Annotated in this window: 56 protein-coding genes, 1 tRNA gene and 1 riboswitch (1 of these 58 running past the window's edge); of the genes, 34 read left to right on the top strand and 23 right to left on the bottom strand. The window is 67.3% G+C overall.

What is annotated here, in order from left to right:
* From LIG30_RS13745 to LIG30_RS13725, 5 genes are all read left to right on the top strand, one after another.
* A protein-coding gene (locus tag LIG30_RS13745) for an MFS transporter (RefSeq protein WP_038713197.1) crosses the window boundary here: on the top strand, window positions 1–279 show its end. The gene continues 897 nt to the left of window position 1, outside the view; 279 of the gene's 1,176 nt are visible here — the last part of the coding sequence; the start codon falls outside the window, past its left edge; its stop codon occupies window positions 277–279.
* Between the two features lie 130 nt (window positions 280–409).
* Window positions 410–1,081 carry a helix-turn-helix domain-containing protein gene (locus LIG30_RS13740; protein ID WP_038713063.1) on the top strand — a complete coding sequence of 224 codons (672 nt, stop codon included), beginning with the start codon at window positions 410–412 and terminating at the stop codon, window positions 1,079–1,081.
* A gap of 129 nt (window positions 1,082–1,210) precedes the next feature.
* Window positions 1,211–1,360, top strand: a riboswitch (FMN riboswitch).
* A gap of 120 nt (window positions 1,361–1,480) precedes the next feature.
* Window positions 1,481–2,194 carry a 3,4-dihydroxy-2-butanone-4-phosphate synthase gene (gene ribB, locus LIG30_RS13735; protein WP_038713061.1) on the top strand — a complete coding sequence of 238 codons (714 nt, stop codon included), beginning with the start codon at window positions 1,481–1,483 and terminating at the stop codon, window positions 2,192–2,194.
* 354 nt (window positions 2,195–2,548) lie between these two features.
* A complete protein-coding gene (locus tag LIG30_RS13730; RefSeq protein WP_038713060.1) occupies window positions 2,549–2,740 on the top strand; it encodes a hypothetical protein in 192 nt (63 codons plus the stop codon).
* Window positions 2,741–3,028: 288 nt separating this feature from the next.
* Window positions 3,029–3,244, top strand: coding sequence for a hypothetical protein (locus tag LIG30_RS13725; RefSeq protein ID WP_038713057.1), 216 nt, complete (start codon window positions 3,029–3,031; stop codon window positions 3,242–3,244).
* A gap of 202 nt (window positions 3,245–3,446) precedes the next feature.
* Here LIG30_RS13725 and LIG30_RS27640 read toward each other — a convergent pair whose 3' ends face one another.
* On the bottom strand, window positions 3,447–3,617 hold the full coding sequence (locus LIG30_RS27640) for a hypothetical protein (protein ID WP_442856855.1): 171 nt from the start codon (window positions 3,615–3,617) through the stop codon (window positions 3,447–3,449).
* A 73-nt stretch (window positions 3,618–3,690) separates the two neighbouring features.
* Between LIG30_RS27640 and LIG30_RS13720 the strand changes: the two genes are divergently transcribed.
* Window positions 3,691–4,011, top strand: a complete 321-nt coding sequence (locus LIG30_RS13720; protein ID WP_152986091.1) for a hypothetical protein — start codon at window positions 3,691–3,693, stop codon at window positions 4,009–4,011.
* 105 nt (window positions 4,012–4,116) lie between these two features.
* Here the strand turns inward: LIG30_RS13720 and LIG30_RS13715 are convergent, their stop codons facing one another.
* The 4 genes from LIG30_RS13715 to glpD all read right to left on the bottom strand — a co-directional run bounded on the left by LIG30_RS13715 (window position 4,117) and on the right by glpD (window position 8,867).
* Complete coding sequence (locus tag LIG30_RS13715) at window positions 4,117–4,803, bottom strand: HAD family hydrolase (protein WP_038713052.1); 687 nt, start codon at window positions 4,801–4,803, stop codon at window positions 4,117–4,119.
* 153 nt (window positions 4,804–4,956) lie between these two features.
* Entirely contained in the window at window positions 4,957–5,670 is a 714-nt protein-coding gene (locus LIG30_RS13710) for an MIP/aquaporin family protein (RefSeq protein ID WP_038713051.1), read from the bottom strand.
* Window positions 5,671–5,755: 85 nt separating this feature from the next.
* Window positions 5,756–7,258 carry a glycerol kinase GlpK gene (gene glpK, locus LIG30_RS13705; RefSeq protein WP_038713050.1) on the bottom strand — a complete coding sequence of 501 codons (1,503 nt, stop codon included), beginning with the start codon at window positions 7,256–7,258 and terminating at the stop codon, window positions 5,756–5,758.
* A gap of 85 nt (window positions 7,259–7,343) precedes the next feature.
* Window positions 7,344–8,867, bottom strand: coding sequence for a glycerol-3-phosphate dehydrogenase (glpD, locus tag LIG30_RS13700; protein ID WP_038713047.1), 1,524 nt, complete (start codon window positions 8,865–8,867; stop codon window positions 7,344–7,346).
* Between the two features lie 161 nt (window positions 8,868–9,028).
* On the opposite strand from glpD, the gene LIG30_RS13695 reads away from it, so the two are divergent.
* Window positions 9,029–9,391, top strand: a complete 363-nt coding sequence (locus LIG30_RS13695; protein ID WP_038713046.1) for a hypothetical protein — start codon at window positions 9,029–9,031, stop codon at window positions 9,389–9,391.
* Window positions 9,392–9,448: 57 nt separating this feature from the next.
* Here LIG30_RS13695 and LIG30_RS13690 read toward each other — a convergent pair whose 3' ends face one another.
* Window positions 9,449–9,646 carry a phage tail assembly chaperone gene (locus LIG30_RS13690; RefSeq protein WP_038713195.1) on the bottom strand — a complete coding sequence of 66 codons (198 nt, stop codon included), beginning with the start codon at window positions 9,644–9,646 and terminating at the stop codon, window positions 9,449–9,451.
* Window positions 9,647–9,951: 305 nt separating this feature from the next.
* Window positions 9,952–10,731, bottom strand: a complete 780-nt coding sequence (locus LIG30_RS13685; RefSeq protein ID WP_038713045.1) for a DeoR/GlpR family DNA-binding transcription regulator — start codon at window positions 10,729–10,731, stop codon at window positions 9,952–9,954.
* Between the two features lie 427 nt (window positions 10,732–11,158).
* Here LIG30_RS13685 and LIG30_RS13680 point away from each other — a divergent pair, with 427 nt between their 5' ends.
* Together LIG30_RS13680 and LIG30_RS13675 are read left to right on the top strand one after the other, a co-directional pair.
* A complete protein-coding gene (locus LIG30_RS13680) occupies window positions 11,159–11,986 on the top strand; it encodes a ferritin-like domain-containing protein (protein WP_038713043.1) in 828 nt (275 codons plus the stop codon).
* Between the two features lie 60 nt (window positions 11,987–12,046).
* Entirely contained in the window at window positions 12,047–12,553 is a 507-nt protein-coding gene (locus LIG30_RS13675; protein ID WP_038713041.1) for a hypothetical protein, read from the top strand.
* Here LIG30_RS13675 and LIG30_RS13670 read toward each other — a convergent pair.
* The 3 genes from LIG30_RS13670 to LIG30_RS13660 form a co-directional block, all read right to left on the bottom strand.
* Entirely contained in the window at window positions 12,547–14,037 is a 1,491-nt protein-coding gene (locus LIG30_RS13670; protein WP_038713039.1) for a DEAD/DEAH box helicase, read from the bottom strand. The genes LIG30_RS13675 and LIG30_RS13670 overlap by 7 nt on opposite strands.
* 126 nt (window positions 14,038–14,163) lie before the next feature.
* Window positions 14,164–15,462 (bottom strand): c-type cytochrome, encoded by a 1,299-nt coding sequence (locus tag LIG30_RS13665; RefSeq protein ID WP_038713038.1) that lies wholly within the window; start codon window positions 15,460–15,462, stop codon window positions 14,164–14,166.
* A gap of 19 nt (window positions 15,463–15,481) precedes the next feature.
* Complete coding sequence (locus LIG30_RS13660; protein ID WP_038713036.1) at window positions 15,482–16,243, bottom strand: c-type cytochrome; 762 nt, start codon at window positions 16,241–16,243, stop codon at window positions 15,482–15,484.
* A 411-nt stretch (window positions 16,244–16,654) separates the two neighbouring features.
* Between LIG30_RS13660 and LIG30_RS13655 the strand changes: the two genes are divergently transcribed.
* Window positions 16,655–17,587 carry a CopD family protein gene (locus tag LIG30_RS13655; protein WP_038713034.1) on the top strand — a complete coding sequence of 311 codons (933 nt, stop codon included), beginning with the start codon at window positions 16,655–16,657 and terminating at the stop codon, window positions 17,585–17,587.
* A gap of 148 nt (window positions 17,588–17,735) precedes the next feature.
* The gene (locus LIG30_RS13650; protein ID WP_038713033.1) at window positions 17,736–18,083 is read left to right on the top strand and encodes a GFA family protein; all 348 of its coding nucleotides are present in this window, start codon (window positions 17,736–17,738) and stop codon (window positions 18,081–18,083) included.
* 87 nt (window positions 18,084–18,170) lie between these two features.
* On the opposite strand, the gene LIG30_RS13645 is transcribed toward LIG30_RS13650, so the two are convergent.
* Window positions 18,171–21,302 (bottom strand): transglycosylase domain-containing protein, encoded by a 3,132-nt coding sequence (locus tag LIG30_RS13645; protein ID WP_051995022.1) that lies wholly within the window; start codon window positions 21,300–21,302, stop codon window positions 18,171–18,173.
* A 435-nt stretch (window positions 21,303–21,737) separates the two neighbouring features.
* On the opposite strand from LIG30_RS13645, the gene LIG30_RS13635 reads away from it, so the two are divergent.
* The gene (locus LIG30_RS13635) at window positions 21,738–22,124 is read left to right on the top strand and encodes an MAPEG family protein (protein WP_038713028.1); all 387 of its coding nucleotides are present in this window, start codon (window positions 21,738–21,740) and stop codon (window positions 22,122–22,124) included.
* 267 nt (window positions 22,125–22,391) lie between these two features.
* Here the strand turns inward: LIG30_RS13635 and LIG30_RS13630 are convergent, their stop codons facing one another.
* Complete coding sequence (locus LIG30_RS13630; RefSeq protein ID WP_038713026.1) at window positions 22,392–22,742, bottom strand: DUF4148 domain-containing protein; 351 nt, start codon at window positions 22,740–22,742, stop codon at window positions 22,392–22,394.
* Between the two features lie 351 nt (window positions 22,743–23,093).
* Here LIG30_RS13630 and LIG30_RS13625 point away from each other — a divergent pair, with 351 nt between their 5' ends.
* Window positions 23,094–23,399: a DUF4148 domain-containing protein gene (locus LIG30_RS13625; protein ID WP_038713023.1), complete on the top strand. Its 306-nt coding sequence runs from the start codon at window positions 23,094–23,096 to the stop codon at window positions 23,397–23,399.
* 446 nt (window positions 23,400–23,845) lie between these two features.
* Here the strand turns inward: LIG30_RS13625 and LIG30_RS13620 are convergent.
* The 4 genes from LIG30_RS13620 to LIG30_RS13605 form a co-directional block, all read right to left on the bottom strand.
* Window positions 23,846–23,922 (bottom strand) — tRNA-Met (locus LIG30_RS13620).
* Between the two features lie 106 nt (window positions 23,923–24,028).
* Window positions 24,029–25,687: an MFS transporter gene (locus tag LIG30_RS13615; protein WP_038713021.1), complete on the bottom strand. Its 1,659-nt coding sequence runs from the start codon at window positions 25,685–25,687 to the stop codon at window positions 24,029–24,031.
* Window positions 25,688–25,903: 216 nt separating this feature from the next.
* Window positions 25,904–27,457, bottom strand: coding sequence for a sensor histidine kinase (locus LIG30_RS13610; protein ID WP_038713019.1), 1,554 nt, complete (start codon window positions 27,455–27,457; stop codon window positions 25,904–25,906).
* Between the two features lie 18 nt (window positions 27,458–27,475).
* Complete coding sequence (locus LIG30_RS13605; protein ID WP_038713017.1) at window positions 27,476–28,204, bottom strand: response regulator transcription factor; 729 nt, start codon at window positions 28,202–28,204, stop codon at window positions 27,476–27,478.
* A 197-nt stretch (window positions 28,205–28,401) separates the two neighbouring features.
* On the opposite strand from LIG30_RS13605, the gene recA reads away from it, so the two are divergent.
* The 11 genes from recA (at window position 28,402) to LIG30_RS13550 (ending at window position 38,607) form a co-directional block, all read left to right on the top strand.
* Window positions 28,402–29,472: a recombinase RecA gene (gene recA, locus LIG30_RS13600; RefSeq protein WP_038713016.1), complete on the top strand. Its 1,071-nt coding sequence runs from the start codon at window positions 28,402–28,404 to the stop codon at window positions 29,470–29,472.
* A complete protein-coding gene (gene recX / locus LIG30_RS13595) occupies window positions 29,472–30,329 on the top strand; it encodes a recombination regulator RecX (RefSeq protein ID WP_038713013.1) in 858 nt (285 codons plus the stop codon). The genes recA and recX overlap by 1 nt, the downstream gene beginning before the upstream one ends.
* Before the next feature lie 146 nt (window positions 30,330–30,475).
* On the top strand, window positions 30,476–31,078 hold the full coding sequence (locus LIG30_RS13590; protein WP_152986088.1) for a DUF2889 domain-containing protein: 603 nt from the start codon (window positions 30,476–30,478) through the stop codon (window positions 31,076–31,078).
* Between the two features lie 67 nt (window positions 31,079–31,145).
* Window positions 31,146–32,312, top strand: coding sequence for an ADP-forming succinate--CoA ligase subunit beta (gene sucC, locus LIG30_RS13585; RefSeq protein ID WP_038713012.1), 1,167 nt, complete (start codon window positions 31,146–31,148; stop codon window positions 32,310–32,312).
* A 64-nt stretch (window positions 32,313–32,376) separates the two neighbouring features.
* Window positions 32,377–33,258 (top strand): succinate--CoA ligase subunit alpha, encoded by an 882-nt coding sequence (gene sucD, locus LIG30_RS13580; RefSeq protein WP_038713009.1) that lies wholly within the window; start codon window positions 32,377–32,379, stop codon window positions 33,256–33,258.
* A 154-nt stretch (window positions 33,259–33,412) separates the two neighbouring features.
* The gene (locus tag LIG30_RS13575; protein WP_038713007.1) at window positions 33,413–34,123 is read left to right on the top strand and encodes a TerC family protein; all 711 of its coding nucleotides are present in this window, start codon (window positions 33,413–33,415) and stop codon (window positions 34,121–34,123) included.
* 99 nt (window positions 34,124–34,222) lie between these two features.
* Window positions 34,223–34,831 carry a pilin gene (locus LIG30_RS13570; RefSeq protein ID WP_038713005.1) on the top strand — a complete coding sequence of 203 codons (609 nt, stop codon included), beginning with the start codon at window positions 34,223–34,225 and terminating at the stop codon, window positions 34,829–34,831.
* Between the two features lie 165 nt (window positions 34,832–34,996).
* Window positions 34,997–36,784, top strand: a complete 1,788-nt coding sequence (locus LIG30_RS13565; protein ID WP_038713002.1) for a PglL family O-oligosaccharyltransferase — start codon at window positions 34,997–34,999, stop codon at window positions 36,782–36,784.
* Between the two features lie 102 nt (window positions 36,785–36,886).
* Entirely contained in the window at window positions 36,887–37,243 is a 357-nt protein-coding gene (locus LIG30_RS13560; RefSeq protein ID WP_038712999.1) for a lysozyme inhibitor LprI family protein, read from the top strand.
* A 166-nt stretch (window positions 37,244–37,409) separates the two neighbouring features.
* A complete protein-coding gene (locus tag LIG30_RS13555) occupies window positions 37,410–37,859 on the top strand; it encodes a DUF2501 domain-containing protein (protein WP_038712998.1) in 450 nt (149 codons plus the stop codon).
* Window positions 37,860–38,295: 436 nt separating this feature from the next.
* A complete protein-coding gene (locus tag LIG30_RS13550) occupies window positions 38,296–38,607 on the top strand; it encodes a DUF5862 family protein (protein WP_051995021.1) in 312 nt (103 codons plus the stop codon).
* A 79-nt stretch (window positions 38,608–38,686) separates the two neighbouring features.
* On the opposite strand, the gene moaC is transcribed toward LIG30_RS13550, so the two are convergent.
* The gene (moaC, locus tag LIG30_RS13545) at window positions 38,687–39,163 is read right to left on the bottom strand and encodes a cyclic pyranopterin monophosphate synthase MoaC (protein WP_038712996.1); all 477 of its coding nucleotides are present in this window, start codon (window positions 39,161–39,163) and stop codon (window positions 38,687–38,689) included.
* Between the two features lie 221 nt (window positions 39,164–39,384).
* Between moaC and LIG30_RS13540 the strand changes: the two genes are divergently transcribed.
* Entirely contained in the window at window positions 39,385–41,082 is a 1,698-nt protein-coding gene (locus LIG30_RS13540) for a M48 family metalloprotease (protein ID WP_038712994.1), read from the top strand.
* 7 nt (window positions 41,083–41,089) lie between these two features.
* Here the strand turns inward: LIG30_RS13540 and LIG30_RS13535 are convergent, their stop codons facing one another.
* The 6 genes from LIG30_RS13535 to LIG30_RS13510 all read right to left on the bottom strand — a co-directional run bounded on the left by LIG30_RS13535 (window position 41,090) and on the right by LIG30_RS13510 (window position 45,620).
* Window positions 41,090–41,677: a DUF2946 family protein gene (locus LIG30_RS13535; protein ID WP_038712993.1), complete on the bottom strand. Its 588-nt coding sequence runs from the start codon at window positions 41,675–41,677 to the stop codon at window positions 41,090–41,092.
* Window positions 41,670–42,701, bottom strand: coding sequence for a hydrolase (locus tag LIG30_RS13530; protein ID WP_038712990.1), 1,032 nt, complete (start codon window positions 42,699–42,701; stop codon window positions 41,670–41,672). Before LIG30_RS13530 ends, LIG30_RS13535 begins: the two co-directional genes overlap by 8 nt.
* An 18-nt stretch (window positions 42,702–42,719) precedes the next feature.
* On the bottom strand, window positions 42,720–43,166 hold the full coding sequence (locus LIG30_RS13525; protein WP_038712987.1) for a nuclear transport factor 2 family protein: 447 nt from the start codon (window positions 43,164–43,166) through the stop codon (window positions 42,720–42,722).
* A gap of 116 nt (window positions 43,167–43,282) precedes the next feature.
* Window positions 43,283–44,323, bottom strand: coding sequence for a lipopolysaccharide heptosyltransferase II (waaF, locus tag LIG30_RS13520; RefSeq protein WP_038712985.1), 1,041 nt, complete (start codon window positions 44,321–44,323; stop codon window positions 43,283–43,285).
* A 127-nt stretch (window positions 44,324–44,450) separates the two neighbouring features.
* Complete coding sequence (locus tag LIG30_RS13515) at window positions 44,451–44,645, bottom strand: zinc-finger domain-containing protein (protein ID WP_038712982.1); 195 nt, start codon at window positions 44,643–44,645, stop codon at window positions 44,451–44,453.
* Window positions 44,646–44,696: 51 nt separating this feature from the next.
* Window positions 44,697–45,620 carry a branched-chain amino acid transaminase gene (locus tag LIG30_RS13510; protein ID WP_038712980.1) on the bottom strand — a complete coding sequence of 308 codons (924 nt, stop codon included), beginning with the start codon at window positions 45,618–45,620 and terminating at the stop codon, window positions 44,697–44,699.
* A gap of 196 nt (window positions 45,621–45,816) precedes the next feature.
* Between LIG30_RS13510 and LIG30_RS13505 the strand changes: the two genes are divergently transcribed.
* The 9 genes from LIG30_RS13505 to LIG30_RS13465 all read left to right on the top strand — a co-directional run.
* Complete coding sequence (locus LIG30_RS13505) at window positions 45,817–46,572, top strand: AzlC family ABC transporter permease (protein WP_038712978.1); 756 nt, start codon at window positions 45,817–45,819, stop codon at window positions 46,570–46,572.
* The gene (locus LIG30_RS13500) at window positions 46,569–46,892 is read left to right on the top strand and encodes an AzlD domain-containing protein (protein ID WP_038712977.1); all 324 of its coding nucleotides are present in this window, start codon (window positions 46,569–46,571) and stop codon (window positions 46,890–46,892) included. The genes LIG30_RS13505 and LIG30_RS13500 overlap by 4 nt, the downstream gene beginning before the upstream one ends.
* A 234-nt stretch (window positions 46,893–47,126) precedes the next feature.
* On the top strand, window positions 47,127–48,323 hold the full coding sequence (locus LIG30_RS13495) for a phosphoglycerate kinase (protein WP_038712974.1): 1,197 nt from the start codon (window positions 47,127–47,129) through the stop codon (window positions 48,321–48,323).
* An 82-nt stretch (window positions 48,324–48,405) separates the two neighbouring features.
* The gene (pyk, locus tag LIG30_RS13490) at window positions 48,406–49,842 is read left to right on the top strand and encodes a pyruvate kinase (protein WP_038712973.1); all 1,437 of its coding nucleotides are present in this window, start codon (window positions 48,406–48,408) and stop codon (window positions 49,840–49,842) included.
* 235 nt (window positions 49,843–50,077) lie between these two features.
* A complete protein-coding gene (gene fba, locus LIG30_RS13485) occupies window positions 50,078–51,142 on the top strand; it encodes a class II fructose-bisphosphate aldolase (protein WP_038712972.1) in 1,065 nt (354 codons plus the stop codon).
* Window positions 51,143–51,310: 168 nt separating this feature from the next.
* Window positions 51,311–52,201 carry a phosphoribosylaminoimidazolesuccinocarboxamide synthase gene (locus LIG30_RS13480; protein ID WP_038712970.1) on the top strand — a complete coding sequence of 297 codons (891 nt, stop codon included), beginning with the start codon at window positions 51,311–51,313 and terminating at the stop codon, window positions 52,199–52,201.
* Window positions 52,202–52,223: 22 nt separating this feature from the next.
* On the top strand, window positions 52,224–52,742 hold the full coding sequence (gene purE / locus LIG30_RS13475; protein WP_038712968.1) for a 5-(carboxyamino)imidazole ribonucleotide mutase: 519 nt from the start codon (window positions 52,224–52,226) through the stop codon (window positions 52,740–52,742).
* A 73-nt stretch (window positions 52,743–52,815) separates the two neighbouring features.
* Window positions 52,816–54,012, top strand: coding sequence for a 5-(carboxyamino)imidazole ribonucleotide synthase (locus LIG30_RS13470; RefSeq protein ID WP_038712967.1), 1,197 nt, complete (start codon window positions 52,816–52,818; stop codon window positions 54,010–54,012).
* 11 nt (window positions 54,013–54,023) lie between these two features.
* A partial coding sequence (locus LIG30_RS13465; RefSeq protein ID WP_038712965.1) for an L-threonylcarbamoyladenylate synthase occupies window positions 54,024–54,833 on the top strand: 810 nt, incomplete at its 3' end.

The following is a 54,833-nucleotide window of genomic DNA, read 5'->3' as shown; positions in this document are numbered from 1 at the left end:
ATCGCGGCATTCGCGACGGTGCCGCCGCTGCAGGCGCGCGTCGTCGAGAAGGCGGCCGCCGCGCCGCATCTCGCGTCGACGCTGAACATCGGCGCGTTCAACGTCGGCAACGCGGGCGGCGCATGGCTCGGCGGTCTCGCGCTCGGGCACGGCTTCGGGCTCGACGTGCTGCCGTGGGTTGCCGCCGCGGTGAGCTTCGCGGCGCTCGTCGTCACGTGGCTGGCCGCGCGCCTCGACACCCGCGGCCCGGCGCAAAGCGCTGCCGCAACGGCGCAATAGCGCGTTGCGAAACGTATTCCTCCGCGATGCTGATAACGGTGTGAAGATAACTTCGTTTGGCGCGCCGGGGGCGGATGCTAGTCTGGCGTCACTCGATTTGCAGGCTGCCACGCAGCCCGGAGGCAACGCAATGCATTCCCCCCTGGCGCTCGTGCGCGATGTGTCTTCCTTCGATGCCGGCGACGCCGCGCAGGCGGCGTCGTTCGACGTCCTCGAGCAGCTCGTCGGCGTCAACCTGGCGCGGCTGCGCGCGGAGCGGCAACTGTCGCTCGACGCGCTGGCGCGGCTGTCCGGCGTGTCGCGCGCGATGCTCGCGCAGATCGAATCGGCGCGCAGCGTGCCGTCGATCAAAGTGCTCTGCAAGATCGCCGCGGCGCTCAAGGTGTCGGTCGCGGCGTTCCTGCGACGCCATGCAGTCAGCGGCTTCGAGCATCTCGCGGCCGAACGCGCGACGCGCGTGATCAGCTCGAACGGCCGTTTCTGGGCGCGCGCGCTGTATCCGGAAGGCGAGCCGGCCGCCGCCGAGTTTCACGAACTGCGGATCGCGCCGCTGCACACCGAGCCGGGCGCGCGGCGCGCGCCGGGCACGACGATCAATCTGGTCGTGAGCGAGGGCACGCTCGAAGTGAGCGTGCACGACCGGCGGCAGCTGCTCGCGACCGGCGACGCGATCGTGTTCGACGCCGACCAGCCGTACAGCCTGCGCAATCCCGGCGACAGTGAGGCGCGCGCGTTCCGCGTCACGGTGAGCGCCGAGGTGCCGCCGCGCTGGCACGTCCCTGAGGCGCGCGCGGCCGGCTAGTGCCTGTTCTCGCCGGTAGCGGGCTTGCGAACGTGTCGTGGTCCGTTCCGCAACAAGGTTTTGCAGGTTCTCGCTGCACCGCGCGTGCAGCTGTTGTATGCTTGGCCCGCCGGTTTTCCGCCGGCATCAGTGCGTCTTCAGGGCGGGGTGAAATTCCCCACCGGCGGTAGGCCGGCGTCAGCCGGCAAGCCCGCGAGCGCCCGCGCTTCATGCGCGGGGTCAGCAGATCTGGTCGAATGCCAGAGCCGACGGTCACAGTCCGGATGAGAGAAGATGTGCAGATAGTCATGTTCGTCGGGGCCGTTTCGCGTTGCGCGCGAAGCGGATGTCGCGCTGTCTGTTTGCAATGCCCTGAAACGTTTTTCGCCCAATCGAATTGCATTGCGAGGAGCGTTTCACATGTCCTTTACGTCCCATTCTTCGTCGGCTCCGGCCGATGCCTTTGCCGATCTTCCGTTGCTCGACACCGAACCGGTGCCGCCGCGCATCGCCGCTGCGCTCGACGCGTTGCGCGCGGGCCGCGCGGTCGTGCTGCAGGACGATCACGACCGCGAGAACGAAGCCGACCTGATCGTCGCGGCCGAGCGGATCACGCCCGAAACGATGGCGCTCCTGATCCGCGAATGCAGCGGGATCGTCTGTCTGTGCCTGACTGACGAGAAAGTGCGCGCGCTCGACCTGCCGCCGATGGTGCAGACCAACGAGAGCCGCAACGGCACCGCGTTCACCGTGTCGATCGAGGCGCGCGAAGGCGTGCATACCGGCGTATCGGCGGCCGACCGCGTGACGACGATCCGCGCCGCGATCGCCGACGACGCGACGCCTGATGACATCGTCCGCCCCGGTCACGTGTTTCCGCTGCGCGCGCAGCCGGGTGGCGTGCTCGTGCGCCGCGGCCACACCGAAGGCACGGTGGACCTGACGATCCTCGCGGGCCTGCAGCCGGCCGGCGTGCTGTGTGAGCTGATGAATCCGGACGGCACGATGACGCGCGGCGTGGACGTCGAGCGTTTCGCCGCACGTCACGGCTTGCCGATGCTGACGATCGCGGAGCTGGTCGAGTTTCGCGAGGCGCTCGCGGCTGCCCGCGAGTGCTGCGCCAGCGAAGCGTAACGCATACTCGAAGGCGGCCGCGCATTGCGCCGGCCGCCGGGATGCTGGCATCGGCCGTCGAAGCCCGATGCGCCCCCCCCACGCCCCACGCCCCACGCCGCAATCGAGGTCGGTGCGCGGCCGCATGCGTCGATCGCGACCGTCGCGCCTCCCTCCGATGGCTGACCGCGCGCAAGATCGGCTACGCGCAGGGGCGAATCTGGAGATTTTGCGATATCCCGCGCCCAGGGCGGTATCCATACTTGTGTCGCCTGTCGGCGTCGCGAGCAGAGATTCGCCGGACGCCGCGCAGGCGCAGACGTCCGTCGGCGTGTCCGCCGGCGGGCACGCGAAACTTCAACGGAGGGTGAAACCATGCGTCAAATCAACGCGCGCGAACGCGATCTCGTGTGTGGCGGGATCGGCAACGACGGGGCCAGGCAACGGATCGTGCCATTCATCGTGATCGAAAAGGGCAGCGATGAAAACCGCACTCCCGTTTTCGTCAGGATCGACATCCTTCCGGCGTTCCGCCCCGGCGGTATTCCGCCGTCCTGGCTGCGCTGAGCGCAGGCAACTCGCCGATGTTCCGAGTGATTCGCGTGATGTCCATCGCGCGAAGTGCGGACGCGTAGCGGTCGAGAAGGCTGCTATGCGCCGACGAACGAGATCGTATTTCCCGGTCGCGCACACCTGGTCAAATCTGGATATTCTGCGATATTTGTTTCGTATGCCGATGTTTATTATTTTCCGTGCCTGACGGAGTCGTGGCGGTTCGACCCGTTCGATGTCGTCTCGCATTGGCGCCCGCGGCGTTGGTGCCCGGGCAGTGATCACTCTATAGAGGCAGAAATCATGCGCAATATCAATACGGTTGAATGCAATAACGTGTTTGGTGGCACGGGCGAAGTGGAAAAGCTTCAGCTTCCCGAGGGCTCCGACACGCCGGTTATCGCGAGTGCCGCAGGTAACGTGTTCGGCTCGAAGCGTCCGTGGTGGTTCGACCGCCCGATCGTATGCCCGATCGGCGTCGTCCCGCCCAGCACCGGCGGGCACAAGCAGCCGCGATAAGCGGCGGGCGCGGGGCGATGCGCTCCGCGCCTTGCATCGATGACGAGGCGCGGCGTTTTTCGCCGCGTCTCGTGTTCGTCTCCCGCGTCACCAAGGTGCATCGCCGAATGCTCCTCGCATGCCGGCTTCGACGAGACCCGGCAATGCATCCCTCTTCCGCATGATCCACGTGTTGCCCTTTGCGCGCAGCGCGTCCACGCGTCTACACATTCACGTAATCACCCGGAATTCGACTCACGTCGACGATTGCGATCGCCTTCATCCCGGCCGCGCGAGCGACATTCAGGCCCGCCGCGTGTTCCCCGGAGACGGCGCCGAGCCGGCCATATTTCAGCGAGGTGCGCGTGCCATGCGAGCGATGCGCAGCGGGCATGCGCAGACTGCGGCGCAAATGATCAAATCTGGATATTCGGCGATATTTGTTTCGTACACCAATGCATTACTCTTTGCAAAGCCTGACCGCATCGCAGCGGACCGATCCGTTCGATGTCGTCACGCATGGGTGCCCGCGGCGATCGTGCCGGGGCAGTAACCACGACTCAATGGAGGTAGAAATCATGCGTAACATCAGCGCGGCGGAATGCAAACACGTGTGTGGCGGGGCCGGCGAGCCGAAGATCTTCAAGTTCAAGGACGCTGACGGCAAAACCGGCGAGCCGCTCGTCTGCGTCATCGCAGCAAAGGTGTTCGAGGGCGTCTTTTCCGCCCTCCAGAAGTTCGGCGAAGGCTTGAAGAACCTCTTCAACCGCCCGAGCGGCGCGAAGTAACGCATCGAGCCGCGACACGCGGCGGGCGCGAGGCGATGCGCTCCGCGTCCCGCATGGGTGGCGAGACGCGGCGTATTCCGCCGCGTCTCGCGTCCGCCACCGGCATCACCACGGCGCGTTGCCGAATTCCCCTCGCATGCCGGCTTCGACGAGGCCGGGCAATTCTTCCATCTTCCGCATGATCCGCGTGATGCCCATCGCGCGCAGCGCGTCCGCGTAGTCGCCCGGGATGTGGCTCGCGCCGACGAACGCGATCGTCTTCATGCCGGCCGTGCGTGCCGCATTCAGGCCCGATACGCTGTCCTCGACGACGACGCAGCGCGCCGGCTCGACGCCGAGCGTGCGTGCGGCGTGCAGATAGACGTCCGGATAGGGCTTCGGCCGCGCGACCTGCTCGGCGCTGAACACGCGATCGCCGAACAGATCGGTGAGCGCCGCGCGCTCGAGCGAGCTGCGCACGCGCTCGAGACGGCTGTTCGACACGACCGCCGCGGGCAGGCTGACCTTCTGCAACGCATCGCGCACGCCGTTGATCGGCGTGAGCGACTGCGCGAGGTCCGCTTCGATGTTGTGCTCGATCGTGTCGAGGAAATTGTCCGGCATCGTGATGCCGAAGCGGGTTTCGAGGCCGGCGAGGAAGCGCGACGTCTGCTGGCCGAACGCGGTCTTCGCGACGCTTTCGAAGTCGATGTGGGGGAACGTGGCCGCGAGCGTCTGAACGATCATGCGGTCGGCGATGACTTCGCTGTCGACGAGCACGCCGTCGCAGTCGCAAATGAGGTGGTCTAGCATGGGTCGGGGAATTCGGGCGTCGGCGATGCAATCAGGCCGACATGATACGTGCTTTGATCGGAGGCGGGCGGTGCGGGCGGCCGCTGACGCATCTGGCATCGACATCGCCAGAGAGAACAGCCCGCAGCCCGGCGGCGCGCATGCCGTCCTGCGTCAGTGCGCGTGCAGCGACAGATACAACCCCGCAGCCAGCGAGCCGCCGATCAGCGGGCCGAAGACCGGGACCCACGCATAGCGCCAGTCGCTGTCGCGCTTGCCCGGAATCGGCAGTAGCGCATGCATGATGCGCGGCGCGAGATCGCGCGCCGGGCTCATCGCATAGCCGGTCGGGCCGCCGAGCGAGATGCCGATGCCGAGCACGAGCAGGCCGACGGGCAGTGCGTCGAGCGCGCCGAGCCCGACCTGCGGCGCGGCGAGATAGAGCACGCCGAGAATCAGCACGAACGTGCAGATCGCTTCGGTCAGCACGTTGTGCGTGACGCTGCGGATCGCGGGAGCGGTGCAGAACACCGCGAGCTTCAGGTCCGCATCGGCTTCCTTTGCGAAATGCTGCCGGTACGCGAGCCAGACGAGCAGTGCGCCCGCCATGCCGCCGAGCATCTGCGCAGCGATGTAGCCGCCGACTTTCGACCACGCGAACTTGCCCGCGAGCGCGAGGCTGATCGTGACGACGGGGTTGAGGTGCGCGCCGCTGAACGACGCCGTCACGTAGACGGCGACGAACACCGCCATCGCCCAGCCCATCACGATGACGATCAGGTCGGCGCCCCGGCCCTTGGTCCTGGCGAGCAGGACGTTGGCGACCGCGCCGTTGCCGAGCAGCACGAGGAGCGCCGTGCCGATGAATTCCGCGATGTAAGGTGACATGCTGGTGTCTCTCGTAGGCCGCGGCGGGCTCGCGTGCTGCGCGGCCCGCCGGCATTGTCGTGTATGTCGATGCCGGTTCGGGCGCTTACTGGGTGTCGTCGGCCCAGGCCTTGGCCGCGCGCACCGCGCGCCGCCAGCCGGCGAGGCATGCGTCGACCTGCGCGCCGGCCATCGACGGCGTGAAGCGGCGGTCGAGCTGCCACTGGCTGCGCAGTTCGTCGACGCTCTTCCAGTAGCCGATCGCAAGGCCGGCGAGATAGGCGGCGCCGAGCGCCGTCGTCTCGGTGATCTGCGGGCGCACCGCGTCGACGCCGAGCAGGTCTGCCTGAAACTGCATCAGCAGGTTGTTTGCGCTTGCGCCGCCGTCGACGCGCAACTCGCCGACGCGGATGCCGGAATCGGCCTCCATCGCGGCGAGCACGTCGTGCGACTGATAGGCGATCGCGTCGAGCGCCGCGCGCGCCAGATGCGCGGACGTCGTGCCGCGCGTCACGCCGAACAGCGAGCCGCGCGCGCGGGCGTTCCAGTGCGGCGCGCCGAGCCCGGCGAACGCGGGGACCAGATAGACACCGTCGGTGTGAGGCACGCTCTCGGCGAGCGCCTCGATCTCCGCCGCGCTCTTGATGATGCCGAGGCCGTCGCGCAGCCACTGCACGACCGCGCCGGCGATGAAGATGCTGCCTTCGAGCGCGTACTGCACTTCGTCGCCGATCTGCCATGCGATCGTCGTGACGAGGTTGTTGTTCGATTCGATCGGCGTCGCGCCGGTGTTCATCATCAGGAAGCAGCCGGTGCCGTAGGTGTTCTTCACCATGCCCGACGTCGTGCACATCTGGCCGAACAGCGCGGCGTGCTGGTCGCCCGCGATGCCCGCGAGCGGGATCTTCGACGCGAACACCGTGGTCTTCGTGTGACCGTAGATCTCCGACGACGCCTTCACCTCCGGCAGCATGTCGCGCGGGATGTCGAACAGCGCGAGCAGCTCGTCGTCCCACTGGCGCGTGTGGATGTTGAACAGCATCGTGCGCGACGCGTTCGTCACGTCGGTCACGTGCAGCGCGTGCTTCGTGAAGTTCCACACCAGCCAGCTGTCGACCGTGCCGAACGCCAGCTTGCCGGCCTGCGCCTTGTCGCGCGCGCCGGGGACGTTGTCGAGAATCCAGCGGATCTTCGTCGCGGAGAAATACGCGTCGATCGGCAGGCCGGTCTTCGCGCGCACCGTCGCCTCGAGGCCCTGAGCCTTCAGCGTGTCGCAGAAGTCGGCCGTGCGGCGGTCCTGCCAGACGATCGCGTTATAGACGGGATGGCCGGTTTCGCGATCCCAGACGATCGTCGTTTCGCGCTGGTTCGTGATGCCGATCGCGGCGATCGACGTGCCGTTCAGGCCGGCCCGGGTCACGGCTTCGGCGGCGACGCCGGCCTGCGTCGACCAGATTTCCTGCGGATCGTGCTCGACCCAGCCCGGCTGCGGGTAGATCTGCTCGAATTCCTTCTGGGCGGTCGACACGATGTTGCCTTGGCGGTCGAACAGCATCGCGCGCGAGCTGGTCGTTCCCTGGTCGAGTGCGAGGATGTATTGATCCTGCATGTCTCTCATCTCCATCCGTGTGGCTTGGTTTAGTTGTGGTTCGCGCCCCACGAGGCGGCGCGTTCGGGCGGGCCCGGAAAGCGGGTCAATCGTGATGCGCGTGTGCGGCGGCGAACCACGCGTCGAGCGCGGCCGTCACGTCGTCGAGCGTGCCCGGCTCGACGTGCAGCCCGAGCTTCGAGCGGCGCCACAGCACGTCCTGCGCGCAGGTCGCCCATTCGACGTCGCGCAGGTAGCGCAGCTCGGCGTCGTAGATGCCGGGCGCGATCGCCGCGCCGAGACCCGCGAGCGATGTCGCGTCGCCGACCAGCTGCGCAGCGCGCGTGCCGTACGCGCGCGCGTAGCGGCGGGCGAGGTCGTCGGGCAGCCACGGATGGCGCTGCGCGAACGCAGCGGCGAACGCGTCGAACTTCGCGCCGGCGATGTCGCCGCCCGGCAGCGCCGCGCCGGCCGTCCATGCAGGCGCGGCGCTGCCGAGCGCGCGGCAGAGCAGGTCGCCCGCTTCTTCCGCGAGCTTGCGGAAGGTCGTGATCTTGCCGCCGAACACCGACAGGAGCGGCGCGCCTGCGCCGTCGTCCATCTCGAGGCGGTAGTCGCGCGTGACTGCGGATGCGTTGGCCGCGTCCGCGTCTTCGAGCAGCGGACGCACGCCCGAATACGTCCAGCGGACGTCGGCCGGCGAGATCTTGCGCTTGAAGTAGCGATTGATCGACTCGCACAGGTATTGCGTCTCGTCGCGGTCGATCGCGGCCTTCGCCGGATCGCTCGTGTATTCGACGTCGGTCGTGCCGATCAGCGTGAAATCGCGCTCGTACGGAATCGCGAAGATGATCCGCTTGTCCGGGTTCTGGAAGATGTACGCGTGATCGTGATCGAACAGCCGCGCCGTGACGATGTGGCTGCCCTTCACGAGCCGCACGCTGTGCTGTGCGCCGCGGCCGAGCGCGCCGTGCAGCACCTCCCCGACCCACGGGCCGGCCGCGTTCGCGACCGCGCGTGCGCGCACGACGCGGATCGAACCGTCCGCGTGCCGGAGCCTCGCTTCCCATTCGCCGTTCGTCCGCTCGGCGGACACGAGCTTCGTGCGCGTCAGGATCTCGGCGCCGCGCTCCTTCGCGTCGAGCGCGTTCAGCACGACGAGGCGCGCGTCGTCGACCCAGCCGTCCGAGTAGACGAAGCCGCGCCTGATCGAATCGACGAGCGGCGTGCCGGCCGGATGGCGACGCATGTCGATGCCGCGCGAGCCGGGCAGCAGCTCGCGTTTCGCGAGGTGGTCGTAGAGGAACAGGCCGATACGGATCAGCCACGCCGGGCGCAGGTTCGGCATGTGCGGCATCACGAAGCGCAGCGGCCACATGATGTGTGGCGCCGCGCGCAGCAGCGTTTCGCGTTCCTGCAGTGCCTTGCGAACCAGCCCGAACTCCTTGTATTCGAGATAGCGCAGGCCGCCGTGAATCAGTTTCGTGCTGGCCGACGACGTGTGCGACGCGAGATCGTCCTGCTCGCACAGGACGACCGACAGGCCGCGGCCGGCCGCATCGCGCGCGATGCCCGCGCCATTGATGCCGCCGCCGACGACGAGCAAGTCGTAGCGATTCGGTTGAGTCACCTGCTGTCCTTATCGTCTGATTGAATGTGCGAACGGAAAATGTTCGAATTCGAAATTTAACGAACGAAATCGAAAAAGTAAAGTTCGAAAAAGAGGGGCGGGTGGCGCGCGACGCGATCCCGGACGATACTTGTCGAATCGAGTGGATGGTGGGGTGAATCATGCGGATCTGGGGGATGGCCGGCGCGCTCGTCGTGCTGGCGGGATGTGTCGGCACGCCGCAGCTTGGCGGCGGCTGGCGGGCACCGTCGTTCGTCGAATTGCAGGCGGCGTGCGGCGGGGCGGCGCGCGACTGGGGCGCGGACGCGCAGCCGGTGTATTCCGCGCTGTACGACGCGTACGTCGCGAAACGGCATCGCGGCGTGTCGGAAGCGAACTACTGCGCGTTCGCAAACGAACTTTCCGCGCGCTATGCGGGGCCGGATTCGGCGCACCGCGCCGACTGGGTGACGTATTTCAATGCCGCGCGCGCGAAGGCGATCAGCTGGCGCGCAGCGGTCGATCCGTCGCTGCGCGGAGGCTGAGGCCGTCGGGCGGCCTCGGGTGAAAACGGGCGCACGGCCGTCGGGCGGCCGTGGCGCTCAGGAGTAGCGGTACTTGATGGATCGCAGCGTCGCGTCACCCGTTTCGGTGACACAGTATTTGCGCCCCGATCCGAGGGCTTCGAGGCGCACCAGCTGCTGCTCCATCAGTGCGTCCAGTTCGTCCCGATCCATTTCGGCCTGATCGGGGGCGTCCTTCACGAGCAATAGTGTGGCTAATTCATGCGGACTCAGCATCGTTCTCTCCATGACAACCGGACTGCCCACGCATCCGGCTTGATCGGCCGGTGCGAGATACCCAGCAAGGGATGGCGTGGGGGGAAAAGCTGCTACCGTCTGCCGGTCGGTTCGCGTGCTTCGGTGGCGAGAGCGATGCGGGTAACCGGGACGGGGAACTGGAGTCTAGTCGAGCGGGCGGACAACGCCAAATCGTGCCCCGTTAATTTTCCGTTTGACAGCCGCGCGCGCAGGAAGCGGTCCGTGTTTGCAGACAACTTCTTGATTTCACTTGAAGTCTCGGGTGCGGCGCAGCATCGCGCGGGTCACTCGGCGATATGGACCTGCGTGCCGGCCGCGGCGATCGTGTCGTCCATCTCGGGCGGCAGCGGCTTGTCGGTGAACAGCGCGTGCACCTGGCTCAGATGCCCTTGGCGCACCAGCGCCGGGCGGCCGAACTTCGAATGATCGGCGACGAGGTAGACGGTGCGCGCGTGCTGCATGATCGCCTCGGCGACGCGCACCTCGCGCGTGTCGAAATCGCGCAGCGTGCCGTCGGTCTCGATGGCCGACGTGCCGATGATTGCGTAGTCGACCTTGAACTGGCGGATGAAGTCGATCGCCAGCTCGCCGACGATGCCCTTGTCCCAGGGCCGCACGATGCCGCCGGTGATCAGCACCTCGCATTCCGGATAGCCGCTCATCATCGACGCGACGTTCAGGTTGTTGGTGATCACATGCAGGCCGCGGTGGCGGTTCAGCGCGCGTGCGACTTCCTCGGTCGTCGTGCCGAGGTTGATGAACAGCGACGCCTGATCGGGGATGTGCGACGCGGCGAGCGCGGCGATGCGCCGCTTCTCGTCATGGAACATGCGCTGGCGCGCGGTGTACGACACGTTTTCCGAGCTGGTCGGCAGACTCGCGCCGCCGTGATAGCGGCGCAGCAGGTTCAGGTCGGCAAGCCAGTTGACGTCGCGGCGGATCGTCTGTGGCGTCACCGCGAAATGCGCGGCGAGATCGTCGACGGTCACGAAGCCGTCGCGCTGCACCCATTCGAGCAGTTCCTGCTGGCGCGCGTTGAGGGTGAGGCGAGGGTCTCGGGTCATGTCGGCGGCGAAGGCGTGAAGACGGAGCGGGTATTGTAAGGGCGTTCGGCCGGCGCACCGCCGCGCGCGTCCCGGTGGTTCGCGACGGTCCCGAGCGCGCGGCTACGCAGCCGCGAGCGGCCGCTGCCGCAGCGGGCGTGCCGCCCGCCTCCGGCGCGCCGTTGCCGCGTTCCGTGCCGGGCGGGCGGCACGCTGTTTTTTTTCTCGCGCGCGCCTTTCGAACGACCCGTCTAATATGCGTGACATATTGCAGTGGAACTGCGCTTGTCTGGCATGGTCAGTGCTATGAAGCAGGATCATGGGAGTCCGGCTAAGATGCCGGTAGGTCTCGAATAACAGTTGGCAATGCGCCGCATTCGACGCGGCGGCCGCCCGCGCCGCGCGCGGGGGGCTCGTCGGCGCGCGCGGCGCGCGGGAGCGCAACACCATGCAGACTGAAACGACGCATGTGATGCCGTGGCGCATCGAGGACATCGACCTGACGCGGATCGATCGCCGGCGCGCGGCGACAAACGAGGATCTGTTGTTGCTGCTGTGCGCGGCGTCGTTCATCGAGAGCGGCTCGGATCTTTACACGAGTAATCTGAGCGAGTTCTTCAACGACGACCCGGAAGTCTCCGCATGGCTGAACAATGCATGGGAGCACGAAGAATTGCAGCATGGCCGCGCGTTGAAGGCGTACATCGCGCACGTGTGGCCGGAATTCGACTGGGATACGGCGTTCGCGAATTTCTTCGACGAGTATTCGAAGACCTGCTCGGTCGACGCCTTCGAAAAAACCCGCGCGCTGGAGATGGTCGCGCGCTGCGTCGTCGAGACCGGCACGGCCACGCTTTACCGCGCGATCAACGAATGCTCGGACGAGCCGGTGCTGAAGGAAATCACCGACAACATTCGCACCGACGAAGTGCGCCACTACAAGCACTTCTTCAAGTATTTCAAGAAATACAACCGGCTCGAGGGCAACGGCCGGCTCGCGGTGCTCGGCGCGCTGATGCGCCGCGTGCTCGAAATCCGCAACGAGGATTCGGAAATCGCGCTGCGCCATGTGTTCGCGATCCGCTATCCGGATCGCATCGGCGACAGCGACTACAACCGCGAGCGCGCCGCGCGCGTCAATGCGCTGGTGCGGCGCAACCTGTCCGCCGACATGTGCGTGAAGATGCTGCTCAAGCCGCTCGACCTGCCCGCGAAGATCCAGCCGGGCGTTCACTATCCGCTCGCGAAGCTTACGCAGCACGTGTTTTTCCGCTGATCGCCGGGCATCAGGAATCGCTGGTACGCTGTCGTGTTTGCCGACTGTCGAGGACGCACCGTGACCGATTCACATCGCAACGCACTCGAGCAATGGACATTCGATGCGTGGCCGCCGGCTGTCGTTTCGCTGTTCGATGGCGCCGCGCTCGAGGCCAAGGCCGACATCGCGGTGTCGCTGATCGTCGAGTGCGGCGACGGGCAGTTGCGCACGACGCTCCTGAGCGTCGGCGAACTCTATGCGCGCGACGCGCATCTTCTGCTGTTCGCGCTGTGGCCGCAGTCGCGCGCCGCGCGCGCGCTTCGCGAGGGGCGCGCGGCCGCGCTCACGCTGGTTGCAGACGGCGCATTCCATCAGGCGCAGCTGCGGGTCGAGCCGCTCGACGGCGATTTCGGCGGGCTCGCGGGGTTTGCCGCGACGATCGCGCATGGCGATGCGCAGCGTGTCGGCTATGCGCGCCTCGCGACCGGGGTGACGTTCGCGCTGCAGCACGAACGCGCCGCGGTGCTCGCGCGCTGGCAACGCCAGGTCGAGCACCTGCGGCACGCCGCTGCGCGGTTTCAGTGACCGCGCTGGCCGTTGCGCGACGAACGATTGCGGTTCGCGTGCGCGGCGTTGCCGCCGGCCGGACGTGCACCGTTGCCGCTCGCCGGGCGGCCGCCATTGCCGCCATTGCCGCCATTGCCGCCATTGCCGCCATTGCCGCCATTGCCGCCTGCGGCCGGATTGCGCGGCTTCGCCGGTTTCGCGGCCTTCGGCTGCGCGGCGCCTTCGCGCTTCGCGGCCGGCTGGCCTGACGCGCCGGCGCGCGGCGCGCGGTTGCCGCCGCCGCCATTGCCACCGCCACCACCGCCGCCGTTGCCGCCGCCACGTTGGCCGCGCCGCTGGATCGGCTCCGGCTTTGCGTTCGGATCGGGCTCGAAACCGGCAATCACTTCCTGCGGAATCTCGCGCTTGATGAGCCGCTCGATGTCGCGCAGCAGCTGCTTCTCGTCGACGCACACGAGCGACACCGCCTCGCCCGTCGCGCCCGCGCGGCCGGTGCGGCCGATACGGTGGACATAGTCTTCCGGCACGTTCGGCAGGTCGAAGTTGACGACGTGCGGCAACTGGTCGATGTCGATGCCGCGCGCGGCGATGTCCGTCGCGACCAGCACCTGCAGCGTGTTGTTCTTGAACTCAGCGAGCGCGCGCGTGCGTGCCGACTGGCTCTTGTTGCCGTGGATCGCCATCGCGCTGATGCCGTCCTTCGTCAGCTGCTCGGCGAGCCGGTTCGCGCCGTGCTTGGTGCGGGTGAAGACGAGCACCTGGAACCAGTTGTGCTCGCGGATCAGGTGCGTGAGCATCTCGCGCTTGCGGTCGCGATCGACCGGGTGGATCTTCTGCGCGACGCTTTCCGCAGTCGTGTTGCGGCGTGCGACCTCGATCAGCGCGGGCGAGTCGAGCAGGCTGTCGGCGAGCGCCTTGATCTCGTCGGAGAAGGTCGCCGAGAACAGCAGGTTCTGACGGTCGGCCGGCAGCTTCGCGAGCACGCGCTTGATGTCGTGGATGAAACCCATGTCGAGCATGCGGTCGGCTTCGTCGAGCACGAGGATGTCGAGCTGCGACACGTCGATCGTCTTCTGCTGCATGTGATCGAGCAGGCGGCCCGGCGTGGCGACGACGATGTCGACGCCGCGCTTGAGCGCGTCGATCTGCGGATTGATGCTGACGCCGCCGAACATCACGGTCGAGCGCAGCTTCAGGTACTTGCTGTACGCGCGCACGCTTTCCTCGACCTGGGCGGCGAGTTCGCGCGTCGGCGTGAGGATCAGCGCGCGTACCGCGCGCTTCGCGTTCTGGTGTTCCGCGTAGAACGTGTTGAGGCGTTGCAGGATCGGCAACGTGAAGCCGGCGGTCTTGCCGGTGCCGGTCTGCGCGCCGGCGAGCAGGTCGCCGCCGCCGAGCACGGCGGGGATCGCTTGCGACTGGATCGGCGTGGGCGACGTGTAGCCCAGCTCGTTGACCGCCTTGACGAGCGGTTCGGCCAGGCCGAGGGATGCGAAGGACATAGACACTCTTGAATATTGTGGTCGGCGATGCGTCGCGCGGCCCGCGCGGTGAAAGCGCCGCAAAAAAAGACAAAGGGGCGCGGCTGCGGTTTCCCGCAGCCGCGCCCCGTCAGCGTCACCCGATGCTTAGTCGAGCGGTGCGGAGCGCAGGTCGCTCACTTGCTGCGGCGACACCGGCGAACCGTTGTTGCCCCACGACATGCGGATATACGTGACGACAGCCGCGACTTCCTGGTTCGACAGCGACTGCGCGAACGGCGGCATGCCATGCGGACGCGGGTTCTTGAAGGTGCTCGGCGGATAGCCGCCGTTGAGCACCATGCGGATCGGGTTCACGGCCGATTCCATCATGATCGAGCGGTTCTGCGCGAGCGGCGGGTAGGCCGGTGCCTTGCCTTCGCCGTTGGCGGCGTGGCAGGTCGCGCAGTTGTCTGCATAGATCTTCTTGCCCTGGTCGAACAGCGTGTTGCCGAACTGCTTCGTCGGCTCGTACTGCATGTTCTTCGGCGCTTCAGCCTTCTGCGGGATCGACTTCAGGTAAGTCGACATCGCGCGGGTGTCCTCGTCGGTCATGTACTGCAGACTGTTGTGGACCACGTCCGCCATCGGGCCGAACACTGCGCCCTTGTTCGACACGCCGGCCTGCAGCAGGTCGGACAGCTCCTGGACGTGCCAGTCGCCAAGGCCGAGTTCCTTGTCGTTCGTCAGCGACGGCGCATACCAGTTCTGCAGCGGGATCAGGCCGCCCGCGAAGGCTGCCGAGTTCACCGGGCCGCCCATCATGTTGATCGACGTGTGGCACATGCTGCAGTGGCCGAGGCCTTCGACGAGATACGCGCCGCGGTTCCATTCGACCGACTTGGTCGGATCCGGCTTGTATTCGCCTTCCTTGAAGAACAGCGTGCGCCAGCCGATCAGCAGGTTACGGTTGTTGAACGGGAACTTGAGCTCGTGCGGACGGCTCGGCACCGACACCGGCGCGACCGAGCGCAGGTACGCGTAGATCGCGTCCGAATCCGTGCGCGTGACCTTCGTGTAGCTCGCGAACGGGAAACCCGGGTACAGCAGGCTGCCGTCCTTCGAGCGGCCCGTGTGCATCGCGCGGTAGAAGTCGTCCGACGTCCACTTGCCGATGCCGGCCTGATCGTCCGGCGTGATGTTCGGCGTGTACATCGTGCCGAACGGCGTCGCCATCGGCAGGCCGCCCGCGAACGGCTTGCCGCCGCGCACGGTGTGGCATGCGATACAGTCGCCGACGCGTGCGAGGTACTCGCCCTTCTTGATCAGCGCTGCCTGGTCGGACGGCGTCGTGGCCGCGACGGCATTGCCGTGCAGCGTGTCGTTGCCCGGCCACAGGACGGGTACGAGAGCCGCTGCCGCGACGATCGCGACAGCCGAGAGTGCAAACAGGGACTTGCGTTTCATTTAGTCTGTCTCCCTTGCCTTATTGCGGTTCGCTGCCGCAGGCGAGCGGAGTCTTCATCGAACGGGCCGGAGCCGGCACGGGGTTGGCGGGCGCCGGTTGGGCGGCGAGCCATGCCGTCACGGCGGTCACGTCTTCGTCGGAGAGCTTTGCGGCGATGTCATGCATGCAATCCGGCGCCTTTGCGTGGCGGTTGCCGGAGCGCCATGCGCCGAGCTGCGCGCTCAGGTAGTCGCTGTGCAGGCCCACGAGACCCGGGATGGCCGGCTCCATGCCGGTCAGCGTCGCGCCGTGGCAGGCCACGCAGGCGGGCAGCTTGCGCGATGCGTCGCCTTGCGTGACGAGTTGCTTGCCGCGTGCGAGCGTCGCGGCCGGCATTGCCGGCTTCGTCGGCGCCGGGTACGGCGGACGCTGTGCCGAGAAGTGCTCGGCGATCGCGTGCAGGTAGTCGTCGTTCAGGTACGTCAGCAGATAGTTCATCGGCGGGTACTTGCGGCGGCCGTCACGGAAGTTGACGAGCTGGTTGTACAAGTACTCGGCCGGCTTGCCGGCCAGACGCGGGAAGTAATCGTTGTCGGTGCCCTGGCCTTGCGTGCCATGACAGGCCGTACAGCCGCGCACGCGCTCGGCCATGGTATCGGGTGCCTTGAGCGGCGCCTGTGCGTGGGCTTGCTCCGAGGGCTTGGTCTGCGCTTGGGCAGCGCTCGTAAGACCCGCTCCGCCGATCAACAGAAGGGCGAGGAGCGGACGGATGAGGCGTCTTGAAGACACACGAGACTCCATGTTTATTCGTCGGGGACCTGTCCGGGCTACGATCGGCTCGGCATGACGAGGCAGGACAGCCGGGCTGCTGCGACGCGGCATTCTATCATCGATGGGTAATGACGGCTATTTGACATATGGCCGCCCGTTCCAGTCTGTTTCCGGATTGCGACAATTTGCCGCGCATCGTTTTTCACCGCGTATCGCTTGCGCGTTCATCGTTTGTGCCTTTCGTGAACCGGCGTGCGTTTTGCCCATCGAAGCACGTACACTCGCGGGGCGTGCGGCGATTGCCCGTGCTGCTCCGTTCATTCCCATGCTTCCGATTTCACCGATGACGTTGACTCTCGTGCCGTTGCCCGTCCTCCGACGCCCGACTCACAGTTGCGCGGCCCTGCCGCGCAACGCTTGCCGCAGCGGAGGGCGCGCGTGATGCGGATCGACAGCTTGTGGATCGGTCAGGTCGCACTCGCCGCGCTGATGGACGCCGCGTTCGCGATGGCGGTCGGCTCGGCCCTGATCAAGGCGTGGCTCGGCAAGGACGGCGCGCAGCCGCTCCTTGCGCCGTCGCATCCGGCGTGGCAGCGCGCGCAGCATTCGCTCGCGGCCGCGGCCGCGGCGCTCGTGCTGGCCGATCTCGGCTGGCTCGCCTATGAGGCCGCGTCGATGAGCGGCTCGGGGCTCGGCGGCGCGTTCGGCGCGATGTCCACCGTGCTGACGCAGACGCACGTCGGCTTTGCATGGAGCGTCGCGTTCGGCGGCGCGCTGGTGCTGTTCTTCACCGCGCTCGCACGGCCGAACGGGCCGCTCGCGTACGCGGCGCTGTGGCTCGCGGTGATCGCGGTTGCGGCGGGCAAGGCGCTGCTCGGCCATGCGGCCGATGTCGGCACCTTCTCGGCGGCAGCCGGCGTGCAGACGGTGCATCTGCTCGCCACCGCCGTGTGGGGCGGACTGGTGCTCGCGGGCGGGGTGGCGGTGCTGCCGGTGCTCGGCGCGTCGGTCGCGCGCGGCGCGCTGATTCGCGTCGCGCAGCGGCTGTCACAGATGTCGGTCGTCGCGCTCGTGTTCGTGCTCGGCACCGGCGCGCTCAACGCGGTGCGCGGACTCGGCGGCTCGCTCGCGCCGCTCGACGGCAGCGCGTGGGGCCGTGTGTTGATGCTGAAGCTGCTGCTCGTCGCGCTCGCGGTGGTGCTCGGCGCGCTGAACCGTTTTTCGGCGCTGCCGCGGCTGCGCCGCACCGCGTCGACCGAGGACGCGCATACGTTCCGCAACATCCTGCATCTGGAAGCGCTGGCGATGATCGGCGTGTTCGTCGCGGCCGCCGTGCTGGCGGCCAGCGTGCCGGGATTCGCCGCGCTCGGCTGATCGCGGCTGCCGGGCACCGGTCGTTCGACGCGGCGCCCGCGGGCATTGCATGCGAGGCGGCCGCACGCTACCGTACGCGCATCGGAATGGCTTGACCAACGCTCGCGGCGGTGGCTTCACCGCCCGCGAGCCGGACAGGGAGGGGATCATGCTGTATCGAGGCAGTTGCCATTGCGGCAACGTGAAGTTCGAGGTCGAAGGCGAGCTGAAGGGCGCGCTGTCGTGCAATTGCTCGATCTGCTCGCGCACGGGCGCGCTGCTGTGGTTCGCGCCGCGCGCGAATCTGCATCTGCAGACGCCCGAAGAGAATCTTGCGACCTATATGTTCAACAAGCACGTGATCCAGCATCGCTTCTGCAAGACGTGCGGCATCCATCCTTTCGCCGAAGGCACCGACCCGCAGGGCAACCGGATGGCGGCCGTCAACATCCGCTGCCTCGAAGGCGTCGACATCGACGCGGTGCCCGTCACGCGCTACGACGGCCGATCGCGATAAGCGAAAGAGCGGCGAAAGGGCTGCGGAACGGCTGCGTTTCCATAACCGGCGCGCGGGGCTGACCCGCGCGCCAGCCGGTGTCCTGCATCATGATGGATTCGCGGCATTCGCGGCATTCGCGGCATTCGCGGCATTCGCGGCATTCGCGGCAGGCGCCGGCGTGGTTGCGGCGGTGTGGGCTGCGGCGGCGGGCGGCGACTCGATCAGCGGCGCGAGCGCCGGCGCCATCGACTTCAGCAACTGCACCGCCATCGCGCTCGTGAAGTCGTAGCGGGCCGCGTACGGCTCATGGACGGAGGCGGTCAGGACCCCGAAGAAGCGGTCGCCGAGCACGAACACGAACGTGCCGCTGCGATTCACCTTGCGCGATTCGATCAGCCGCGCGCCGCGCGCGTAGACGTTGAAGCGCTGGTCGCCGGTGCCCGTCTTGCCGTAGACGTCGAGCGTCTTGCCGTCGGGCAGCGTCATGCCTTGCGCGAGCCGCTTGCCGGTGCCGTTCAGCACGACGTCGCGCAACAGCCCGCGCACGATGCCGACGATCTCCGGCGGCAGCATCGGCTGCGCTTTTGCGGGCGCGCGCACGAAGTGCGTCTCGTATGGCGTGCCGGCTGCGAAATCGAGCCGGGAGATCGTCTCGGTCGGCACCTTCGCGCCGCCGTTCGCGATGAGGCCGATCAGCTTCGCGAGCGCGTCCGGCTGATCGCCCGATGCGCCGATCGCCGCCGCGAACGACGGCGTGACTTCCGCGAACGGATAGCCGACCGCGCGCCACGACTTGCTGATCGCCGCATACGCGCGCAGCTCGACCATGCGGCGGATGCGCCGGTCCTGCGTCGCGTGATAACGCGTCTTGTACAGCCAGGAATACGTGTAGAAGCGCGCGTCGCGGCTCGCGCGCTCGACTTCGGCGAGCGGTGCGTCCGGATGCTTGCGCAGGTAATTGAGCGTCCAGAGCGCGAGCGGATGCACGCTCGCGATGTAGCCGCGATCGTTCAGGTTGAAGCGGTCGATCGCGTACTTCGCGTACAGCTTCGCGAGATCGTCGTCGGGCAGCGTCGCGGCCGGCGTGCCCTTCAGCGCCGCGCGCATCTGCGCGTCGAACCAGGGGCGCGATTCGTCAGGCGCGACGCTGCGCAGTACCGTCGCGATCTTCGGCGGCGACTTGCGCACGTCCTTGAGCATCAGCGCGAGCGCGTCCTCCGCAGGCTGGTTCGCGTAGCGCGTGTAGAAGCGCTTCACGTAGACGCGGCTTTCCTCGTCGACGAAGCGCGCGAGGTAGCGCTTGCGTTCTTCGGGGTCGCCGAGCCACGACGCCGAAGGCCCCGCGGTCTGGATCATCTCGTAATGGACGATGTCGCGCATCAGGCGCACGAACACGAGGTTGACCGAATGCACGAATGCTTCGTGCAGCGTCAGGATGCGGCCGTTGTCGGATTTGTCGAAGTTGGTGAACGCCTGCGCACCGCCGCCCGTGTAGAACAGCTCGCCGGGGCTTGCCGAGTACTTGCGTTCGACCGCCGCATCGAGCATCGCCTGCAGCGAGCGGTCGTCAGTATGCGCGAGGTAGTCTAGCGCCCAGCGCGTCAGGCCGTCGAGCGGATCGGGGCGCACGCGGGCGAGCTCGGCGGCCGGCAGCGCCGCGTAGCGTGCGTGCAGGTCGGAGACGATCTGCAGGTAGGTGACGAGCGTGCGCAGCTTGGCTGTCGAGCCGAGGTTGATCCGTGCGCCGCGGTTGAGGTCGAACGGCTGGTTGACGCTGTCGGTCTGCACGCGCAGCACGTTCGCGCCGTTGCGCCGCTCGTAGAGCGTGAAGCTGAAGGTGAGCCGCGATGGGTCGTCCTTCGGCTGCAGCATCTCGAAGCCATAGAGGCCCGCGGCCTGCGCGCCGTCGCGCGTCGCCGCGTTCGCGAGCCGCGCCGCGACCGCCTGCTGCACCGCGTTGTCGAGCGTGCTCGTCGCCTGCAGGTCGAACTGGTCGAGCTGGTACATATCGTCGATGCCGAGCGATGCGAGCAGCGACGTGCGTGCCGACGTCACTGCCTTGCGCGACACGAACGACTGCACGCGGTTCGCCGGCGGCGGGGCGCTGCGTTCGATGTGCGCCGCGAGCGCGGCGTCGCGCAGGGCGGGCGCGATCACGCCGCCGTTCGACAGCAGGCGCAGGTAGCTGTCGGTCAGCCGCTGCAGCGTCGGATACCCGCTGTTGAGGAAGTACGACGGCGCGCGCTGCGCGATCATCAGCGACAGCGCCTGGCGGAACGCGACCGCCTGGGCGGAGAGGTTTTCCGGCGTGGTCGGTGCGGCGAGCGTCCGGTTCACGTCGTCGAAATCGCGGCCGTACCAGGTGGCGAGGCCGTCGCCGATGCCGGTGACTTCGCCGATGTGCGGACGCGCCGCGAGCGGCACCGAGTTCAGGTAGTGGACGACGATCGCGCGGCGCGCGGGCATCGTCTGCGGGCCGTTCAGGTACGCGCGCACCGACGCCGACGCGATCTGGCGCAGCTTTTCCGGCGGTGACGCGGTGCGGCCGTCCGGCGAGTGGCGGAATTTCTCGATCTGCGTCGCGAGCGTGCTGCCGCCGGGCGTCGACTGGTGGCGGTTGACGAAATGCAGGCCCTGATCGGCGAGCGCGCGGCCGAAGCGGCCCCAGTCGATCGCGGGGTTGCGGTTCGGCTGGCTCGGGTCGAGCAGATAGCGGTCTTCGATGAACAGCAGGGAATCGACGATCACGCCGGGAATCGCGTCGAAGTCACGATAGACATGCCGTGGCGACTGGACACTGAAAAGCGGCGCGCCGGTCGTGTCGAACAAGGTCAGCCCGGCCTGGTCCTTTTCCTCGTACGGAAGGAACAGGCCGTCGGCGGCCAGCGACAGCATCCGCTCGGAGTCGCGCGCCTGCCTGCTGACGACGAAGCCGCGCGCCAGCAGGCGCTGCTGGAACGCCGGCAGCATCGCGTAGCCGAGCCGCTGGTCGTAGGGGCCATTGGCAGGGAAGTGGATATGGTCGCTTTCGCCCGTCTCGACCGTGTAGCCGACGTCGCGGGTCAGTTCGGACAAATAGCGCGCCTGCAGCCGGGACGTCTCGATCTCGACCTGGCAAAGCCTCGCGACGATCGCGGTTGCGACCAGCGTGGCTGCAATCAGTGACCATTTCACCCACTTCCACACCGATGCGGCACCGGTCGCGCGCGGCGGGATTCGAATCAGCGGCCGATTCATGGCGGCGTCTCCCTGCAAGGGCGGGCTCCCGGCCGCACCCCATTAAGGGTTAGTTTAGTCCTGAACTGCGCACTGCCAAGGACGTTCGGCCTCGCGATGCGCGAACGCAACGAGGCTCGCGTTGCGGTGCTTCGGGCGGGGGCACGGATGCGGAATCGCGCACCACGGTCGCGCATCGCGCCGCATGAGCGCGCGCGTTTTGCACGCAGACGGCCGGGCGCATTCGAAAGGTGCAATGCGGTGGAAAGGTGAATTCGGACGAATGCGCGGCGAGCGGATCGTCGCGTGCGGCGTGTCCATGTCGCGGCTTTCGCCGAGCACGGCAATTCGGGTGCGCGTCAGGCGCGGCGCGCGCGAGTGGCCGAGCCGGCGGCCAACAGGTAGGATCGGAACCGTTCGGTATTCCGTTCAACTCCTGCCTGGCGTCCCATCCATATGAACACGATCGCGCTTTCCTGCGTGGCGGTTCTCGGGCTCCTGCTGTTCGTGCTCGGACTCGCTGTGTCCATCGCGCGCTTTCGCGATACCACCTCGTCCGGCTGTGCGTCCGATCCCGCGAATCCGCTGCACAAGCTCGTTCGCGCGCACGGCAATACCGCCGAATACGCGCCGTTCCTCGCGCTGCTGTTTCTCTATTTCGGCGCGCATTCGCCTTCGACGGCGATCCTGTTCCTCATCGTCGCCGCGACTGTCTGCCGGTGCCTGCTCGTCGTCGGGCTGATCGCATGGCCGACGATGGAGAAGCCTAATCCCGCACGGTTCATCGGCGCGCTCGGCACCTATCTTTGCGGCGCCGCGCTGTGTATCGCGCTGTTCGTGTGACGGGGGCGTGGCGCGCGCCTGGGTGAAGCGTCGTGCTCGACGATGGCGAGGCTGTCGGGCAATCGAACGGGGAGACGCACAGGAAAAGACGCCCGGCCGGTCGGGGTCGGGCGAAGTCACCGGGGGGCGGGTGACTGAGGTCATTCCTGTGGAACCGGCCCGCGATCGGGGATCGCCATCGCGAGCCAGTGTTTGATGCGGGAGCGCGCAGCGGCTTCGCGCGCTCAGGGGCGGCCGACCAGGCGCGGGCCGCCAGCGATGCCTTGTTTAGTGGTGGCGATACAGCGACTTGAGCGCGTCATCTGCCTGCAGGCGAACCACCTTCACCGGCTTGCCGGCAGCAGCAGCAGCCTGCGCTTCGCTGCCGACGCCGCTGATGTCGACGCCTTGCGCCTGTGCCACCGCGGCACGTTGCTGCGCGACGCGGGCTTCGGCCGCCTGGATGTCGGCCGGGTAATGCGGGTCCTGGCCAACGGCCGGGTGATAGCCGGCATTTTCGAGTTCGACCAGTTCGGCACGAACCTGCGCGCGGGTCAGCGGCGCATCGGTTTGGGCAAACACCGCAACCGGGGCGGCAAGGGCGGCGGCAACGACGACGGCTTGAATCAGGTTCTTCATGATGCTTACCTCCAGACTTTGTTTGGTTTGTCTGGCTACGAACACCTTGTCCGTAACCGATGACTCAAGTCTATGTAAGCGTATGCATAACAGTAACCACGATTCGGGGAACTGACTGTTCCCGCGTTTTCGCGGAATCCGGGCGTGCCCGGCGACTCATGTGATTCCCATGGTGTCGGGGCCGGCCACGGATGTCGTGCGGGATAAGGAACGTCCTGTTTATATTTACGAAAGGTGCAACAATCTATGTCTGAACTTGCCGTTTATCTCGAAAATTTGGATGACTAGCATGTAATCAATCGCTTAAGACATGGTGTCGCGAGCGAAGTCAATAAAACATCGGAGATCGTCATGAAATCGCTCGTGTACGCTGTTGTTGCTGCCGCCACCCTGTCTGCGTCGTTTGGCGCTGTTGCCCAAACCGATGCCCCGCTGACCCGTGCGCAAGTGCGCGAGGAACTCGTGCAACTCGAGAAGGCAGGCTACAAGCTGGATTCGTCGGGCCCGTTCTACCCGGCGGAATTCCAGGCCGCCCAGGCCCGTGCCAATACGGAAGATGCCAGCGGGATCGGTAGCCAGGCCGCGCCGGGCGTGCATGCCGGTCGTCCGGCTGTCGCGATGCAGGTGCCCAACAATTCGATCTTCTTCGGTCACTGATACCAGTCAGGCCTGTTTGTCGCCCGGATCGGACGGCGGCGAGCGGGTGGCGTTGACGTTGCTGCGAGCCCACTTGATGGGCTCGTTGTGTTTTCAGGGGGCGAAATTTCCGCTGGCTCGCCTTATCTGTTGCGCTTGAGCGTCGATGGCGTTCCCGGATTTACACCCAAGGATTGATATTGGTACGCCGGTAGCGGCGAAAACCGCAGGATTGCGCGTGATGGAGTCCGTCCAGCAGCAGTAACGCTGCTGTAGCCGGTTCGTATTCGGCAGTCGTGCCACACCTGCAAAGAGGGCGGAGGGTAACGCTGGAAAATATAGATGTATCCGTGCCAGCCATAAGAGGAGGCCGCCCGCCGTGACGCATCTGTGCTGAGTCCACGCGGACGAGAAACGCCGGACGAGAAAAAGCCGCTGAACCTTTCGGAACAGCGGCTTTTTGAATTTGGTGGCGAATCAGGGATTCGAACCCCGGACCTGCGGATTATGATTCCGTCGCTCTAACCGACTGAGCTAATTCGCCAACAGAAATGAAATTATGCAGGGCTCCATCAGCGGTGTCAACACCTTTTTTCACTTTCCCGAAAAAAGTTGCCGACACCGCATCCGGCCGGCCATCCCGGCCTCAATCAATCCTGCGCGTAGATGTCCGAATCCTTCGTGTCCTTGACGAACAGCAACCCGATCACGGCCGTCGCGAGCGCGATCACGATCGGATACCACAGCCCGGAGTAGATATCCCCCTTCGCCGCGACGATCGCGAACGCGGTCGCCGGCAGGAAGCCGCCGAACCAGCCGTTGCCGATGTGATAGGGCAGCGACATCGACGTATAGCGGATGCGCGTCGGGAACATCTCGACCAGCATCGCGGCGATCGGGCCGTAGACCATCGTCACGTAGATCACGAGGATCGTCAGAATCACGATCGTCATCGGCCAGTTCAGCTGCGCCGGGTCGGCCTTCGGCGGATAGCCCGCGGCCTTGAGCGTCGACGCGAGCGTCTTGTCGAACGCCGCGCCCTTCGCCTTCACGTCGGTTGTCTTGCCGTCATACGCGTCGATCACGGTGTCGCCGACCTTGATCTGCGCCATCGTGCCCGCCGTTGCCGCGACGTTCGTGTAGTTCAGGCCGGCCTTCGCCAGCGCGCCCTTCGCGATGTCGCACGAGCTCGTGAACTTCGACGTGCCGACCGGGTTGAACTGGAACGAGCAGGTGGCCGGATCGGCGACCACCGTGATCGGCGACTTCTGGGTCGCGACTTCGAGCGCCGGGTTCGCGTAGTGCGTGAGCGCCTTGAACAGCGGGAAGTAGGTGAGTGCCGCGATCAGGCAGCCGGCCAGGATGATCGGCTTGCGGCCGATCTTGTCCGACAGCGAGCCGAAGAACAGGAAGAACGGCGTGCCGATCAGCAGCGCGATCGCGATCAGGATGTTGGCGCTCGCGCCGTCGACCTTCAGCGTCTGGGTCAGGAAGAACAGCGCATAGAACTGGCCCGTGTACCACACCACCGCCTGACCCGCCGTGAGGCCGATCAGCGCGAGAATCACGATCTTCAGGTTCTTCCACTGGCCGAACGCTTCCTTGATCGGCGCCTTGGAGGTCTTGCCTTCCGACTTGATGCGCAGGAACACCGGCGATTCGTTCAGCTGCAGCCGGATCCACACGGACACGGCGAGCAGCAGGATCGACGCGACGAACGGCACGCGCCAGCCCCAGTTGGCGAATGCCTCTTCGCCGATGAAGGTGCGCACGCCGAGGATCACGAGCAGCGACAGGAACAGGCCGAGGGTCGCGGTCGTCTGGATCCACGCGGTGTAGAAGCCGCGCCGGTGCGACGGCGCATGCTCCGCGACGTAGGTCGCGGCGCCGCCGTATTCGCCGCCGAGCGCGAGGCCCTGCAGCAGCCGCATGCCGATGAAGATCACCGGCGCGGCAATGCCGATCGACGCGTAGCCGGGCAGGAAGCCGACGACGAACGTGGAGATGCCCATCAGCACGATCGTCACGAGGAACGTGTGCTTGCGGCCGACGAGGTCGCCGAGCCGGCCGAACACGATCGCGCCGAACGGACGGATCGCGAAGCCGGCGGCGAAGCCGAGCAGCGTGAAGATGAACGCGGCGGTCGGATTGACGCCGGAGAAGAAGCTCTTGCTGATGTAGGCCGCAAGCGAGCCGGCCAGGTAGAAGTCATACCACTCGAATACCGTGCCGAGCGACGACGCGAAGATCACCCGCTTTTCTTCGCCTGTCATCGGCGAGTGCGCAATTTGCCCGCCTATCGTTGCCATGAAATCGTCTCCAAGTCCTTTGTATGTGTAGGCCGCCTTTGCGGCGGTTCCGTGGACGATTATTGGAGGGCAAACTTACGGCGCACTGACTCGCGCCGGCAAATTGATTACGCGTATACCCGGTCTCAATGTACGGCTTCGCATGCCGATCCGGCATTGAATGGCACGCAACTACGTCGAAATCGCGTCGCGGCAGCGAAATTGCTGCAGTGCACGTCAGGGTAATTCCGGGGCCGGCTCGCGCAACGGCAGGCTGACGCGCACGAGCGTGCCGGCCAGGCGCGGGCTTTCCTGGTAGACGTGATCGTCCAGCGTCAGCGTGCCGCCGTGCTGCGCGACGATCTCGCGCACGATCGCGAGCCCCAGGCCGCTGCCGTCGCCCTCGCGGCCGAGGATCCGGTAGAAGCGCTCGAGCACGCGCGCGCGTTCGCTCGCGGGGATGCCGGGGCCGGTGTCCTCGACTTCCAGATGAACCTGCCGCGCGCCGTGCTCGGCGCGCACGCGCACGGTGATGCGCCCGCCGTCCTGCGTATAGCGGATCGCGTTGTCGATCAGGTTGCCGAGCATTTCGCGCAGCATCAGCGGATTGCCGTCGACGTCGAGCGGCGCGTCGTCTTCCGGGCCTTCGTAGCCGAGATCCATCCGTTTCGCGAGCGCGGCCTGCACCCAGTCGCGCACCGCGCGCCGCGCGAGCGTCGCGATCTCGACGGGTTCGAGCATCAGCCCGCTCGCGCGGTTCTCCGCGCGCGCGAGCGCAAGCAGCTGGGTGACGAGCCGCGCGGCCTGCTCGGAGCTGGTCGCGATCTGCTCGAGCGAGCGCTGCACGTCTTCGGGGACCGGGTGGCGCAGCGCGAATTCCGCCTGCGTGCGCAGCCCGGCGAGCGGGGTCTTCATCTGGTGCGCGGCGTCGGCGATGAAGCGCTTCTGCAGCGCCATGTTCTGTTCGAGCCGCGCGAGCAGCTCGTTGAACGACGTGACGAGCGGCTCGATCTCGGGCGGCGCGCGCTGCGCCTCGACGGGCGACAGGTCGTCCGGGCGGCGCCCGCGGATGTGCGCCTGCAGCGCATTGAGCGGCGCGAGCCCGCGCGACAGCCCGAACCAGACGAGCAGGATCGCGAGCGGCAGGATCACGAACTGCGGCAGGATCACGCCCTTGATGATGTCGTTCGCGAGCGCGTTGCGCTTGTCGAGCGTCTCGCCGACCTGCACGAGCACCGGCTGCGTGCCGCTGGCCTGCGGCAGCGCGACGGTGGTGTACGCGACGCGGATGTCGTCGCCGCGCAGCAGGTCGTCGCGGAACACGACGACCCCCGGCGGCGGGCGATCCTCGTCGCGCGGCAGCGGCAGGTCGGCTTCGCCGGCGACCAGCTCGCCGCGCGTGCCGAGCACCTGGAAGTAGACGCTGTCGACGTTGTCCGCGCGCAGGAAGTCGCGCGTCGCCTGGGGCAGCGTCAGCTCGGCGACGCCGTTGACCGGATGGATCTGCCGCGCGAGCACGTACGCGTTGGTCTCGAGCGCGCGGTCGAACGGGCCGTTCGCGATCGTCTTCGCGACGAGATACGTGACGGCGATGCTCATCGGCCAGAGCAGCAGAAGCGGCGCGAGCATCCAGTCGAGGATCTCGCCGAACAGCGAGCGCGGCCGCACGGCGTCGGGCGCGTCGGTCTCGTCGGGCGGCGCGAACGGGTTCTCGTAGCGCGCGTCGCGTGCCGCGTCGGCGGCGGAGACGGGCTCGCCCGTCGGATGGCGGGAGGGTGCCGGCGTGGCCATGGCGGCGACGGCTGGCCGTCAGCGCAGCGTCGAGCCGGCCGCGGCGGCCGGCGGCGCGGCGGGTTCGCCCGCGCTTGCCGGCGCCGTCTTCTCGAGGCAATAGCCGAGGCCGCGCACGGTGGCGATGCGCACGCCGCTCGGCTCGATCTTCTTGCGCAGCCGGTGCACGTAGACTTCGATCGCGTTGTTGCTCACTTCCTCGCCCCATTCGCACAGGTGGTCGACGAGCTGTTCCTTCGACACGAGGCGGCCGATCCGCTGCAGCAGCACTTCAAGCAGGCCGAGCTCGCGCGCGGAGAGGTCGAGCACGCGGTCGTTCGCGTACGCGATGCGGCCGACCTGGTCGAACGCGAGCGAGCCGTGCCGCACGACCGTCGGGCCGCCGCCCGCGCCGCGCCGGGTCAGCGCGCGCACGCGCGCCTCCAGCTCGTTGAGCGCGAACGGCTTGGCCATGTAGTCGTCGGCGCCGAGGTCGAGGCCCTTCACGCGCTCGTCGACGCTGTCGGCGGCGGTCAGGATCAGCACCGGCAGGCTGGAGTTGCGCGCGCGCAGCCGCTTCAGCACGTCGAGGCCGGGCATCTTCGGCAGGCCGAGATCGAGGATCAGCAGGTCGAACGTCTGCATCGACAGGGCCGTATCGGCCTCGACACCGTTCTTCACATGGTCGACGGCATAGCCCGACTGGCGGAGTGACCGGGTGAGGCCGTCCGCGAGTATGCTGTCATCTTCGGCGATGAGAATTCGCATGTTGCGTGACCGGTGGCCGGCGACGCGGCGATGGCGCCGGCGCGGCTGTCTCCGAAGTTGTGTGTGGCGCGGACCCGCATCGCGGGCTTGCATAAAACACTGTTTTTTTATACAGTGTCTGCATTCGTCGTGTGCCCCGCGGTGTCGAACCCGGCGCACCCGTATCAGACGCTGCTCATCATAGCAAAGGACGATTCATGGAAGAAAGCAAGAAAGGCTCCGGGCTGACTGCCGAGAAGAGCAAGGCGCTGGCCGCCGCGCTCGCGCAGATCGAGAAGCAGTTCGGCAAAGGGTCGATCATGCGCCTGGGCGATGGCGATGCGGCCGAGGACATCCAGGTGGTGTCGACCGGTTCGCTGGGCCTCGATATCGCGCTCGGCGTCGGCGGCTTGCCGCGCGGCCGGGTGGTCGAGATCTACGGGCCGGAATCGTCCGGCAAGACCACGCTCACGCTGCAGGTGATCGCCGAGCTGCAGAAGCTGGGCGGCACCGCGGCGTTCATCGACGCCGAGCACGCGCTCGACGTCCAGTACGCGGCCAAGCTCGGCGTCAACGTGCCGGAGCTGCTGATCTCGCAGCCGGACACCGGCGAGCAGGCGCTCGAAATCACCGACGCGCTGGTGCGCTCGGGCTCGATCGACATGATCGTGATCGACTCGGTCGCGGCGCTGGTGCCGAAGGCCGAAATCGAAGGCGAGATGGGCGATTCGCTGCCGGGCCTGCAGGCCCGCCTGATGTCGCAGGCGCTGCGCAAGCTGACGGGCACGATCAAGCGCACGAACTGCCTCGTGATCTTCATCAACCAGATCCGGATGAAGATCGGCGTGATGTTCGGCAACCCGGAAACCACGACGGGCGGCAATGCGCTGAAGTTCTACTCGTCGGTGCGTCTCGACATCCGCCGGATCGGCTCGATCAAGAAGAACGACGAGGTGATCGGCAACGAAACCCGCGTGAAGGTCGTGAAGAACAAGGTGGCGCCGCCGTTCCGCGAAGCGATCTTCGACATCCTGTATGGCGAGGGCATCTCGCGTCAGGGCGAAATCATCGATCTCGGCGTGCAGGCGAAGATCGTCGACAAGGCGGGCGCCTGGTACAGCTACAACGGCGAGAAGATCGGTCAGGGCAAGGACAACGCGCGTGAATTCCTGCGCGAGAATCCGGAAATCGCCCGCGAGATCGAAAACCGCATCCGCGAATCGCTCGGCGTGGCCGCGATGCCGCAAGGCGCGCATGCCGCAGCCGAGGCGGTGGACGAAGAAGAGTGATGGTGAAGCGCCGGGGCGAGGCGGGCGTGCCGGACGAGCGCACCGCGCATGACGCGCCGGGCGATCCGGCGCGGCGCGCCGCGTCTCCCGGCGCCGGCCGGCGGGCCGCGAGCCGCACCGCGACGAGGGCATCCGACGATGCCCTCGTTTCATTTGCGGCGGCCGATCCGTACGCGTTCGAGGTGGCCGATCCGTTCGATGACGACGAATCGTTCGACGCGCACGATCGGGCGCGCCGGCGCGTGTCCGGCGTCGGCTTCTCGCGCGCCGGCACGGCCGACGCGCCGGGCGCAGCGCAAGACGTCTACACCCGCACGAGCCAGGCGCCGCGCCGCGCGCGCCGGGCAGGGGCGCCGTCCGACGGCGGCGCCGACGCGGCCGGCCGGCCGTCGTCATCGTCGAAGCCCGCCCGCTCGCTGAAAGGCCGCGCGCTCGGCTACCTGTCGCGGCGCGAGTACAGCCGGGCCGAACTCGCGCGCAAGCTCGCGCCTTATGCCGGCGAAGGCGAATCGGTCGAGCCGGTGCTCGATGCGCTGGAACAGGAAGGCTGGCTGTCCGACGCGCGCTTCGCCGAAAGCCTCGTGCATCGCCGCGCCTCGCGCGTCGGTACGGCGCGGATCGTCGGCGAGCTGAAGCGGCATGCGGTTGGCGACGCGCTCGTCGAGGAGGTGGGGGCGCAGTTGCGCGAGACGGAATGGGCGCGCGCGCAGGCGGTCTGGCGCAAGAAATTCGGTGCGGTGCCGCAAACGCCCGCCGAGCGCGCGAAGCAGGCACGCTTCCTGGCGACGCGCGGCTTCTCGCGCGCGACGATCGTGAAGTTGCTCAAGGGCGGCGACGAGCTGTTCGGCGACGATTGACGGCGCTCCGCTCGCGCGCGCCGCGCGAGTTTGCTGCAACGCAATCATTTCTTAACAGACGGGAATACCCGCCGTCGCACGGGCCTGACCGGAAGACCCGGTATGCTAGAATCCGCTGGTTTTCCTCTCCGGCCTCAACCTCCAGCATGCCGCTATCCGAGCCCGTGCACCGTCAGTTGCGACATCGACGCGCAATCCGATCGGATGCCTATGAGCGCGGCGACGGCTTGTGGGATATCGAGGCCTGCCTGACCGACCACAAGCCGCGTGATGTCGTGCTTGGGTCGGGCACCCGGCCAGATGGCCTGCCGATTCATGAACTCTGGCTACGCATTACCATTGATCGGGACCTCAACATCGTCGACGCCGAAGCGTCGTCGGAATGGGTTCCTTATCCCGGTCATTGCGAAGCCGCCAATCCCGCCTATCGTGCCCTTATCGGGCTCAATCTCCTCAGCAATTTTCGTCGCGATGCCACCCGGCTCCTGTCCGGCGTCGCGGGCTGTTCGCATCTCACCGAGCTGTGCGCCGTGCTGCCGACCGCAGCCATCCAGGCGTTCGCCGGCGACGTGTGGGATGTGCGCGAGGAGCGTCACGAAGGAGCGGCGGCGACCGACGCAGCGAACGTCGCGCCACCGTTCCAGCTCGGCCGCTGCCAGGCACTGCGGTTCGACGGCGAGGCGGTGCGGCAGTTCTACCCGCGCTGGTACGGTGCAAGCCGTCCGGAGCGGGACGGTGGAAAGGAATAACCGATAATTGCAAGAAGAAGCGACTTAAGCGACTTTTATCCAACTCTCAGACTGAAGGGAATCACGCATGAAGATTCACGAGTACCAGGGTAAGGAAATCCTGCGGAAATTCGGAGTCGCGGTACCGCGCGGCAAGCCGGCGTTCTCGGTGGACGAGGCCGTCAAGGTGGCGGAAGAGCTCGGCGGCCCGGTGTGGGTCGTGAAGGCTCAGATTCACGCGGGTGGCCGTGGCAAGGGCGGCGGTGTGAAGGTGGCGAAGTCGATCGAGCAGGTGCGCGAATACGCGAACCAGATCCTCGGCATGCAGCTCGTCACGCACCAGACCGGTCCGGAAGGCCAGAAGGTCAACCGTCTGATGATCGAAGAAGGCGCCGACATCAAGCAGGAACTGTATGTCAGCCTCGTCGTTGATCGCGTGTCGCAAAAGATCGTTCTGATGGGGTCGAGCGAAGGCGGCATGGACATCGAAGAAGTTGCCGAAAAGCACCCGGAACTGATCCACAAGGTCATCGTCGAGCCGTCGACCGGCCTGCTCGACGCCCAGGCTGACGACCTCGCCGCGAAGATCGGCGTGCCGGCTGCTTCGATTCCGCAAGCGCGCGCCATCCTGCAAGGCCTGTACAAGGCATTCTGGGAAACCGACGCGTCGCTGGCTGAAATCAACCCGCTGAACGTCTCCGGCGACGGCAAGGTCATCGCACTCGACGCGAAGTTCAACTTCGACTCGAACGCGCTGTTCCGCCACCCGGAAATCGTCGCGTACCGCGACCTGGACGAAGAAGATCCGGCTGAAATCGAAGCGTCGCAGTTCGACCTCGCGTACATCTCGCTCGACGGCAACATCGGCTGCCTCGTGAACGGCGCGGGCCTCGCGATGGCGACGATGGACACGATCAAGCTGTTCGGCGGCGAGCCGGCGAACTTCCTGGACGTCGGCGGTGGCGCGACGACCGAGAAGGTCACCGAAGCGTTCAAGCTGATGCTGAAGAACCCGGACCTGAAGGCGATCCTCGTCAACATCTTCGGCGGCATCATGCGCTGCGACGTGATCGCGGAAGGCGTGATCGCCGGTTCGAAGGCCGTGAACCTGAACGTGCCGCTCGTCGTGCGCATGAAGGGCACGAACGAGGACCTCGGCAAGAAGATGCTGGCCGATTCGGGCCTGCCGATCATCTCGGCAGACAGCATGGAAGAAGCTGCGCAGAAGGTCGTCGCGGCTGCCGAAGGCAAGTAACGCTATCGAACACACGCATGGTGGCGCGGTTGACACGCGACGCCAATCGAACAGAGGTCTATACATGTCGATTCTGATCAACAAAGACACAAAGGTCATCACGCAGGGCATTACCGGCAAGACCGGCCAGTTCCACACGCGCGCATGCCGTGAATACGCGAACGGCCGTGAAGCGTTCGTCGCGGGTGTGAACCCGAAGAAGGCCGGCGAAGATTTCGAAGGCATTCCGATCTACGCGAGCGTCAAGGAAGCGAAGGAAGAAACCGGCGCGACCGTGTCGGTCATCTACGTGCCGCCGGCAGGCGCCGCTGCGGCGATCTGGGAAGCGGTCGAAGCCGATCTGGATCTCGCGATCTGCATCACGGAAGGCATCCCCGTCCGCGACATGATCGAAGTGAAGGACCGCATGCGCCGCGAAGGCCGCAAGACGCTGCTGCTCGGGCCGAACTGCCCGGGCACGATCACCCCGGACGAACTGAAGATCGGCATCATGCCGGGCCACATCCACCGCAAGGGCCGCATCGGCGTCGTGTCGCGTTCGGGCACGCTGACGTATGAAGCGGTCGCGCAGCTGACGGCACTGGGCCTCGGCCAGTCGTCGGCAGTCGGCATCGGCGGCGACCCGATCAACGGCCTGAAGCACATCGACGTCATGAAGATGTTCAACGACGATCCGGATACGGATGCAGTCGTCATGATCGGCGAGATCGGCGGTCCGGACGAAGCCAACGCGGCGCAGTGGATCAAGGACAACATGAAGAAGCCGGTGGTCGGCTTCATCGCTGGCGTCACGGCGCCTCCGGGCAAGCGCATGGGCCACGCCGGCGCGCTGATCTCGGGCGGTGCGGATACGGCCGAAGCGAAGCTGGAAATCATGGAAGCGTGCGGCATCACGGTCACGCGCAATCCGTCGGAAATGGGCCGCCTGCTGAAGGCAGCGCTGTAATTTCCTTCGGGGACGTCCTGCAGAAAACGCCGGCATCGCCGGCGTTTTTTGTTATGCTCGCGAAACGCTTCTGTAAGGCGCGAAGCGCAACGCGCGGCGCGGCGGGCTCGTCCGCCCGTGCCGGCTCGCCGGATTTCCCTTTCTTTTCCCGTTCATGCTCGAATTCCTCACGTCGCTCCATTGGGGCGCAGTGTTCCAGATCGTCGTCATCGACATCCTGCTCGGCGGCGACAACGCCGTCGTGATCGCGCTCGCCTGCCGGAACCTGCCGGCGAGCCAGCGCTTGCGCGGCGTGCTGTGGGGCACCGCCGGCGCGATCGTGCTGCGGGTCGCGCTGATCGCGTTCGCCGTCGTGCTGCTCGACGTGCCGCTGCTGAAGTTCGCGGGCGGCGTGCTGCTGCTGTGGATCGGCGTCAAGCTGATGGCGCCGGCCCCGGATGCGCACGACAACATCAAGCCGGCCGACAAGCTGTGGACGGCGGTCAAGACGATCGTGGTCGCCGATGCGGTGATGAGCCTCGACAACGTGATCGCGATCGCCGGCGCGGCCGAGCAGGCCGATCCCGGCCACCGGCTTGCGCTGGTGATCTTCGGCCTCGTCGTCAGCATCCCGATCATCGTGTGGGGAAGCACGCTGGTGCTGAAGCTGCTCGACCGCTTCCCGATCATCGTCGCGTTCGGCGCGGCGCTGCTCGGCTGGATCGCCGGCGGCCTGATGGTGAACGACCCGGCCGGTGATCGCTGGCCGCTCCTCGACACGCCCGCCGCGATCTATGGCGCGAGCATGGCCGGCGCGCTGTTCGTGGTGGGGGTCGGCTATGCGCTGAAGAAGCGCCGGGGCGCATCTGGCGCGAGCCTGCACTGACGCGTTGGCCGTCCGGCCGACTGCCGGCGCCGCGGCCGGCTGGCTACGATCGAAACGCCTGCCTTGATCGGCAGGCGTTTTTCGTTTCCGGAGCCAGCCATGTTCGAAGCCTTTTCCGTTTCCCTGTTTCGCCGCCTGGCCGCCGACTTGCGGCATGCGCGCCCGCTCGCGCCACGCCGCACGCCGCGCTGGCGCGTCGGCGGCTTCACGCTGATCGAACTGATGATCGTGCTCGCGATCGTCGGGGTGGTCGCCGCGTATGCGATTCCCGCCTATCAGGATTACCTTGCGCGCTCGCGGGTCGGGGAGAGGCTCGCGCTCGCCGCGTCCGCGCGCCTTGCCGTCGCGGACAATGCCGCGAGCGGCACGGGCCTGTCGGGCGGTTACAGCGCGCCGGCAGCGACCCGCAACGTCGAGTCGGTCCGCATCGACGACGACACCGGCCAGATTTCGGTCGTCTTCAGCGCCCGGGTGGCACCCGCCGATGCGAACACGCTCGTGCTGGTGCCGTCCGCGCCCGACCGCGCTGATGCGCCGACGGCCCGCGTGCCGCTCGCGAAAGGCACGATGCAGGCCGGTTCGGTCACGTGGGAATGCTTCTCGGCAGGCAAGCGCGCGTCGTCGCTGCCGGCGCCGGGCGCGGGACCGCTGCCGGCCGACGCGGCCTCCCTGCCGGCGAAGTTCGCGCCGGCCGAGTGCCGCGCATAGCGTCGGGCCTCGCCGCCAGGGGCCGCGGCGCCTGGCTGACCGGCCGTCGCCGGGCGCCGGGCGGCGGCCGCCCAAACCGGCGGTGCGGCGCAACCGTTGCAACGTCCCCGCACAGAAGAGGGTTTTTTTTGTATAGTGCGCCGGTTGCTGACACCCGGTTTGCTCATGCCTTCCTCCTTCTCGCGTTCGTTGTCGCTGGTTGCGCTCGCTGTCGCGTTGATCGTGCCGTATGCGGTCACGAACCACACCTATCCGATTCCGACTTTCTATTCCGAGTTTTCCGCGCTGGTGCTGTACCTGCTGCTCGGCGCGAGCGTCGTCCTGCTGGTGCGCACGAGCCGCCCGGCCGTGCCCTTCGCCGCGCCGGCCGCGTTTGCCGCGCCGCTGGCGTTCGCGGCGGTGCTGATCGCGCAGGTGGCGTTGCTGCCGCTGCGGCAACCGTCGATGAACTGGCTCGCGGTCGGCTATTTCGGCGCGGCGCTCGTCGCGATGCAGGCGGGCTACGCGCTCGCCCGCGCGAACCTGACCGACGTCGTGGCCCGGATGATGGCGGGCGCGCTGATCATCGGCGGCGTGTTCGCCGTGGCGTGCCAGTTCGTGCAGCTGTTCCATCTCGAGTCGGCGGTGTCGCCGTTCGTCGTGATGTACAACGTGGCGGCCGAGCGGCGGCCGTACGGCAACATGGCGCAGGCGAACCATCTGGCGACTTACATCGCGTTCGCGCTCGCCGGCGCGCTGTATCTCGTGCAGACGCGCCGCATGCCCGCGTGGGCGTGGCTCGTGTTGTCGGTCGTGCTGTCGAGCGGGCTGGCGCTGACGGTGTCGCGCGGCCCGTGGCTGCAGGTCGGGGTGATGGTCGTTGCCGGTTTCTGGATGGCGTGGGCCGAAGCGCGCCGTCATCCCGGTGCGCCCGGCCGCGCGCGCGCATGGCTGATGCCGGTGGTGCTTGCCGTCGCGTTCGTCGCGGTGAACGTCGCCGTGCGCTGGGCGAACGTGCATTACCAGCTGAACCTGGCGGAATCGGCGGCCGAACGGATGCGCGACGCCGGACAGATCGCACCGCGCCTCGCGCTCTGGAAGTACGGGCTCACGATGTTCCACGAGCATCCGCTCCTCGGCGTCGGCTGGGGTGAGTTCCCGGTGCACCAGTTCGCGCTCGCGCGCGCGCTCGGCGGGGTGGAGATCGCGAACAACGCGCACGACATCTTCATCGACCTGCTCGCGAAGTCCGGCGTCGCCGGGCTCGGGGTGCTGGTTGTCACGCTCGTGCTGTGGCTGGTGCGCGCGCTGCGCGCGCCGCACACCAGCGCGCGCGTGTTCGGTTTCGCGCTGATCGGCGTGCTGCTGATGCACGCGCTCGTCGAGTATCCGCAGCAGTACATGTTCTTCCTGCTGCCGGCGATGTTCGTGATCGGGCTGCTCGACGTCAAGCCGCTGCGCGTGCTGCCGCGCGGCGCGGCGTTCGCGCTGTTCGCGTTGCTGTCGCTCGGCGGGCTGGCGGCGGCGTATCCGGTGTTGCGCGATTACCAGCGCGCGGAAGTGCTGTATTACGGCAGCGATCCGGCTGCCCAGTATCGCGATGCGCCGTCGTTCCTGTTCGGTGCGTGGGGCGATTACGGCGCGGCGACGCTGCTGACGATCTCGCGGGCCGACCTGCCGCAGAAGCTCGCCGCGCACGAGCGCGCGCTGTCGCTCCTGCCCGGCGAGACGGTTCTGCGCCGGTATGCGGTGCTGCAGGCGCTCGATGGCCGCGACGCGGACGCGATGGATACGGTCGAGCGCCTGCATGTGTTCGCGACGGAACTGAAGGACTGGCCGCAGCAGCTCGCTGCGCTGTACAAGCTGTGCGACGAGCAGCCGACGTTGAAGCCGTTCAAGGCGGCGGTGCAGGCGAAGTATGGCGAAGCGTCGGCCGATGCGGCTGACGATTCGGAGGATGACGACGACGAGTGAGGACGATGGGCGCCGGCCCGGGCCGGCGCATCGGAATCGAAGTCGCCGCCGCATTCATGCGGCGGTTTTGCAGGATCCAATAACTGACAACGGAGGAAGACCATGAAATTTCGACATCTGCTTGCGGTGTTGCTGATCGTGCCGCCGCTGGCGCACGCTACGTCGTTCGACTGCAAGAAGGCATCGACCTTCGTGGAGAAGGCGATCTGCGCGAATCCTTTGCTTGGGAAGCTGGACGACGCGCTGACGGACAACTACAAGGGCATGCTCGCAACGGATCTGGGCGATGGCGGCACGTCCTTGAAGAAGGAGCAGCGGGCATGGCTGGCCCAACGCAACAAGTGCACGACCGAAAAATGCCTGATCGACCTGTATCGGAAGCGCGTGGATGATGTCTGCGATGCGCCGGTCGTGACCGGGATCCATGCGGCATGCGTGCAGTCCAGCGACATCAACTGAAACGAATCGATGCATCACCATCGGGAAAGGCGTTGCCGCTGACCGCTGCTTCCGAGTAAACCCGCGCTACGCGGGTTTTTTTGTGCCCACCTGCTTCGCGCAGGCGTAGCGTCTCTGAAAGGCACTATATTGAAAACTGGTCTGGTTCCGGAAAAATGGGGATGCCATGGGCACACGCAAGCACCGCACCGCAGGGAAGGGGTTCCTGATTGCTGGTTTGCTGTACGTTTCCGTCGCCCACGCGCAGCTTGGCGGCCTTCTCAATCAAGGTGGAGCCGGCGGATCATCTGGCGGGCTGAGCGGCTTGGGCGGGTTGGGCAACGGACTCTCGTTGCACTCGCTGTCATCCAGCAGTAGCGGAAACGTAGCGGGAATTCTGGAATTTTGCATCAAGAACAACTATCTGGGCGGCGGCGCATCGTCGGTCAAGGATTCCCTGATGAGCAAGCTGCCGGGCGGTTCGTCTTCGTCCGACAGGGGCTACGCCGATGGCGCCAAGGGGATCCTGAATACGGGCAATGGCAATCAGTTGAATCTGAGCGGCGGCGGCCTGAAAGAGCAGATGACGAAACAGGTGTGCGACAAGATTCTCGCGCAAGGCAAGTCGATGTTGTGAGCATCGGATGCGCCGGTATGTAACCGGTCCGAAGATCGGCGCGCCAGGGGGTTCCAGTCTTTCCTTTGCGTCGGTAATGTGATTTCAAATGTCCTTGTGTTGGACATGATCATATGTGATTGGTTAGGAATTCGAAAAATATGCGTCGACGATAATGGATGGAGTGGGTGTCGCTGTCGTGCGCAAGGCGGGATCCGCGGCCCTCCGGCGCGCTGTCGCGAACGTGACGCTGCGCAAAATTGGACGAGCAACGATATTGCCGCCCTTGAGCGTCTCGTATCTTTTGCTGGTCGAGCGAATCACGGACATCGTCGTCGGACGGGGCAGGCGTGCGGCTCTGAGCTGCAAGGCATGAATGTGCTCGATTGATTGCCTCTGCCTGATACCCGTGCGGGACGTACGTCGATGTGCCGATTTCAGGAAAGGAAAAACGACTATGCGCGAATTGACGGGTATCGAAGCACGGAACGTATCGGGCGGCTGGGCGACTTCGCTCGATGATGCGGCACGCGGTGCCATTATCGGCGGCATTACGGGCGGTGTTCTCGCGATAGCGCTCGGCGGCAAGCTGGGCGGCGCTGGCGGATTCGGCTTTGGCGCGCTTGCACAGCTCGTCGGCTATGCTGTGACGCCCCTCATTGGTACCGTGTGGGGCGTTATCGCCGGCACGCTCGTGGGCGGCGACGAAACGCTGGCCTGGGCCAAGGACGCGTGGAACAACACCCTGCCGCAGATTGCCCTCAAGTAAGTAACCGGTTCGTCGTACGATGTCGTGCCGCTTGGCGGCGCGGCATCGCCACGAACCTTGTCGCGCGCGCTGGTGCGGCTTACTCCGCCTTCCAGTCCCCCGACTTCCCGCCGTGTTTCTCCATCACCTTCACGTCGGTGATGGTCATCCCGCGATCCACCGCCTTGCACATGTCGTAGACCGTCAGCAGCCCGACCTGCACCGCGGTCAGCGCTTCCATCTCCACCCCGGTGCGGCCGAACGTCTCCACCTGCGCGGTGCAACGCACGCCCGGCAGCGTATCGTCGAGCTCGAAATCCACCGCCACGCGGGTCAACGCGAGCGGATGGCACAGCGGGATCAGGTCGGCGGTCCGCTTCGCGCCCTGAATCGCCGCGATCCGCGCGACGCCGAGCACGTCGCCTTTTTTTGCGCGGCCGTCGCGGATCAGCTCGAACGTGGCCGGCAGCATCCGGATCGTGCCGCGCGCCACGGCGATGCGCTGCGTTTCCTGCTTGCCGCCGACGTCGACCATGTGCGCGTGGCCGGCGGCGTCGAAATGGGTCAGTCCAGACATGTCTTGCTCCTGTCGATCGACGACGGCGCGTCAGCGCCTGGTTCGATCCAATGCAAAGCTTCAGAGGGCGCCTATCATAGCAGCGGCCCCCGTGCGGTACAGCCGGGCGTGATGCCGCGCATCGCGATCGACCTCTCGACCCCATTACAATGACCACGATATTCATACCAATCGCCGCCGGGCGCGCGACGCGCGCGAAACGGCATCGTGATCATCCTGCCATGCGTGTCAAACAGTTGCTTGCTGCGTCGTTGTCGGTTGCGCTCGCGCTGCCGCCCGACGGTTTCGCGCAACGCGCGGGCGCAGCGCCGCTCGAGGCGGCGCCTGCGATCGAATCGCCGTCGATCTCGACGGTGCCGCCCGGGATCGCCGCCGACGTGTTCGGAACCTACGGCGGCGCCGAAAGCCGCCTGTCAGGCGGGGACGGCGCGTCGAATGCCGCCGCGAGCCTGCGCGCGCCGCTCAAGGCGCTGCAGCTGCCGGACCTGGGCGATGGGTCCGGTGGCACGCTGACGCCGCAGGCCGAGCGCAAGGTCGGCGAGCGGGTGATGCGCGAAGTGCGGCGCGATCCCGACTATCTCGACGACTGGCTGGTGCGCGACTACCTGAACGCGATCGCGGCGCGGCTCGCGGCCGCCGCCGCCGCGCGCTACATCGGCGGCTACACGCCCGATTTCGACCTGTTCGCGGTGCGCGATCCGCAGATCAATGCGTTCTCGATGCCGGGCGGCTTCATCGGCGTCAACAGCGGGCTCGTCGTCACGACGCAGACGGAATCCGAGCTGGCGTCGGTCCTCGGCCACGAGATGGGCCACGTGCTGCAGCGCCACATCGCGCGGATGATCACGGCGAACGAGCGGGGCGGCTACACCGCGCTCGCGACGATGCTCCTCGGCGTGCTGGCCGGCGTGGTGGCGAGAAGCGGCGATCTGGGCAGCGCGATCGTGATGGGCGGGCAGGCGTTCGCGGTCGACAATCAGCTGCGTTTTTCCCGGTCGGCGGAACGCGAGGCGGATCGCGTCGGCTTCCAGCTGCTCGCGGGCGCGGGCTACGACCCGTACGGGATGCCGGGCTTTTTCGAGCGGCTCGAGCGCGCGTCGACGGGCGACGCCGGCGTGCCCGCCTACGCGCGCACCCATCCGCTGACGGGCGAGCGGATCGCAGACATGGAGGATCGCGCGCGGCGCGCGCCGTACCGGCAGCCGCGGCAGTCGGCGGAGTACGGCTTCGTGCGCGCGCGGCTGCGCATCCTGCAGAACCGCGCGTCGACCGACATCGCGGCCGAGGCGCGCCGCATGCGCCTGGAGATCGAGGAGCACACCGCCGCGAACGTCGCGGCAAACTGGTACGGCGTCGCGCTGGCGAACACGCTCGCCGGGCAGTACGACCCCGCGAGCCAGGCGCTCGCGTCCGCGCGTCGCGCGTTCGACGCGACCGCGCACCGCGACGACGATCCGTCGGGCAGCTCGCCGAGTCTCGACGTGCTGGCGGCAGACATCGCGCGCCGTGCCGGGCAGGCCGACGACGCGGTGCGGCTCGCGGCGCTCGCACGCCGACGCTGGCCGGCGTCGCATGCGGCGATCGTCGCGAATCTGCAGGCGTTGCTCGCGGCGCGGCGCTTCGCCGACGCGCAGGCGCTCGCGCGCACGCAGGCGCAGGCCGATCCGGAACAGCCGGACTGGTGGGATTACCTTGCGAAGGCGAGCGATGGCAAGGGCGACGTGCTCGCGCGGCGCCGCGCGCTGGCGGAAAAGCTCGCGCTCGACGGCGCATGGCCGTCGGCGATCCGCCAGCTGAAGGAGGCGCGCGACGCGAAGGACGTGACGTTCTACGAGCAGTCGATGATCGACGCGCGCCTGCGTGAATTCGAGGCGCGCTACAAGGAGGAGCGCGACGACGACAAGAACGGCCGTAGCTGACGCCGCGTCAGTGCGCGCCGGGCTGCGCGGCCCTGGTCCGCTCGGCCGGACTCGCGACGAAGCCGAAGCGCGCGGGCACGTCCGCGCATGCGATCGTGTCGAGCGGCAGCCCGGCGCCGGCGGGCCAGCGCAGCAGCGGCGGCGTCGCGTCGAGATCGGCGTGATCGGCGAACAGGCCGAGATCGTGGTCGTGCAGCGCGGCGACGCGCGGCGGGGTGCTCGTATCGACGAACAGCACGCCGCCCGCATCGTCGAGCCAGGCTTGCGCGGGCTCAAACGCACGGCCGGTCTGGTCGGTCAGCGCCAGCCTGCCGTCCTGCTCGGCGAGCCGCACGATCCACGGCGTGTAGGCGAGCTCCACGTAGACGCGCTGCGGGCCGTTCTGGAAATACCACTGCCCGTGCTCGTCACATGCGTAGTTGCGGGCGATGAAGCCGATCAGCGCGGCGTGGCGGATCGGCGAGCCGAGCGAGCCGGCCGCCTGCGCGGCGTCGTCCCGCGTGCGCCAGTCGCCGCGCCGGTCGAGCAGCAGCCAGCCGGTGCAGTGCGGCACGTTCGGCCATTTGGAGAGGGCTTGTCTGACGATGTCATCCATGGTCGACGAATCGGGAACAATAGCCGAACACCCGCACCGACAACCAGTCGAGCCGGCCGGGGAACGGCCCGGTCATGAATCCCGCATGGCCGCCGTGCTCGGGCTGGTCGAGCTCGACGGCGGGTGACACGTCCCTCGGGCCGGGCAGGGCCGACGCGGGCAGGAACGGGTCGTTGCGGGCATTGAGGATCAGCGTCGGCACGTCGATCGCGGGCAGCAGCGGGCGCGTCGTCGCTTGCGTCCAGTAGTCGTTCGCGTCGGCGAAGCCGTGCAGCGGCGCGGTGACGACGTCGTCGAAGTCGTGCATCGTCACGGCCGCGAGCATCGCGTCGCGGTCGAACAGCCCGGGATACTGGTCGAGCTTGGCGAGCGCCTTGCGCTTCAGGGTTTTCAGGAAGCTGCGCGTGTAGACCCGCGCGAAGCCTTGCGACAGCGCGTGGCCGCCCGCGTGGACGTCGAGCGGCGTCGAGATCGCGGCGGCGGCGTGCACGATCGACGTGTCGCTGCGATGCTCGCCGAGCCAGCGCAGCAGCACGTTGCCGCCGAGCGAGACGCCGGCGACGACGAGCGGCCCGCGGTGTTGCGCGGCAAGGCGGTTGAGAATCCAGTCGACCTCGGCACTGTCGGCCAGATGGTAGAAGCGCGGCTGGCGGTTCATCTCGCCGCTGCAGCTCCGGAAGTGCGGGACGACGCCGTGCCAGCCCTTCGCGCGCGCCTCGGCCAGCAGCGCCAGCGCGTAATGCGAGCCGGAGCTGCCTTCGAGGCCGTGGAATAGCACGAACAGCGGCGCATCGGGCGGCGGCGCGGCGCTATCGAGATGCGCGAGCCAGTCGAGGTCGATGAAGTCGTGGTCGGGCGTTTCCCATCGCTCGCGCCGATACGCGACTGCCGGCCGTCGCGCGAACAGCGCGGGCACGATGGTTTGCGCGTGGCTGCTCGGCAGCCAGCGCGGCGCGCGATAGCGCTGCGCGTCGTCCGGGTCGTTCGCTCCGGAAAGCGGTGTGGGCGGAGAAGCCGTACTCATGATCGCCCCGCGTATTCTTCAATGCAGCGGGCCTTGCCCGTGGCGGATCTTGGCGGCGAACTGCCCGGCCGCCTGTTCGGGAATCGGGCTCGCATGGATGTGCGCGATGCGCCATTCGCCCCGCTCGTGAATCATCACGTAGGTGGCGAACACCATGTCGGGCTCGGCAGTCAGGTCGCCTTGCTGATGCGCTTCGGCAATCGTGTAGACGACGGTGCCGAGACTGTCGTACACGCGAATGTCGAGCGGCTCGATCGTCACGTGCTGCGTGGACAGCCGTGCGCCGAAGCCGCTGCGAATCTGCTCGAGGCCGTGCAGATGCGCGCCGTCCGCCCAGATGCAGCTGGCGAAATCCTCGTCGATCCACAGGGCCATCAGGGCGTCGAGGTTGGCGTCCGCGATGGCCTGGTAGTAAGCGTTGAGCGTATCGGCGGCGGCTTCGAAGAGGCGGGCAAAACGTGGCATCGGGTTTATCTCTCGCGCGCGTCGCGCGCCGTTTCAGGACGGCGGCCGCAAGGCCGCCGCATACCGGTGAATCGGATTGCCCGGCGCGCGCGCCGCAGCGCGCTGGCCGTGACCGGTCAGCGCTGCCCGACGAGCATGCCGCGCAAATCGCCGAATACCTGCTCCGGGCCGAGTTCGCGCAGGCACTTCAGATGGCCGAGCGGGCACTCGCGTTCGAAGCAGGGACTGCATTCGAGATGCAGCCATTGTACCTTTGCCAGCTCCGACAGCGGTGGGGTGTGGCGCGGATCCGTCGAGCCGTACAACGCGACGAGCGGCCGGCGCAGCGCCGCGGCGACGTGCATCAGCCCGGAATCGTTGGTGACGACCGCGTTCGCGCGCGCGATCAGCGCGCACGCTTCCGACAGCGATGTCTGCCCGCACAGGTTGTGCACGTTGGGCGCGTCGTTGGCGATCGCCTGCGCGGCGGCGGCGTCCTTTGGCGAGCCGAGCGCGATGATCTGCGTGTACGGGAACGACTGGTGGACGATCTTCGCGAGCGACGCGAAGTGCTCGGGCGGCCAGCGCTTCGCCGGACCGTATTCGGCGCCCGGGCAGAACACGACGAGCGGCTTGCGCGTATCGAGATTGAAACGCGCGGACACGCGCGCCGTTTCGTTCAGGTCGGATTCGAGGCGCGGCGGCGGCAAGGTCTTCATCGACTCCGGCAGCTTCGCGCCGGGCGCGTACGCGAGCGCCGCGTAGTGGCCGGTCATCGGCGGCCGCTCGCCGTGCGCCTTGCGCGGGTTCGCGTGCCGCACGTTCAACAGGCCGTAGCGGTGCTCGCCGGTGTAGCCGATGCGCAGCGGAATGCCCGCGAGCCACGGGATCAGTGCGGACTTCAGCGAGTTCGGCAGCACGTACGCGGCATCGTAGCCGTTGTCGCGCAGGTCGCTCGCGAGCTGCCAGCGGCGCAGCATCTGCAGCTTGCCGTGGGCGAGGTCGGTCGCGTAGACATCGTGGATCTCCGGCATTCGCTCGAGCACCGGCGCGACCCAGGCGGGCGCGACGGCATCGATCGCGATGCGCGGATGCAGTTTCTTCAGCAGCGCAAAGAGCGGCTGCGCCATCAATGCGTCACCGATCCAGTTCGGTGCGATAACCAACGCTCGACGCATCAGGTCGATTTCCGATGTCGTAATGAATCACGGCGCGGGCGCCGCGTTCGGGTTGCCATGAAGAGGAAAGGGCGGCGCGCCGGAGCCCCGGCTGCGCCGCCGCGTGAGGCGGACGGGCCGTCCGGGCTCAGTGGCCCTTGACGGTTTCGCCGTCGCGCAGCTTGTAGCGCGTGCCGCAGTACGGGCAGCGCGCCTCGCCGTGCGTGACGTCGATGAACACGCGCGGATGCGCGCTCCAGCGCGTCATCGCCGGGTTCGGGCAGTAGGCGGGCAGATCCTTGGCCGATAGTTCGACCAGCGGCATTTCCTTGATTTCACTCATGGGGCGTTCTCGTTTTCAAGCAATGTGGGGACATTCGAGCGCAGCGCGCACTCAGATCTTCGTCAGCCAGTGCGCGTACTTCGCGTTCTTGCCCGACACGATATCGAAAAACGCCGATTGCAGCTTTTCCGTGACGGGGCCGCGCGCGCCGCTGCCGATCGTGCGGTTGTCCAGTTCGCGGATCGGCGTGACTTCGGCTGCCGTGCCGGTGAAGAACGCCTCGTCGGCGGTGTAGACCTCGTCGCGGGTGATGCGCTTTTCGATCACTTCGATGCCGAGATCCTTCGCGAGCGTGATGATCGTGTCGCGGGTGATGCCGTCGAGGCACGACGCGAGATCCGGCGTGTACAGCTTGCCGCGGTTCACGAGGAAGAAGTTCTCGCCCGAGCCTTCCGACACGTAGCCGTCGACGTCGAGCAGCAGCGCCTCGTCGTAGCCGTCGGCGGTCGCTTCCTGGTTCGCGAGGATCGAGTTCACGTACCAGCCCGACGCCTTCGCGCGCACCATCGACACGTTGACGTGGTGGCGCGTGAACGACGACGTCTTCACGCGGATGCCCTTCGCGAGGCCTTCCTCGCCGAGGTACGCGCCCCACGGCCAGGCGGCGATGGCGACGTGGATCGTGTTGCCCTTCGCCGACACGCCGAGCTTTTCCGAGCCGACCCAGATGATCGGGCGCAGGTAGCACGACTCGAGCGTGTTCTCGCGCACGACGTCGCGCTGCGCGGATTCGAGCGTTTCCTGGTCGAACGGCACGTCCATCTGGAAGATCTTCGCGGAATTGAGCAGGCGCTTCGTGTGCTCCTTCAGGCGGAAGATCGCCGTGCTGCCGTCGGCCGTCTTGTATGCGCGCACGCCTTCGAAGACGCCCATGCCGTAATGCAGCGTGTGGGTCAGGACGTGGATCTTGGCATCGCGCCAGTCGATCAGCTTGCCGTCCATCCAGATCTTGCCGTCGCGGTCGGCCATTGACATAGGTATCTCCTAACGGGGGCGGTTGTGTGCAGCGTTGAGCAGGAAAGACGGTTATTTTAGCGTCTTTTGCCGGCGGGACGGTCGGCGCCCGCGGGGGCGGGGCTATAATCGGCCGACACCTATTCGAACCAGGACGGGCCGCGCGGGCGTCGCTTGCCGGCGCACCGCCGATCTGCGCCCGCCAGGCGCTTTCCCCATGCTCGCTCGACTGTCCGCCACCGACCGATTCGCGTTGCTCCAGGGCGCGCGCGACTATTCGCCGACGCTGATGGCAATCGTCTCCTGGGGCCTCGTCACCGGCATCGCAATGAGCAAGTCGGTGATGACGCTCGGGCAGGCCACCGCGATGTCGCTGCTCGTCTACGCGGGTTCGTCGCAGCTCGCGGTGCTGCCGCTCCTTGCCGCCAAGCTGCCGATCTGGACCGTGCTCCTGACGGCCACGATGGTCAACCTGCGCTTCGTGATCTTCAGCGCCGGGCTCGCCCCCCATTTTTCGTACTTGCCGCTGTGGCGGCGGCTCGCAATCGGCTATTTCAACGGCGACGTGATCTACCTGCTGTTCCAGAAGCAGGGCTTCGCGAACGGCTACGTGCCGGGCAAGGAGGCGTACTTCTGGGGCATGGCGGCCGCGAGCTGGGCGTCGTGGCAGGCCTCGTCGATCGCCGGCATCCTGCTCGCGAGCTTCTTTCCCGCGCGCTGGGGGCTCGAGCTGGCGGGCACGCTCGCGCTGATTCCGATCATGGTGTCGTCGGTCGCGAACCGCTCGACGCTGGCCGCGGTGGCGGTCGCGGGCGTGGTGTCGCTGGTCGCGTTCGACCTACCTTACCGGCTCGCGCTGCCGCTCGCGGTGCTGGCGGCGCTCGCGGCCGGCTGCAGTGCCGATTTCTTCGTCGAGCAGGCCGACTGGCGGCGTATCCGCACCAAAACCTTGCGTTCCGAGGAGACTGAATGAGCGCCGCGCAGATCTGGCTCGTCATCATCGGCATGACGCTCGTCACCGCGCTCACCCGCGCGTTCTTCCTGATCGGCGGCGAGCGCACCGTGCTGCCCCAGCGCGTGCAGCGCGCGCTGCGCTACGCGCCCGCGGCGGCGCTCGCGGCCGTCGTGCTGCCCGACGTGCTCGAAACCCCGGAAGGGATTTCGCTCGGGCTCGGCAATCCCCACTTCTACGCGGCCCTGGCCGGCTTCGGCTGGTTCCTGTGGCGGCGCACCATGCTCGGCACGATCGTCGCCGGCATGCTGGTGTTCACCGCACTGCGCCTGATCGGCTGACCGGCCGGCGTGCTGTCGGCGTCCTGCGCGGCGCGCGGCGCGTGTCCCGGGCGGGTGGAATTCGCCGACGCACGGGTCAGTCGGCCGGACGGATCGGCTAAAATGGCCGCGTCCAGATATTTCCGGTGCGCGTCATGCGGATCGCGCGAGCCGCGGCCGCATCCGGCGCCCTCAGGCGGCAGCCCGCGCACGTCGTATCCAACCGTTTTCTCCATCCACTACTTCATTTTCTCCATGAGCCAAGTCAAGCGTCTTACCGACCTGATCGCCGCCGGCCAGCTCGCCGGCAAGCGCGTGTTCATCCGCGCGGATCTGAACGTCCCGCAGGACGATCACGGCAACATCACCGAGGACACCCGCGTGCGTGCGTCGGTGCCGGCCATCCAGGCCGCGCTCGACGCCGGCGCCGCGGTGATGGTGACGTCCCACCTGGGCCGCCCGACGGAAGGCGAGTTCAAGCCCGAGGATTCGCTCGCGCCGGTCGCGAAGCGCCTCGCCGAGCTGCTCGGCCGTGACGTGCCGCTCGTCGCGAACTGGGTCGAGAACGGCGTGTCCGTCGCGCCGGGCCAGGTCGTGCTGCTCGAGAACTGCCGCGTCAACAAGGGCGAGAAGAAGAACTCGGACGAGCTCGCGCAGAAGATGGCGCAGCTGTGCGACGTCTACGTGAACGACGCGTTCGGCACCGCGCACCGCGCGGAGGCGACGACCCACGGCATCGCGAAGTACGCGCCGGTGGCCTGCGCGGGCCCGCTGCTCGCGGCCGAGCTCGACGCGCTCGGCAAGGCGCTCGGCAACCCGAAGCGCCCGCTCGTCGCGATCGTCGCCGGCTCGAAGGTGTCGACCAAGCTGACGATCCTGAAGTCGCTCGCCGAGAAGGTCGACCAACTGATCGTCGGTGGCGGCATCGCGAACACGTTCATGCTGGCGGCCGGCCTGTCGATCGGCAAGTCGCTCGCGGAAGCCGACCTCGTCGACGAGGCGAAGGCGATCATCGACGAAGCGCGCAAGCGCGGCGCGTCGGTGCCGATCCCGAGCGACGTCGTGACCGCGAAGGAATTCTCGCCGACGGCAGCCGCGACGGTGAAGAAGGTCGCTGACATCGAAGCGGACGACATGATCCTCGACATCGGGCCGGAGACGGCCAAGGCGCTCGCGAGCCAGCTCGAGAAGGCCGGCACGGTCGTCTGGAACGGCCCGGTCGGCGTGTTCGAGTTCGACCAGTTCGGCAACGGCACGAAGACGCTGGCCGACGCGATCGCCCATTCGTCCGCGTTCTCGATCGCGGGCGGCGGCGATACGCTCGCGGCGATTGCGAAGTACGGCATCCACGACCAGGTCAGCTATATCTCCACGGGCGGCGGCGCGTTCCTCGAGTTCCTCGAAGGGAAGAAACTGCCGGCAGTGGAAGTGCTCGAAACGCGGGCAGCCTGAGCATGGCGGCGCGCGGGGTGTCCTGCCGGTCACCCCGCGGCGGTCCGCCCAGCGCATCCCCCTGACTCAGACGAGGAGTTTCATGCATCGCGCCACCAAGATAGTCGCGACGATCGGCCCGGCGTCCAGTTCGCCGGAGGTTCTGCTGCAGATGATGCAGGCGGGCCTCGACGTCGTGCGGCTCAATTTTTCGCATGGCACCGCCGACGATCACCGCCAGCGTGCCGAGATGGTGCGCGAGGCCGCGCGCAGGATCGGCCGGGAGATCGCGATCATGGCGGACCTGCAGGGTCCGAAGATCCGCGTCGGGAAGTTCGAGAACGGCAAGACCATGCTGAGCCCGGGCCAGTCGTTCATCCTCGATGCGGCCTGCGAACTGGGCAACGACGAGCGGGTCGGCCTCGACTACAAGGATCTGCCCCGCGACCTGAAGCCGGGCGACCTGCTGCTGCTGAACGACGGCCTGATCGTGCTGACGGTCGAGCGCGTGCAGGGCGACGAGATCCACACGACCGTCAAGGTGGGCGGCGAGCTGTCGAACAACAAGGGCATCAACCGGCAGGGCGGCGGGCTGTCCGCGCCCGCGCTGACCGCGAAGGACATGGAGGACATCCGCACGGCGATGTCGCTCGGCGCCGACCTGGTCGCGGTGTCGTTCCCGAAGAACGCGACGGACATGGAAATGGCGCGCCAGCTCGCGAACATCGCGGGCGCGCCGTTCGGCATCAAGCCGAAAATGATCGCGAAGATCGAGCGGGCCGAGGCGATCCCGGCGCTGCAGGGCATCCTCGACGCGTCCGACGGCATCATGGTCGCGCGCGGCGACCTGGCCGTCGAAGTGGGCAACGCGGCGGTGCCGGCGCTGCAGAAACGCATGATCCGCATGGCGCGCGAATCGAACAAGCTCGTGATCACCGCGACCCAGATGATGGAGTCGATGATCCACGCGCCGGTGCCGACCCGCGCCGAGGTGTCGGACGTCGCGAACGCGGTGCTCGACGGCACCGACGCGGTGATGCTGTCGGCCGAGACCGCGGCGGGCAAGTACCCGGTCGAGACGATCGAGGCGATGGCGGCCGTCTGCGTGGAGGCCGAGAAATCCGAGCACATCGAGCTGGACAAGGATTTTCTCGATCGCACGTTCACCCGGATCGACCAGTCGATCGCGATGGGCGCGCTGTTTACCGCGTACCACCTCGGCGCGAAGGCGATCGTCGCGCTGACCGAGTCGGGCGCGACCGCGCTGTGGATGTCGCGCCACTACACCCACGTTCCGATTTTCGCGCTGACGCAGCGCGTCGGCAGCGAGCGCGCGATGGCGCTGTTCCGCAACGTCACGCCGCTGCACGGCGACTTCAACGCCGATCGCGATATTGCACTGCAGCAGGCGATCGACCTGGTCGTGAAGCGCGGCTACGTCGCGCACGGCGACATGGTGGTGCTGACCGTCGGCGAGCCGATGGGGCAGGCGGGCGGCACCAACACGCTGAAGATCGTGCGGGTCGGCGAACATTATTGAGCCGGCACGCAAGGGCCGCGAGGGCGCGTATGCCCGGCGCGGCTTTTTTGCATTGCAACGGCCGGCCGAACGTAACAAATTGCGAGCCGGGCCGCCATTTGGCCGGATTCCGGGCGCTTCGCGATAAAATGCGGCTATTCGACGCTCAGCCGCGCCCGTTCCCCCCGACGGTCAAGTCGGGTCGGATCGCGCCGGCATTCAGGACGCACCGGTTTTCATTCCAAGGAGTACCACAATGCCCATCGTATCAATGCGCCAACTGCTGGACCACGCGGCAGAGAACGGCTACGGTCTGCCGGCCTTCAACGTGAACAACCTGGAGCAGGTCCAGGCGATCATGGCGGCGGCGGACCAGGTCGGTGCGCCCGTGATCATGCAGGCATCGGCAGGCGCGCGTAAATATGCTGGCGAGCCGTTCCTGCGCCACCTGATCGAAGCGGCGGTCGAGTCGTATCCGCACATCCCGGTCGTGATGCACCAGGATCACGGCCAGTCGCCCGCCGTCTGCATGGCGGCGATCCGCAGCGGCTTCACCAGCGTGATGATGGACGGCTCGCTCGAGGCGGACGGCAAGACGGTTGCGTCGTACGAGTACAACGTCGACGTGTCGCGCAAGGTCGTCGAGATGGCGCACGCGATCGGCGTGACGGTCGAGGCCGAGCTGGGCGTGCTGGGCTCGCTCGAGACGATGAAGGGCGACAAGGAAGACGGCCACGGCGCCGACGGCACGATGACCCGCGAGCAGCTGCTGACCGATCCGGAGCAGGCCGCCGACTTCGTCAAGCTCACGCAGTGCGATGCGCTCGCGATCGCGATCGGCACGTCGCATGGCGCGTACAAGTTCTCGAAGAAGCCGACGGGCGACATCCTGTCGATCCAGCGCATCAAGGAAATCCACGCGCGCATCCCGAACACGCACCTCGTGATGCACGGCTCGTCGTCGGTGCCGCAGGAACTGCTCGCGGAGATCCGCCAGTTCGGCGGCGACATGAAGGAAACCTACGGCGTGCCGGTCGAGGAAATCCAGGAAGGCATCAAGCACGGCGTTCGCAAGGTCAACATCGACACCGACCTGCGCCTCGCGATCACCGGCGCGATCCGCCGCTACCTGTTCGAGAACCCGGGCAAGTTCGATCCGCGCGACTACCTGAAGCCGGCGCGCGAAGCCGCGAAGCAGATCTGCGTCGACCGCTACCTCGCGTTCGGCTGCGAAGGCCAGGCGTCGAAGATCAAGCCGGTCGCGCTCGACAAGATGGCCGAGAAGTACAAGGCCGGCGATCTCGCGCAGGTCGTGCGCTGAGTCTGTAGTACGATCGGCCGGCCGGCAGGTCCGGCCGACGGGCCTGGCTGGTGCCGCCCGGGCCGCGAAGCCCTCCGGCGCACCGAAGTGTTGCAAGGCCGCCGTTCCCGCCTGCTGACGGGGAACGGCGTTTCCCTTTTTGTTTGGCTCTTTATCTGCGAAAAGACGATGTCTACCCTTTACGAATCCACGCTCCGCTCGCTGCCGCTCCTCGGCCGTGGCAAGGTCCGCGACAACTACGCGGTCGGCAACGACAAGCTCCTGATCGTCACGACCGACCGTCTGTCGGCGTTCGACGTGATCATGGGCGAGCCGATTCCGAACAAGGGCCGCGTGCTGAACCAGATGGCGAATTTCTGGTTCGACAAGCTGTCGCACATCGTCCCGAACCACCTGACGGGCGACGCGCCGGAATCGGTCGTCGCGGCCGACGAGGTCGAGCAGGTCAAGGGCCGCGCGGTGGTCGTCAAGCGTCTCGAGCCGATCCTGATCGAAGCCGTCGTGCGCGGCTACCTGGCCGGCAGCGGCTGGAAGGAATACCAGGCGACGGGCGCCGTGTGCGGCGTCAAGCTGCCGGAAGGCCTGCAGAACGCGCAGAAGCTGCCGGAGCCGATCTTCACGCCCGCCGCGAAGGCCGAGATGGGCGAGCACGACGAGAACATCACGTTCGAGGAAACCGAGCGCCGCATCGGCACCGAGCTGGCCGCGACGATCCGCGACATCTCGATCAAGCTGTACAAGGAAGCGGCCGACTACGCGGCGACGCGCGGCATCATCATCGCCGATACCAAGTTCGAGTTCGGCCTCGACAACCACGGCAAGCTGTATCTGATGGACGAAGCGCTGACGGCCGACTCGTCGCGCTTCTGGCCGGCCGACCAGTACCAGGTCGGCACGAACCCGCCGTCGTTCGACAAGCAGTTCGTGCGCGACTGGCTCGAGGCGCAGCCGTGGGGCAAGACGGCGCCGGCGCCGAAGCTGCCCGACGACGTGGTCGCGAAGACGGGCGAGAAGTACGAGGAAGCGCTCGAGCGCATCACCGGCCAGCCGCTCGCCTGAGCATCGAAGACAGAGAAAAACGATGAGTGAAGTCCAGACCGCCCACACGCACAGTGCGCCGCTCGTCGGCGTGCTGATGGGCTCGAGTTCCGATTGGGACGTGATGAAGCATGCCGTGGCGATCCTGCAGGAATTCGACGTGCCGTACGAGGCGAAAGTCGTGTCCGCGCACCGGATGCCCGACGAGATGTTCGACTACGCGGAGAAGGCGCGCGAGCGCGGCTTGCGCGCGATCATCGCGGGCGCGGGCGGCGCGGCGCACCTGCCGGGCATGCTCGCCGCGAAGACGACGGTGCCGGTGCTCGGCGTGCCGGTCGCGAGCAAGTACCTGAAGGGCGTCGATTCGCTGCACTCGATCGTGCAGATGCCGAAGGGCGTGCCGGTCGCGACGTTCGCGATCGGCGAGGCCGGCGCGGCGAACGCGGCGCTGTTCGCCGTGTCGCTGCTGTCCGGCACGTCGATCGACTACGCGAACCGCCTCGCGGCGTTCCGCGTGCGCCAGAACGAAGCCGCGCACGCGATGGTGCTGCCGCCGCTGTAAACGGGCCGGGCCGTCGAACCCGGATTTGTCCTCACTGCGGCGGGCGCGTGGCCCGCCGCGACCGACCACTGACATGACCGCAACTCCTGCATCCAACTCCCCGATCCTGCCCGGCGCCTGGCTGGGCATGGTCGGCGGCGGCCAGCTCGGCCGCATGTTCTGCTTCGCCGCGCAATCGATGGGCTATCGCGTCGCCGTGCTCGATCCCGATCCGACGAGCCCTGCCGGCACGGTGGCCGACCGCCACCTGCGCGCGGCGTACGACGACGAAGCCGCGCTCGCCGAACTGGCCGGGCTGTGCGATGCGGTCTCGACCGAATTCGAGAACGTCCCGGCCGCGAGCCTCGATTTCCTCGCGCGCACGACGTTCGTCGCACCGGCCGGCCGCTGCGTGTCGGTCGCGCAGGACCGGATCGCTGAGAAGCGCTTCATCGAGGCGTCCGGCGTGCCGGTCGCGCCGCACGTGGTGATCGAGTCGGCGGCGGCGCTTGCCGCGCTCGACGACGCCGCGCTCGACGCGGTGCTGCCCGGCATCCTGAAGACCGCGCGCCTCGGCTACGACGGCAAGGGGCAGGTGCGGGTCGCGACCGCGCAGGAAGCGCGCGACGCGCACGCGGCACTCGGCGGCGTACCCTGCGTGCTCGAAAAGCGCCTGCCGCTCGCATATGAAGTGTCCGCGCTGATCGCGCGTGGCGCCGACGGCCAGTGCGCGGTGTTCCCGCTCGCGCAGAACACGCACCACGGCGGCATCCTGTCGCTGACGGTCGTGCCGGCACCCGCGGCCGACGACGCGCTCGTCGGAAACGCGCAGCAGGCGGCGATGCGGATCGCCGCGACGCTCGAATACGTCGGCGTGCTGTGCGTGGAATTCTTCGTGCTCGAAGACGGCTCGCTCGTCGCCAACGAGATGGCCCCGCGCCCGCACAATTCCGGCCACTACACGGTCGACGCATGCGCGACGAGCCAGTTCGAGCAGCAGGTGCGCGCGATGACGCGCATGCCGCTCGGCGACCCGCGCCAGCATTCGTCCGCCGCGATGCTCAACATCCTCGGCGACGTCTGGTTCGCGAACGGCGACGCGCAGGCTCCCGTCACGCCGCCGTGGGACGAGGTCGCGGCGATGCCTGCCGCGCGCCTGCACCTGTACGGCAAGGAAGAGGCGCGGGTCGGCCGCAAGATGGGCCACGTGAACTTCACGGCGGCCACGCTCGACGAAGCCGTCGACGCGGCCACCGCGTGCGCGCGCCTGTTGCGCGTGCCGCTCGACTGAGACGATTGCCGATGTCCACCGATCTTCCGAAAGCCGTGACGCCCGAACAGATCGACGCCGCCGCCGCGCTGCTCGATGCGGGGCAGCTCGTCGCGTTTCCGACCGAGACGGTCTACGGGCTCGGCGGCGATGCGGCCGATCCCGACGCCGTCGCCCGCATCTACGCGGCGAAGGGCCGGCCGGCGAATCATCCGGTGATCGTCCACCTGCCGCCGGGCGGCGATCCGGGCTATTGGGTCGACAGCCTGCCGGACGACGCGAGGAAGCTGATCGACGCGTTCTGGCCCGGCCCGCTGACGCTGATCCTGAAGCGCGCCGCGCACATTCCCGATGCGGTGAGCGGCGGGCAGGACACGGTGGCGCTGCGCTGCCCGTCGCACCCGGTCGCGCAGGCGCTGCTCGCCGCGTTCAGCGCGCGGCGCGGCGGACACGGCGGGGTCGCGGCGCCGTCCGCGAACCGCTTCGGCCACGTGAGCCCGACGACGGCGCAGCACGTGCGCGACGAATTCGGCGACACGGTGCACGTGCTCGATGGCGGGCCGTCGGAGGTCGGCATCGAATCGACGATTCTCGATCTGTCGCGCGGCTTTCCGGCGCTGTTGCGCCCGGGGCACGTGACGCCCCAGCAGATCGCCGACGTGCTCGGCCGCGCGCCGCGCCTGCCCGACGGCAGCGACGCGACCGCGCCGCGCGCATCGGGCACGATGAAGGCGCATTACGCGCCGCGCACGCCGCTCGTGCTGCTGCCGTTCGACGCGCTCGAGCCGCTGCTCGCGGCCGCGGATGCGGCGGGCGAGCGGGTCGCGCTCGTCGCCCGCGCG

It is taken from the genome of Burkholderia sp. lig30 (assembly GCF_000687455.2).
Taxonomy (GTDB): Bacteria; Pseudomonadota; Gammaproteobacteria; order Burkholderiales; family Burkholderiaceae; genus Burkholderia.
The sequence above is the reverse complement of the archived record's forward strand: the minus strand, read 5'-3'. Positions and strand labels throughout refer to the sequence as shown.

Excerpts from the sequence above, each read along its gene's own strand:
- LIG30_RS13730 (WP_038713060.1), top strand. The coding sequence starts at position 2,549 with ATGCGTCAAATCAACGCGCGCGAACGCGATCTCGTGTGTGGCGGGATC.
- ribB (WP_038713061.1), top strand. The coding sequence starts at position 1,481 with ATGTCCTTTACGTCCCATTCTTCGTCGGCTCCGGCCGATGCCTTTGCC.
- LIG30_RS13650 (WP_038713033.1), top strand. The coding sequence starts at position 17,736 with ATGCTGTATCGAGGCAGTTGCCATTGCGGCAACGTGAAGTTCGAGGTC.
- LIG30_RS13495 (WP_038712974.1), top strand. The coding sequence starts at position 47,127 with ATGAGCCAAGTCAAGCGTCTTACCGACCTGATCGCCGCCGGCCAGCTC.
- sucC (WP_038713012.1), top strand. The coding sequence starts at position 31,146 with ATGAAGATTCACGAGTACCAGGGTAAGGAAATCCTGCGGAAATTCGGA.
- LIG30_RS13740 (WP_038713063.1), top strand. The coding sequence starts at position 410 with ATGCATTCCCCCCTGGCGCTCGTGCGCGATGTGTCTTCCTTCGATGCC.
- LIG30_RS13660 (WP_038713036.1), bottom strand. The coding sequence starts at position 16,243 with ATGGAGTCTCGTGTGTCTTCAAGACGCCTCATCCGTCCGCTCCTCGCC.
- glpK (WP_038713050.1), bottom strand. The coding sequence starts at position 7,258 with ATGCAGGATCAATACATCCTCGCACTCGACCAGGGAACGACCAGCTCG.
- LIG30_RS13570 (WP_038713005.1), top strand. The coding sequence starts at position 34,223 with ATGTTCGAAGCCTTTTCCGTTTCCCTGTTTCGCCGCCTGGCCGCCGAC.
- moaC (WP_038712996.1), bottom strand. The coding sequence starts at position 39,163 with ATGTCTGGACTGACCCATTTCGACGCCGCCGGCCACGCGCACATGGTC.
- LIG30_RS13540 (WP_038712994.1), top strand. The coding sequence starts at position 39,385 with ATGCGTGTCAAACAGTTGCTTGCTGCGTCGTTGTCGGTTGCGCTCGCG.
- fba (WP_038712972.1), top strand. The coding sequence starts at position 50,078 with ATGCCCATCGTATCAATGCGCCAACTGCTGGACCACGCGGCAGAGAAC.
- LIG30_RS13500 (WP_038712977.1), top strand. The coding sequence starts at position 46,569 with ATGAGCGCCGCGCAGATCTGGCTCGTCATCATCGGCATGACGCTCGTC.
- LIG30_RS13515 (WP_038712982.1), bottom strand. The coding sequence starts at position 44,645 with ATGAGTGAAATCAAGGAAATGCCGCTGGTCGAACTATCGGCCAAGGAT.
- recA (WP_038713016.1), top strand. The coding sequence starts at position 28,402 with ATGGAAGAAAGCAAGAAAGGCTCCGGGCTGACTGCCGAGAAGAGCAAG.
- LIG30_RS13695 (WP_038713046.1), top strand. The coding sequence starts at position 9,029 with ATGCGGATCTGGGGGATGGCCGGCGCGCTCGTCGTGCTGGCGGGATGT.
- LIG30_RS13680 (WP_038713043.1), top strand. The coding sequence starts at position 11,159 with ATGCAGACTGAAACGACGCATGTGATGCCGTGGCGCATCGAGGACATC.
- LIG30_RS13725 (WP_038713057.1), top strand. The coding sequence starts at position 3,029 with ATGCGCAATATCAATACGGTTGAATGCAATAACGTGTTTGGTGGCACG.
- LIG30_RS13560 (WP_038712999.1), top strand. The coding sequence starts at position 36,887 with ATGAAATTTCGACATCTGCTTGCGGTGTTGCTGATCGTGCCGCCGCTG.
- LIG30_RS13510 (WP_038712980.1), bottom strand. The coding sequence starts at position 45,620 with ATGTCAATGGCCGACCGCGACGGCAAGATCTGGATGGACGGCAAGCTG.
- LIG30_RS13645 (WP_051995022.1), bottom strand. The coding sequence starts at position 21,302 with ATGAATCGGCCGCTGATTCGAATCCCGCCGCGCGCGACCGGTGCCGCA.
- LIG30_RS13530 (WP_038712990.1), bottom strand. The coding sequence starts at position 42,701 with ATGAGTACGGCTTCTCCGCCCACACCGCTTTCCGGAGCGAACGACCCG.
- LIG30_RS13565 (WP_038713002.1), top strand. The coding sequence starts at position 34,997 with ATGCCTTCCTCCTTCTCGCGTTCGTTGTCGCTGGTTGCGCTCGCTGTC.
- LIG30_RS13590 (WP_152986088.1), top strand. The coding sequence starts at position 30,476 with ATGCCGCTATCCGAGCCCGTGCACCGTCAGTTGCGACATCGACGCGCA.
- LIG30_RS13605 (WP_038713017.1), bottom strand. The coding sequence starts at position 28,204 with ATGCGAATTCTCATCGCCGAAGATGACAGCATACTCGCGGACGGCCTC.
- LIG30_RS13690 (WP_038713195.1), bottom strand. The coding sequence starts at position 9,646 with ATGCTGAGTCCGCATGAATTAGCCACACTATTGCTCGTGAAGGACGCC.
- LIG30_RS13630 (WP_038713026.1), bottom strand. The coding sequence starts at position 22,742 with ATGAAGAACCTGATTCAAGCCGTCGTCGTTGCCGCCGCCCTTGCCGCC.
- LIG30_RS13505 (WP_038712978.1), top strand. The coding sequence starts at position 45,817 with ATGCTCGCTCGACTGTCCGCCACCGACCGATTCGCGTTGCTCCAGGGC.
- LIG30_RS13685 (WP_038713045.1), bottom strand. The coding sequence starts at position 10,731 with ATGACCCGAGACCCTCGCCTCACCCTCAACGCGCGCCAGCAGGAACTG.
- LIG30_RS13615 (WP_038713021.1), bottom strand. The coding sequence starts at position 25,687 with ATGGCAACGATAGGCGGGCAAATTGCGCACTCGCCGATGACAGGCGAA.
- purE (WP_038712968.1), top strand. The coding sequence starts at position 52,224 with ATGAGTGAAGTCCAGACCGCCCACACGCACAGTGCGCCGCTCGTCGGC.
- LIG30_RS13525 (WP_038712987.1), bottom strand. The coding sequence starts at position 43,166 with ATGCCACGTTTTGCCCGCCTCTTCGAAGCCGCCGCCGATACGCTCAAC.
- LIG30_RS13550 (WP_051995021.1), top strand. The coding sequence starts at position 38,296 with ATGCGCGAATTGACGGGTATCGAAGCACGGAACGTATCGGGCGGCTGG.
- waaF (WP_038712985.1), bottom strand. The coding sequence starts at position 44,323 with ATGCGTCGAGCGTTGGTTATCGCACCGAACTGGATCGGTGACGCATTG.
- recX (WP_038713013.1), top strand. The coding sequence starts at position 29,472 with ATGGTGAAGCGCCGGGGCGAGGCGGGCGTGCCGGACGAGCGCACCGCG.
- LIG30_RS27640 (WP_442856855.1), bottom strand. The coding sequence starts at position 3,617 with ATGCCCGCTGCGCATCGCTCGCATGGCACGCGCACCTCGCTGAAATAT.
- LIG30_RS13610 (WP_038713019.1), bottom strand. The coding sequence starts at position 27,457 with ATGGCCACGCCGGCACCCTCCCGCCATCCGACGGGCGAGCCCGTCTCC.
- LIG30_RS13625 (WP_038713023.1), top strand. The coding sequence starts at position 23,094 with ATGAAATCGCTCGTGTACGCTGTTGTTGCTGCCGCCACCCTGTCTGCG.
- LIG30_RS13665 (WP_038713038.1), bottom strand. The coding sequence starts at position 15,462 with ATGAAACGCAAGTCCCTGTTTGCACTCTCGGCTGTCGCGATCGTCGCG.
- sucD (WP_038713009.1), top strand. The coding sequence starts at position 32,377 with ATGTCGATTCTGATCAACAAAGACACAAAGGTCATCACGCAGGGCATT.
- pyk (WP_038712973.1), top strand. The coding sequence starts at position 48,406 with ATGCATCGCGCCACCAAGATAGTCGCGACGATCGGCCCGGCGTCCAGT.
- LIG30_RS13480 (WP_038712970.1), top strand. The coding sequence starts at position 51,311 with ATGTCTACCCTTTACGAATCCACGCTCCGCTCGCTGCCGCTCCTCGGC.
- LIG30_RS13635 (WP_038713028.1), top strand. The coding sequence starts at position 21,738 with ATGAACACGATCGCGCTTTCCTGCGTGGCGGTTCTCGGGCTCCTGCTG.
- LIG30_RS13715 (WP_038713052.1), bottom strand. The coding sequence starts at position 4,803 with ATGCTAGACCACCTCATTTGCGACTGCGACGGCGTGCTCGTCGACAGC.
- LIG30_RS13575 (WP_038713007.1), top strand. The coding sequence starts at position 33,413 with ATGCTCGAATTCCTCACGTCGCTCCATTGGGGCGCAGTGTTCCAGATC.
- LIG30_RS13535 (WP_038712993.1), bottom strand. The coding sequence starts at position 41,677 with ATGGATGACATCGTCAGACAAGCCCTCTCCAAATGGCCGAACGTGCCG.
- LIG30_RS13670 (WP_038713039.1), bottom strand. The coding sequence starts at position 14,037 with ATGTCCTTCGCATCCCTCGGCCTGGCCGAACCGCTCGTCAAGGCGGTC.
- LIG30_RS13710 (WP_038713051.1), bottom strand. The coding sequence starts at position 5,670 with ATGTCACCTTACATCGCGGAATTCATCGGCACGGCGCTCCTCGTGCTG.
- LIG30_RS13655 (WP_038713034.1), top strand. The coding sequence starts at position 16,655 with ATGCGGATCGACAGCTTGTGGATCGGTCAGGTCGCACTCGCCGCGCTG.
- LIG30_RS13470 (WP_038712967.1), top strand. The coding sequence starts at position 52,816 with ATGACCGCAACTCCTGCATCCAACTCCCCGATCCTGCCCGGCGCCTGG.
- LIG30_RS13555 (WP_038712998.1), top strand. The coding sequence starts at position 37,410 with ATGGGCACACGCAAGCACCGCACCGCAGGGAAGGGGTTCCTGATTGCT.